Consider the following 57,671-nt stretch of genomic DNA (forward strand, 5'->3'; position numbering starts at 1 on the left):
GCTTCCCGACTATATGGATTTATCAAATGTTCGCTGGTTGGTGACTTTAAAAAAGCTTTATCAAATGCCAGTTGCTAATCCTGCGTCTTTATCTCCAGCTCAAGGAGAATTGTTAAAAGCAATATTAGCAAATATTTCTGCGAAAACAGTTGTTGAGATTGGTTGTTTTATTGGCATATCAACGTTGTGGTTGGCAGCAGGTATGGCATGTTCTAATTTAAGAGGCCGGTTGTTCGCTATTGATACCTATGTACCAAAGTTTCCTTGGCCACCATTTCATTACTCATGCATTGTTGATCCTAAGTCCGTTATTGCTGACTCTGTTGAGCGTGCGGGATTTTCAGATATTATTCATTTGATAGAATCTGACTCTAAACGTGCAGCAAGTAATTTTGACTCATGGCTTGGTCATGATGAAATAGATCTGTTATTTATAGATGGTGACCACAGTATTGATGGATGTAGAGCTGATTTTGAATTGTACGCACCACGTGTAGCAGTTGGCGGTTATATTATTTTCCATGATATTTTTCCAAAGCATTGCGCTCATGAGGGGCCTAGATTTGTTCTTGATAATTTCATTATTAATACCCCTGAAGAATATCAATTTATTGAAGTAATAACAGCCCCTGCTAATTTTGGTATTGCTATAGTCAAAAAAATAAAGGTGTAACTGTGTATTCTTCGCAGCTAACAGCTTTAATGACAACCTACAACAGTTCTCAGTATGTCGTGGATACCATTAATAGCGTGTTAAACCAATCCCTTAGTAACTTTGATTTTGTTATTGTGGACGATGGTTCAACAGACAATACCGTTGATATTATCAAAAAATATAATGATTCAAGGATAAGGTTGTTTTGCCGTTCGGAAAATAAAGGAGTAGGTTATTCGCTTAAGGAGGCAATTGAGTATGTGCATACTCCCTATGTTATAAAAGTTGATTCTGATGATTTAAGCCACCCTGAAAGGTTCACAAGACAGCTTAGTTTTTTAATGAGCAACCCGGCAATTAGTCTGGTCAAGTCATACTTTGAGTATTTCGCCGATTCACCCGAAGTGGCTGCGAGCGAACGCTTTATTTCCCGTCAGCGAGATGCCTGTGAAATCAATAAAATCAATACCGAGGCACTGATCCGTGAGAATTTACCACGCTGGCTTTGCGTGGAGCATACAACTTATTGTGCCAGAACTGATGCGATAAAAGCCGTTGGTTATCCTGATCAGCGTTTGTGTGAAGACTATGCTCTGTTTTACCAGCTCCATCGGCACGGTTATCGGATGGATTGTCTTCCTGAGTATTTGGTAAAGATGCGATTGAGCAATAGCTCAGTTACAGCGGGCTTAACAACAGAACGCTTATACAGCTGGTTCAGTTACCTGTTTGAGCTTAAAAAAGAACGTATTCTTCAGTTGTTGGGCGGGAGGGCATCGCTTGCTATTTATGGTAGTGGTGGATTAGCCCGTTGTATGCACCAGGTTCTGACTGCACAAGGAATTCAGGTTACGAATTTTATCGAGCAGACAACCAAGCCCGATGTTTTGGTGAACGGACAGTTGCTTCCAGTTAAAGCCCTCAGGGATTGCCTTCAGCAAAGAATATTAATTGCTGCACAGCCCGTCAGATTACAGTTAGTGCAGCAACTGACAGATTTTGGATTAGTCGAATGGCATGATTTTATGGTAATAGCTTAAGTGGATGTTATAGCTAATTAGTGACCTGATTATGAAAAATAAAGCAGCAGTTATTGTAGATGAATTTACTCTAGAGAATTTAAAAGATCATTGGCTGCTCTATCAGGTTGATTTTCATGATTCTTTAGAGTTGATTGAACAGTTCAAGCCAAACTTACTTTTTGTAGAATCGGTTTGGAATGGGGTGAATGGCTCCTGGCGAGGTTTGTTCGGTGCAAAAAGCAGAAAACTGCAACAACTAGTTGAATTCTGTAAGCAGCATGCTATCCCGACCGTATTCTGGAACAAAGAAGACCCTGTACATTTTGATGATTTTACTGAGCGCTGCGATATAGCAGGCTGGTTCGACTTTATTTTTAGTACTGAGTTAGATTGTGTCGGCGATTATGCTACAAGGTATCCGAGAAGTCGCTGTTTTGTGCTGCCTTTTTTTTACAACGAGAATAAGTACACAGCAAAGACTGTTAAAAATAAATCAGGCTATTTTTTTGCTGGCACTTACTATAAAAAGTTTCCAGACCGAAATATCGCTTTTGATCAAATAGTAGCCTACCTTGAAGGGCAGAATACATCAATTAGTATTTATGACCGAAATTATGGTACCGGTCAAAAAGATCTGGAATTCCCAGATCAATACAGCCAATTTATCAAAGGCAAAGTTGAGCCTGGTGAAATGGTTTCTGTCTATCAAGACTACCAATATTGTATCAATTTAAACACTGTGCAGAATGGGCAAACTATGTTCGCTCGCAGAGTGATTGAAAGTTTAGCTTGCTCCACCCCTGTGCTTAGTAACTATTCTCGAGCTTTAGATGTACTATTCAACAGTCAGAGGCGCTTTATTGCCAACAATATTGTTGAATATCAACCCAAGCATTGTTCTGCTGCTCTCGAAGGGCTTACTAGTCAAAATGCCATTTCTTTCATTGAATCCATTGTACTCAGCTCTGTTCTTCCAACAGAAGGCATTATTGCAGCATTAAATCTACAAGCTGGATATGAACGAATTACCCTAGAGTCGTTCGAACATACCGTTGCATTTATAGAGCCGAAGGTAAATCGGGTCGAACTTACTTGCCGCCTTGAGGCTGATACCTTGTACATTCAATCCTATCTCATGGCTGAGCAGCACGGATACATTAATTTCGCCAATGAGTTTGATGTTCAGCACAAAAGTCATGTCCATTTTTTGTTTGAGTCAAGCTCCTCCTTAGCGTTATTAGATATTTGGCTTTTAGATGCGCAAGGAGAGATTGTTTTTCGAAATATATATAGCCGTACACAGGACATATCTATTGGTGTTCCCTCTGATGCTTTTACCTTGAAAATTGCGATACGTGTTGCTGGTGCTCATCTAGATTTAGTTTGTAAATTGGCTTTAGGTAAAAAAATTAAAATTCCAAAGTGTATTATTCCATTAAACGAAAATTACTGCGTTGTTCGAGGAGATCTTACTGCGCTAAATGACAAGTTAAGTCATTTATGCCTAGCAAATACAGAAGTTTTATATTATACCGGTAATGACTTTGATTTTTCTTACCAAATAGTTCAAGGATATTCTGTAATTGTGGGTGGTGATCTAGTTAAATCAGCGGTTGAAGCTGGCCGTATTGCCTGTTGTTATTCACTTCAATGAGGGGATAATATTAAAATGATTTTACATGTTATGATTTTGGAAAAATTTCTTCCTCCCTTTATTGAATTTGTTGATAAAAATTTTGGACGGGGGGAGCATAAGTATGTATTTGTCACCAGCGAAAAGTACCTTTTTGGTTTAACGCCTGAACATGAAGTTGAATTTTTACATACAGATCATGATATTTTCGTAACTCTATCTGGATATATGCGACAGGCTAGGAAGATAATTTTGCATGGCCTGTGGCGAGACAAGGTTGACCTATTACTTTTGAGCGAGCCTGAATTTTGTCAGAAAAGCTATTGGATTATGTGGGGGGGCGATTTCTACTTTCCCTCTACACATAGTCGAAACCGGCATGAAGTAATTCAACGTATTGCTAATCTCATTACCTCTGCAACCAAAGACGTTGAGCTGGTTTATCGAGAGTACAAAGCAATAGGAAAGCATATTCCTTGTGTTTGCTATACTTCAAACATTTTTAATGGCAAATTGCAGTCCTTCGGCGAAGCTGACGCTCGAATCTTAGTTCTTGTCGGAAACTCTGCTACTGCTACAAACAATCATCTTGAAATATTTAACCGAATTCAACGCTCTACTCATAACGACAATATTCATATTTATTGCCCCCTCTCGTATGGGGATAAAGAATATACTAAAAAGATAACAGAGGAAGGAGAGAGAGTTTTTGGATACTCATTCACCCCAATTACAAGTTTTATGCATTACGAAGAATATTTAAGATTTCTTAATAAAGTCGATATCGCTATTTTTGATCACGAGAGGCAACAAGCATTTGGTGTTATTATACAGCTTCTTGGCTTTGGTAAAAAAGTTTTTATGAATGTAAATTCAAGTCTTTATCATGTTTTGAGTAACATGGGTATTACATTATATGATTCTTCGGCTATAGAGCTTTCATTAATAGATAAAGATGTTGGATCGCGTAATGCCGATTTGATTTCAAAAAATTACTCTGAGTCCGCCCTAGTTCGAAGTTTATCATCATGGATCTTTTGAAATGAAAAAAGTTGCAATAATACAGTCTAATTATGTTCCATGGCGAGGCTATTTTGGCATTATTGCATCGGTAGATGAGTTTATTTTGTACGATGAAATGCAATATACTCGTCGTGATTGGCGCAACAGAAATAGAATAAAAACCAACCAAGGCTCATGTTGGTTGACAATTCCGGTTGATGTAAAAGGTAAATTTCATCAGAGAATTTGCGAAACTAAGGTCGCGGGGCAAAACTGGAGAAAACAACACTGGCAAACGATAGTGCAGAGCTATGGGAAGTCAAAATACTTTTCTGACGTGTCAGGCTGGCTGGAGCCATTATATTTATCTAGTGATGCATTTATGCTTTCTGAAATTAACAAGCAGTTTATTAATGCCATTTGTTGTTATCTGAATATCACCACGTATATTTCACAATCGTCAGACTATGATTTAGTTGATGGAAAATCTGAGCGATTAGCCGACTTATGTCGTCAAGCTGGAGCTCAAGTTTATATGTCTGGTCCTGCAGCTAGAGGTTATATTGATGAGGCAGTATTTCAAAAGGAAAACATTCATTTGCAATGGGCCGATTATAGCTACATGAAGCCTTACGAGCAGCTTTGGGGGGATTTCGATCCTCATGTGAGTATTTTAGATTTACTGTTTAACTGTGGCCGTGCAGCGATAGATTACTTAAAGCTTGAGTCTGAGTAGCGTTTGCTCTGGAAGGAAAAGATGAAGAATACTATTGTCAGCCAAATATCTGAGTATTACAGCGAAAAACTCAATCGGCACGGTGAAACGCCGCAAGGTGTGGACTGGAATGGAAGCGAAGGCCAGTATCTGCGTTTTGAAAAGCTGATGCAGCTAGTCAATCATCCTCAGTACTTTAGTATAAATGATATCGGTTGCGGCTACGGAGCTCTTTATGAGTATCTTCAAGCGACATATAAAACGCTGGAATATCGTGGTGTTGACGTTTCTGCAGATATGATTGAAGCGGCGAAGCGGCGATTCGCGAATTGCCAAAATGCTAGTTTTTTTCATTTAAGCATCCCTGATGAGATGGCTGATTATAGTGTAGCTAGTGGCATATTTAATGTGAAATTTGCTAATAAAGAATCTGATTGGCATTCATATATCCTAAGTACATTGCGCCAGATGAATAGTTACAGTGCTAAAGGTTTCGCTTTTAATTGTTTAACTTCATTTTCTGATAAAGAGAAAATGAGAGATGACCTTTACTATGCAGACCCTTGCTATATGTTTCAGTTTTGTAAAGAGAACTTCAGCCGTAATGTAGCTTTACTCCATGATTATAACCTGTTTGAATTTACTATCCTTGTGAGGAAATCATGAAAAAAAAACTGGTGATATTTGGCTCCGGAGATATAGCGCAACTTGCACATTATTATTTTACTGAAGATAGTGACTATGAAGTCGTCGCCTTTACCGTTGATAGGGAGTATAAAACTGAAGACACCTTCTGCGGTTTACCTGTTATTGCTTTCGAAATGCTGCAATCTGTATACAGTGCTAATGATGTTAGTATCTTTGTGGCGCTTAGTTATTCCAAACTTAACTCAATTAGAAAAGAAAAATATTTAATGGTTAAAAGCTTTGGTTATATGCTTGCAAGTTACATTAGTAGTAAAGCGACAGTATTAAATAACTGGAAGATCGGCGAAAACTGTTTCATTCTTGAAGATAACACCATTCAACCGTTTGTTGAGATTGGTAACAACATTACGCTTTGGAGCGGTAATCATATTGGTCATCATTCTGTTATCCGCGATCACACATTTTTAGCATCGCATATTGTGGTATCGGGAGGTGTTATTATTGGTGAGCAGTGCTTTATCGGTGTTAATGCCACATTACGTGATCACATAAGCATTGGTGAACGCTGTGTTGTAGGTGCTGGCGCTTTGCTACTGGGAGATGCTGAAGCTGATGGTGTTTATAAAGGCTTGGCAACAGAACGCGCTGCAAGACCAAGCTCTGGGCTGCGAAAAATATGAAGCGTCAACCGGTATGGAAGAAACTTGGTTTGCTATATAGCCCATTGGATAAAATGCGGCATAAAAAACTTGTCAGCCATGCTGCTAATCCGCTAGCTGTTCACCTGCAGGATGATGTATTCCGGATCTATTATAGTGGTAGAGATGATCAAAACCGCTCATCTGTGGGGGCTGTTGATATTGATATTGTTCGTCAGGTTGTTATCACTGATCATGACGAGCCTTTCTTTTTGCATGGCCCACCAGGAAGTTTTTATGCCGACGGTGTTAGCATAGGCAATTGCTACAAGGTGGGTTCTAGGTGTTACATCCTTTTTATGGGGTGGCAGAATCCTGCTAACGACCACTGGCGCGGTGATATTGGCAAGCTGAGCATTATGTCTGATTATAGCCTAAAGCTGGCTCAGGAGGAGCCTATGCTTGATGCAGATTCTGTCGACCCCATCAGTTTATCTTATCCTTGGATAACGCAGACAGGACCGGAGCATTACGATATGTGGTATGGCTCAACATTAAGCTGGGATGGTGGCAATGGTGAGATGGTACATGTGATTAAACATGCAGTGTCGACTGATGGCACAAATTGGCGCAAGATGGGGTTGGCAGTACCTTATAAGCTAAATTTTGCACAGGCCTTCTCGCGACCGACAGTTATACAACACAGCTCTGGCGGTTTTGATATGTGGTTTTCGTATAGAAGTGGGCAGGGCCAAAGTTACCGTATTGGTTACGCCTATAATGATGGTGATGGTTGGCAACTGGCACTACAACAAAGTGGTATTACGGTGTCCGATCTCGGCTGGGATGCTGAAATGATTGAGTATCCTTTTGTTTTCATGCATAAAAATAATACTTATATGCTGTACAACGGTAATGGGTATGGCCGTACTGGTTTTGGTCTAGCTGTACTTACTTACACGTAATTGCAGGCGCCGGCAAATATCATCGACGGACTATTCGTTTTATTCTTTTTTTAACGCTAAATTAACATCGCAAGTTGCCTTCATAAGAAAAACTGAAAAAACAATAGCGACGAAGACTGGTGTATAGTTTGGATATGTTTTGCATCTTTCATGCTCATGTTTTAATGCAGCCTCTGATATTAATATGTAAGGATATATGATATGCAGATCTTGTTTAACAAACCCTACATCACTGGAAAAGAGCTTTACTATATAAGTAGAGCTCACGAAATGGGACGCTTGGCTGGAGATGGTGACTTTACGGCGAATTGCCATCATTGGATGGAGCAAAATTCTGGCTGTAGCAGGGCGCTACTCACACACTCATGTACTGCGGCCCTAGAAATGGCGGCTTTACTACTGAACATCCAGCCTGGTGATGAAGTCATTATGCCGTCTTACACTTTTGTTTCTACAGCCAATGCCTTTGTATTGCGCGGTGCAATTCCTATTTTTGTTGATATCAGGCCTGACACGCTCAATATTAATGAAAAACGTATCGAAGCTGCAATCACTTTTCGTACCAAAGCGATAGTTCCCGTACATTACGCTGGGGTTGCTTGTGAGATGGATGAGATTATGGCGATCGCAAGGAAGCACGACCTTTTCGTTGTTGAGGATGCAGCTCAAGGCGTGATGTCAAAATACAAGGGCAGAGCTTTAGGCGGTATCGGTGATCTTGGTGCTTATAGCTTCCATGAAACTAAAAATGTGATTTCCGGCGAGGGAGGGGCTTTACTAGTAAACAGACCAGATTTTGTGCGACAAGCTGAAATTATCCGTGAAAAAGGCACTGACCGTAGTCGCTTTTTCCGTGGCGAAGTCGATAAATACACCTGGCAGAGTGCTGGGTCTTCATTTTTACCGGGTGAATTAATCGCGGCGTTTTTATGGGCTCAGTTACAAGAGGCTGAAAGCATCACGCAAACTCGACTATCTGCCTGGAATTACTATCATGAATTGTTGGCCCCACTGGAAGCGTTAGGATTGTTGCGCCGACCAATAATACCAACTGAGTGTCAGCATAACGCTCATATGTATTATATTCTGCTGCCTGAGCAGAAAGATAGACAGTCTGTTATGGACGGATTAAAAGCACAGCAAATCAATACTGTATTTCACTATGTCCCGTTACACTCTTCCCCTGCCGGACAGCAGCTGGGGCGTGTGCATGGAAATATGACCAATACTGACGCCTTGTCAGCGCAGCTTATCCGTTTACCTCTGTGGATTGGAATAAGCCAAACACAACAAGAGCGGGTATGTTCTATCTTGGATAATTTACTAATGAATCCTTGAGTTTTGATTATGGTCGAGCTTGCGCTCTGCACTTTGTGTTTAAGTTATGGCATGCCTGAGTTGATGGACTTATTAATCACTAAGTTTATTTGTCTTTCTTGTCTGAATAAAAATCTCGTTTGTTGCAATGCATAAATTAATTTTGCCAGTAGCGCGGGTACCGCATAATCACTTTGGATTTTCTTGATTTTTCGTTGAGTGTATAGCTTCGTCAGATCGATAAAACTTACATCCTGATGCTGGCTGATATGTTGCAGTAGGTTTGGAGTAGTGGTCCACTTCAGAGTGGCTAGGCCAGAGGTGGGACGGCGTAAAAGCGTTAAATAGATTCTGGCAAGCCTTAGATTCATCTTCGGCATAAATGGCAGCAGGTAATGAGGTTCGTACCAGCTTCTATAGTCAGGTGCCTGCAGTTTAAGCTTCCCGCCAGGCTTTAATACCCTGAGCATTTCATCTATACATTTCCCTACGTCCTGGACATGTTCCAGTGTCTGATAAGATGTCACATAATCGAAATAGTTATCTGGAAATGGCAGGGCTTCACCTACACCCTGCACTATCCTTTCGTTGTACCAATAAGGATAATTATTGGCTTTGACCTTTCTTTTGATATAGTCCAGTTTCCATGTTTCTGGTTCGACCCCGTACACATCATAACCTTTGTGAAGACCATACAGTACAAATGTACCGACGCCTGCCGCCATATCTAGTATTTTCCCGTTGTGATCCTGATGCGACTCGACTTCTTTCCAGCGCCCGTTATCTGCATGATCATCATGCCAATTACTCGCCACATACAGAAGATAGCTCTGATCTTTAAGGCCAAAATGTTTTGTACCATCTTCGGTTATTTTTTCTAAAAGAAACTGCTTTAAATCATTCATTGTAAGTGCTTACCTCTGCCTAATGTGTCCGCGGTAGCGGAGGGATTTATTTAGATATTATTGCTTACCAGGGCATTTTCCAGATGCTTTTTTTGAAAAAGATCTTGCAGAGAAGGTGCTGCATTTTGTTGACGATACTGTCCTTCAAGGTGAGTATACTAGCTCTGCTAGAGCTATTTTTGCGGGCAGATTTTCTACCGCAGTTCTGTTCCTATACCTGTATCAGATAAGTCCCAGTATATTTCATTAATGTAAGTACTGACGATAACAATATGTTTGTGATCCATGCCTTTCAGTTCTGTTAATGTGATGAATTCTTAGCCCTAAAAGATAGTGGCTTTTTTTTGTAATATCGCTATCGAGGAAACCAAGAACTTGGTATTTGAGCAGTAAAGCCGGTAAGAATTTCAGAGCCTTACTACCTGTGCCATATATGTATCTGTTGCATTATAAGTATGTCCTGCTTCGTAGTATTATTGCCCGAATCCGACAAATTAAAGAGCGATGTCAGGTTATCGACCCATTTATTTGCTACTTTAACGTTATTTGCCTGACTCAGTAACTAACATTTAGCCATGCTCTAAGTAGACTAATGTCAAATTGCGGCCCTTTACAAAATCCGCAGAGAATGACAATAGAACAGTGTTTTTCTCATCACAGTGAGGAAATTCTGTGACGATGTCATCAATACGTGAAAATGCCTGCAGATAAAAACGTTGATCAAGTTAAATTATTGATAGCTTATCAAAAACAAAAAGATACTCGACAACATATCAGCAAATTTTCTGCTTTCATTAAGCCGTACTACCAGCATCCACAGTAATCACTGTACCAGTGATAGCAGCAGCCTGCTCGCTAAGCAAATACAATACTGCGCCAGCAGCATCATCCGTAGTCGCCAGCCTGCCCAGTGGGCTGCGGCGTTTGACGCTTTCCAGCTTATCGCCTTGCAGGCTATTGGTCATGTCAGTTTGCATATAGCCGGGCGCAACGCAATTCACGGTAATACCAGCTTTGCCAACTTCTCGCGCCAGCGATTTGCTGAAACCTTCCAGTGCGGCTTTACTCGCGGCGTACACACTTAATCCATTAAAACCAGTTCGGGCGATAATAGATGAAATATTAATGATACGTCCGCTCTGATTTAGCAGCATTGGCCTTGACAGATATTTGCTGAGCAGAATAGGGGCCTGCACGTTAATATTTAGCAGACTGGAGATTTCACTGTTGTGCATGGTTGCCAGCACACCGTCATACCCGACTGCTGCATTGTTAATCAGCGCATAAGGACGACCGTATTGTTTTACCAGCGCGCCGCAAAGGGTTGGCAGCTGTTCCAGGTCGGCCAGATCTACAGCAGTAAAATGCAGTCTTTTATCGTTATGCAGCTGCAGTTGTTGCAATTCGTTCGAAAAGGTACGGGCAACTGCAAGTACTTCATAACCTGCAGCAAGTAGTTGGCGGCAAATAGCTAACCCCAGACCTCGGCTGGCGCCGGTAACAATCACTAACTTAGCCATGAGGCTCCTTTCTGCTCAATTTGCCAGTGGCATTCGTGCTTAAGCTGCCAACAAAGTTAAATCGGGTGGGGATCTGGTAGCGTTCCAGTTGCTGCTGACAATGTTCAAATAGTAAGGGTTGCAGTTTCGACCGATCAGCGTTAGCGACCACAACAATATCCGCCACCACCAACTGGCCAAGCACACTGCTGGCTCTGGCGTAGACTTTGGCCTGTAATACATCCGCTATTTGCAATAAAACCTGCTCTACCTGTTCAGGGTGTACTTTATTGCCACCAACATTAATGACGCCACTGTCACGGCCCAGAAATTGTACGCGATCACCTTGAATATGAACCAGATCTCCGGTATCCAGATAACCTTCGCTATCAAGACGTTTGGCGAGGTTGCTATCTGGCGTGTGAGGAGGTTTTAGCCAAAGGTGTTGTTGTCCGTCAATTTTAAATGCCAGGCCACTATGATTGGTACCTAACCAGCTTAGCGGAAAACCAGCCTGTTGATCAGAAACAGCAAAGCCCACGCCTACTTCTGTCGAAGCATAAATATGTAATATACGGGCGTAAGGAAACAAAGCAGATAGCTTGTTCAGCAAAGCCTGATCGGCAATTTCGCCACCTAGTGTCAATTGGATAAGGGGGAGTTGATGCAAGCGACCTGTCATCAGCAATTGACGCCATAACGAAGGTGTTGCTGACAATGCTGTAACACCTGAACTTAACATCATCTCTATACGCTGTTCTGCATCACCACTGCTGCAATCGCTGATACAGGCTCCAGACATCATACTTTGCAGCAATACCTGCAAACCGGCAAAGCGGGTGGGTTGATAACATAGTCCCCAATGCAGCGTGCTTTGATCAACCGATATCTTTACCGCGCGGCTTAAGCTGGCAAAAGTATGTGCAATCCATTTAGGTGTTCCGGTAGTGCCCGAAGTTGCCAGATACCAGCGGGTTTCCTGGCTACCGACAGTTGAGTGCATTGCAGAGCGCTGTTTAACTGAGGTTTCACTGGGCCAGTGTTGAACCAGCTCCGGTAAATCCAGATCAGTTTCAGGTAACAGATACAAGGCGCTGCTCCAGCCATCAAATGCCAACAGTGCCATAAGAAACTGTGGCAGAGTCGTGTAGTGTAAAGCTATTGCCTGTTGCTGTAACTGTGGATACTGCTGACGTATTGCTAAGGCGCCTGCAATGAGTCGCTGGTAGCTGACCGGTTCGCCACTGGTCAGTGCTGTATCACTGTAATTTGCTTGCTGTAATTGTTGCAGCAGATCCATTATCTATTCGTTCCCGTCCTGCTGTGCCTGACGATAAATAGTAACGAATTCGGCAAAGGTGCGCGGATAAACAGCAATCTGCATTTGGCTGAAGGGGTCAATGCCCAGATCTTCTTCCAATTGGGCGACCAGCATGGCAAAGCCAAGAGAATCAAGACCACTTTGAAGCAGTACTGTGTCATCGGTGATATCAGCTATCAGCTTGCAGTTGGCGATAGTGGCTACCTGAGCCAGAGTATTACGGATAGTTTGTTCCAGTTTCACGGTATCAATCAGCCCATTAAGTAAATTGAATAAGATCGGCGGCAGCACAGATTTGTTTGGGCAATCTCGCCAATACCCTAGTGCGATTTTTCCGCCATTCATCAAGTTCATAGCTGAAAACATTAACCACATAAGGTTCATCGTTACGCATTTGACCCGGTCGGTCTGGCAGGGGCTGATAGCCAAAAAATACATGCATCCTTACGACACTTTGGTTAAAGGATAACACTTCGGCATAAAGACTGCTTAGCTCGATTTGAGTGGCGGCATAGTCCAGCGCTGCAATTTCAAGCAATAAACCTGAACCTGGCCAGACATCGGTTTCGCCGAGATAACAGCCCCATTCGATCACTCCCTGACTGCGTTGGCTGAAGTTTAATACGCCTATAGGTCGAGCGTTCTGTTTAAAGATAAATACTTGCCGGCTTTCATCAGATTGCAGCTTATCAAACCAACTTAAATGTTCTTCCCAACTGATAGGGGCATCATTGTGCATATTGCGCCGAATTTCACTCTGGTTACGCCAGCCCCATACTCTTTCTAAATCTGCAGCGGTTAAAGCGCTAAAATGGCTTATCGGATAAGTTTTGATGCCAGTCATAAACTTACAAATACTCCCAGCTCATTGCAGTACCTTTTTTCGCTGATTTTTTAATGGGTTTACCCAGTAGCATTGGCAGATATTTCGGCTCCAGTCCAAGTCCAGGGCGGATGGAACGCAGGTTTTGCGGTGTGAACATATCGCCAGCCTGCATATCTTCGGCGATGTACAGCGAACGGCGGAACTTGCGTGACGCTTGTTCTTTTTCTGTGCCACCATAAGTCACTTTCCCCAGAGCAACTGCAGTGCGTTTGCATTCCTTGACCAGGGCACTAAATTCTTCCGGCTCAAGCGAGAACTCTGCATCGACTCCACCTTCAGCTCGATCCAGAACAAAGTGTTTTTCAATCACGGTTGCACCCAAAACTACACTTGCGACTGCAACACCAATGCCAGCTGTATGGTCAGATAATCCTACCTGGCAATCAAATAAAGTAGCCATATGGGGGATGGTAGCCAGATTGGCGTCAACTGGGTCTGCCGGGTAATGGCTGGTGCATTTTAATAAAATCAACTGTTGGCAGCCGTTGGCACGTAATACAGCGACTGATTCTGACAATTCAGTTTGTGTAGCCATACCTGTTGACATAATTACTGGTTTGCCAGTTTTGGCAACAGCTGCCAATAACGCGTGGTCGCTGTTTTCAAAAGAGGCAATTTTATAACAAGGCACATCCAGAGATTCTAAAAAATCCACTGCGGTTAAGTCAAAAGGGGTGCTAAAAGCCAGCATGCCATGGCTTTTGGCCCGCTCAAAAATAGCTTGATGCCAGTCCCATGGTGTGTAGGCAATCTGATACAGCTTATACAAGGTAGTGCCGTGCCAGAGGCTGTTTTTATCTTCGATATAAAACTCGCCTGTGTCTATATCCAGCGTCATGGTGTCGGCTGTGTAGGTTTGTAACTTAATGGCCTGAGCGCCGGCTGCAGCTGCTGCATCTACCATCGCCAGCGCTTTATCCAGCGACTGATCATGATTGCCGGACAGCTCCGCAATAATCAAAGGTGGATGAGAAGGACCTACAGTATGCTGGCCTAACTGAATATCCTGAAAAGCTGCTTTGCTCATCTGTGTTTTCCTGTACTACTGCGGCCTTAATTCAGGGCCTGAAATTCTGTGTTAAGTCGCTCTACAATCGCAGCGCAACCGCCGCCTTGTGGCACCAGTTGTCTGGCATTGTCTGACATTTGTTGCAACTGCTGTGGATTCTCCAGTAGCCGTTGCACAGCTCTGGTTAATTGAACTGCTGTTAAATCTTGCCCTTGTCCAAGATAACCACAGACACCGGCTTCGACCAGAGATAAAGTGCTGGCGAGCTGATTTTCTTCCAAAGTCACTACTAAAGCTGGTAATGCCAAAGCACAGCGCTCCCAATGAGTGGAACCTCCGGCTCCTATCATTAAGCTGGCCTTACTCATTAATTCCGCCATATGGGGTGTTTGAATATGCAGGCTAAAACGAGCATCTTCAGCGCAACGTTCTTCAACCTCAACCCTATGTGGATTGGCAAGTCCTATCACTATATCGGCAGCAAAGTCAGTTTTCTGAAGTTGTTGTAAGGCCTTTATCGTCAGACTGGTTAAATTCAGCTCGTCTGTGCCGCCATAAAAGACTAAAAACTGCAACGTATTTGTGTCCACTACACGCAGAAACTGAGCAAATTCCGGTCGCAGCAATACATAAGACGGGCCTAACCATTGTTGAGCCTCTTTATTGACTAGCTTGTCGTAGCGACTGTGCAGCTGTGGATAGAGGTTTTGATCCAGCAAATAATCGCACTGATGCGCTCTGTTGGCCAAATCATCAATCACCAAAAGCTTTCGATAAAAGCCCGTCATGGCCAGTTCAAATGTTTTGGACAAGCCGTAGTGATCAATTACCAGCAGATCAACAGCCGCTGGTAGTTGCTCATTAAGCTCCTCCGCATCCTGCTCTTCTGTTACGCCTAACCATGCAGCATAACCTGTTGCTTGGGTCTCTGGAGGCTGTTTTAGTGTAATAACGTCAAAACTCTGGTCCTGTAGCCACTTAATTAAATGACCCGAATGTGCCCGACAGGCAAACTGTACTTGCCAGTTCGATTGCTGCAAGGCTTTAGCTAAGGTCAGGCAACGCATCAGATGGCCTGAACCTATCTCTGCGGATGCATCGACCCGAAATAGCGCTGTTCTGCGGACTGTCATGGCTGCCTTAATAGCTGTTGCTGTAGTAATTGATGCAACAACTCTGCACGAAGCCAGTCGTCTGCTGTGTCTATATCTTGCACTAAATGCTGTGGCAGTTCATACAAATAAGAGCTTTCTGAAAACACTGGTTTTGCGTCCAACCAACTTTGAGTGCGGCCACAATAAAACTGGCCGGCATCGTGAAAGGTTTCAGGCAAATCCTGTGAGCGTTTTGGAATAGAAGCAGGGTCTACAGGCTGAACTCGGCCTTGTTCGGTGCGGTACAAAGCGCGCTGAATAGGAAAACTAAAACGACAGCCTGAGAAGACATAGTCCAAAGCGGGATCTTGTTGTAATTGGAGCATGGCCTCTTTTAGCATCTGTGGCTGAAGCAAGGGGGCTGTGGCATAAATACAGGCAACTAATTCAAGGGGAAGTTGTTGTTGAAGTGCCCAGCTGATTGCATGATGCACTACGGCTGAGGTGCCTGTGTGATCATCAGATAATTCAGCAGGGCGGATAAAAGGAACTTTGGCACCAAAACTTTGCGCCACAGCTGCAATTTCTGCATCATCGGTCGATACCCACACTTCATCAAAAACGCCGGATAACAAAGCGGCTTCAATAGACCAGCCAATCATAGCTTTGCCGTTAAAGTCTTTAATGTTTTTACGCGGAATACGTTTACTGCCGCCGCGTGCCGGAATAATGGCCAGTCGCATCCGTTACTCCTTACAGGCGTCCTGCAACGCCACAGCTACTTGTTGCTGCTGCTCAGCTGTTAAGTCAGCGTATAAAGGCAGGCTAATAATCCTGCTGTAAAAAGATTCAGCATGCGGAAAATCTCCCCACTGGAACCCCAAATTTTGATAATAAGGCTGGGTATGAATAGGAATGTAATGCACATTGACGCCAATACCAGCGCTGCGCAGTGCTTCAAATACAGCTAAACGGCGGTTTTCATCATGTAATTGAATAATATACAGATGCCAGGCGGATTGTCCTGCCGGGCATTCCTCTGGCAAATCCAGCGGTAAGTTTTGCAATAAGTTGCGGTAACGGGCAACGGCTTCAAGGCGCTTTGCCACAAAAGCATCCAGCTGTTTCAGCTGACTTAAACCCAAGGCGGCCTGAAGGTCGGTCATGCGGTAATTCAGGCCTAATTCGACTTGCTGATAGTACCAGGGTCCATGGCTGACTTCGGTCATATCGTCCGTATTGCGGGTAATACCATGGCTGCGCAATAGCTGCATGCGGGCAGCCAAAGTTAAGTCTTTAGTCAACGCCATACCGCCTTCGGCTGTAGTAATGATTTTTACCGGATGAAAGCTAAAGACAGTGATATCACTGAATTGGCAACTGCCAATCTTTTGCTGTAAATAGCGCCCGCCAATGGCATGAGAGGCATCTTCAATAATACGAATACCATAGGGTTTACATAGCGTCGAAATCTGTTGCATAGCACAGCTATGTCCCGCCAGATGCACAGAAATAAGTACTTTAGGTAAGGTATTGTTGGCCGCTGCTTGTTGTAATTTTGCGGCTAAAGCTCTGACCGAAATCAGCCCGGTGTCAGGTTCCACATCGACAAAATCAACTTTGGCCCCACAATACAAAGCACAGTTGGCGGAAGCAACAAAACTGATAGGGCTGGTCCAGACTCTGTCACCCGCTTTGACATCTAATGCCAGACAAGCGATATGTAAAGCCGAGGTGGCGCTATTGACTGCTACTGCATAAGGCACTTTACAATAACTGGCAAGCGCGTGTTCAAAGGCTGGCACAGCAGGACCTTGGGTCAGAAAGTCAGATTTGAGCGTATCGACGACGGCTTGAATATCCTCTTCACTTATCGACTGTCTGCCATAAGGGATCATAACATCGCGTCTCTGTTGAAACTTTCCAGCTCTTCGAGGGTTAAAAAGTGCGGGTTTTTATCCGATACATACTCAAATCCTGGCTGAACCAGTTTGCCCTTTTCTTTTAGGGCATTGACGGTGAAGTTATTGCTTCTGTTGGAGAATTGGATAGAGGGAGCTATCACATAATGGTCATCGTATTCATAAGTGTTATACGACATATCACCTGGGCACATCATCTCATGTAGCTTTTCACCAGGACGAATGCCTACTTCTTTGATAGGTAAATGCGGCGCTATAGATTTGGCTAAATCAACAATACGGATTGATGGTATTTTGGGTACGAAAATTTCTCCACCCAGCATACGTTCGAAATTCTTTAACACAAAATCGACGCCCTGCTGCAGACTGATCCAAAAGCGAGTCATCTCCAGATGAGTTAAGGGGATATGGTCTGCGCCTTTTTGTTTTAGCTGCTCAAAAAACGGTACTACGGATCCACGAGAGCCAACCACATTGCCATAACGCACTACGGAAAAGCGTGGTTTGCTGCCACCAGAAATATTATTAGCTGCAACAAAGAGCTTGTCTGATGCAAGTTTGGTGGCGCCGTATAGGTTGATAGGATTTGCTGCCTTATCTGTCGAAAGTGCTATGACTTTTTCAACGTTATTTTCAATGGCTGCATTAATTACATGCTCGGCGCCATTGATATTGGTTTTAATGCATTCCATTGGGTTGTATTCGGCAGCTGGGACTTGCTTCAGCGCTGCGGCATGAATGACATAATCGACACCACGCATGGCACGAATTAAGCGTTCCTGATCCCGCACATCGCCTATCAAATAACGCATACAGGGCGCATTAAACTGTTGCTGCATTTCGTATTGTTTTAATTCATCTCTGGAATAGATGATAATTTTGTTGGGTTTGTACCGCTCCAGCAGTGTTTGGGTGTATTTATGGCCAAAAGAGCCAGTGCCACCTGTAATAAAGATATTTTTGCCGTCAAACATAAGCGCCCCTGATATGTCATAAAACTGACAGTCATATTGGATCTGTACCCACTGTAACAAACCTTAGCATAATTTATTCCACTATTAAAAAATCCTTTTTATATAGAAGCTTAGCTACAGATCATTCAGCTATCTTTTTGCTGGCTAAAAAAAGCTCAGTTTAAGGCTTGGGCACTCAGGTGATTTTGAGGTAGACTAATTTTTATAGCAAATCCGTTTCGGAACAGCCTGAGGTAGTAGTATGAAAATCGGTAACTCGCTAGCCAATGAAAATCAGCTGAAATTCAACTCCAATGAATCTGAAAATCTGCTGAAAAAATTAGCCTCAGCGCGTCGTATTAATAGTGCTGCTGATGATGCTGCCGGATTACAAATTGCCAACCGTTTAACTCAAAGCGCTAATGCCTCTGCTCAAGGGACACAAAATGTCTATGATGGTATTTCTCTTGCTACTGTGGCTGACCAAGGCTTACAAGGGGTGACAGATAACCTGAATGAAATGGGGCGTTTGGCTGTGCAGGCCGGTAATGGCTTGTTAACCGCATCCGATCGTCAGGCGCTGCAGAAGCAAGTCGACGCTTATGCAGCAAATATTCAAGACCAGATTAAAAATACTGAGTTTGCTGGTATTAAGTTGTTTGACCAGGATGGCTCTATCCCTGTTGGTACAGGGAATGGCAGCATTGGTATCAAAACTCAGGATTTATCGACTCGTTTAACGGACTCAGGTGCTTTTAGCATCGACTTATCTTCTGCTGAAAGTGCAGAAGCTTCGCTGAAGTCCATTCAGAGTTCTTCGCAACTGGTGGATAACAACAGAACTGGTTTAGGCGCGACGATCAACGCTTTACAGTCGACTGCCCGCAATCTGCAAACTCAGAATGTGAATGAGCAGGAAGCTATCAGCCGTATTCAAGACCTGGATTACGCGAAAGCGGTGACAGAACAAGTGGCAGCTGGTATTCGTGAACAAGCTTCATTATCTGTGGTCAGTCAGAGCCGGGTGTCTGAACAACAAGCCCTAAAGTTACTCGCTTAATTCTTTATTCTTTTCATCCCATAAAACGCTATTTTTTTGACACCAGTGTACAAAATACGTTTTACCTTGCAACCTCAGACAAGCTTTGTAGAATGACTAAAAAGCAATAAAAGTCTGAGTCTTATGACCACCAAGCTCTATATTCTGGATCAGCAGGAACAACGAACCTCTCGCTTAGGTGCTGTACTGAGTTTTATCTCTGAGCCCCATCAATTGTTGCAGTATCACGAACTTGACCAGTATTTACATGCTGAGTCTCAGGCTGTGGTTCTGTTAGGGGCTTTGTCCAGTCAGGATCACGAACAACTGATCCGCCGGTATCCTGCTTGTGCTTTTTTATTGCTGGGCGAAACGCTGAAGCATCATTTAGGTCTGGCGAATGTGGTTGGCTTGCTGACCGAGCCTTTCTCTTACGCTTCTTTTACTCAATTGCTGCGTGATTGTCAGGAATACCAACGTTTATTGCCAGGTCAGAAAGGTCAGTGCGAACAGTCCCGTTTTATTGGCATGGTTGGTCAAACTCAGGCCATGCAGCAAGTCCGTTTCTTAATTCAACAAGTCGCTAAAACGGACGCTAATGTATTAATTCTTGGTGATTCGGGAACGGGGAAGGAAGTAGTTGCCCGCAATATTCATGTGTTATCCAATCGTCATCAGGGGCCTTTTGTGCCATTAAACTGCGGTGCTATTCCGGCAGAGCTGTTGGAAAGCGAGCTGTTTGGTCATGAAAAAGGTGCCTTTACCGGTGCAATTTCTACCCGCAAAGGCCGTTTTGAACTGGCGCAGGGCGGTACGCTGTTTTTAGATGAAATTGGTGATATGCCACTGCCTATGCAGGTGAAGTTATTAAGAGTGCTGCAGGAAAGAGTGTATGAGCGGGTGGGGGGCAGTCAGCCTATTCGCGCTGATGTGCGTATTATTGCAGCCACTCACAGGGCGCTGGAGCAAATGATCGAGGAGGGGCGCTTTCGTGAAGATTTATTTTATCGCCTGAACGTCTTTCCTATCGAAACTCCGGCTTTACGTGACAGAGCCGATGACTTACCGCTGCTGGTGCAGGAACTGATCATCCGCACTGAACAGCAAGGGCATGCCAAGGTGAAGTTTACCGAGCGTGCGCTTGAGAGCTTAAAACTGCATCCCTGGCCTGGCAACGTGCGCGAACTGGCCAATCTGGTGGAACGAATGGCTATTATGTATCCGAATCAGGTCGTGGACGTCGCAGAATTACCGCAAAAATACCGTCATCTGGACGTCGAAACTTATGTGCCCGTATATCCGGATGCATTGTTAGAGCGGGATGCCATCAATGAGTTGTTTCAAAGTGCTGACGATGAAGACGAGCAGACAGACGTGCTGAGCTTCGCAACATCAGGCAGCCTTGAAGTTTTACCGGAGCAGGGGGTGGATCTAAAAGAGTTTTTAGCCGAACTGGAAATTTCTTTGATTACTCAGGCGCTGGAGCGCCATGAATATGTAGTAGCAAGAGCCGCTGATATTCTTTGTCTGCGTCGTACCACATTGGTAGAGAAGATGCGTAAATACAATTTGATGCGGGATGAAAATCAGGCTTAACCCTCTTTCTGTCAAAAAAATGGCTGCTTAAGTGCCTGATTTATATCTGGTTTAATTGTGGCATGTCTTGTGCATTTGAAAGGCTAGTGTCAATTCATTTGCGAAGACGTTATGAGTACAGCCAAAGCTTTTGCTTATGTTGCAGCAGAAATGCAGCCAGATGCGGCCGCACCTGTTGCAACCGCCATTCATACGGCCCGCCAGGCCCGCCGTCTGCAGCATTTAGTCAACAATCTTCCAACTGCCGTCATAGTGCTGGACGAGCGGGGGTATGTGGCTGAAGCCAATCCTGTGGCTATTTCCATGCTGGGCGAACCTTTGGTCGGGCAGCGCTGGCTGGATGTGATAGCGCGTTCATTCCGTCCCCGTAGTGATGATGGTATGGAAGTGTCTTTGCTGGACGGACGCAGAGTCAAACTGGCGATCAGCTCCCTTGAACCTGAAGCCGGTCAGTTGATTGTATTAACCGATCTGACGGAAACTCGCCAGTTACAAAGCCGCTTGGCTCATCTGCAGCGTTTATCTACCCTTGGCAAAATGATGGCATCTCTGGCGCATCAAATCCGAACCCCTTTATCTTCCGCCTTGTTGTACGCCCAGAACTTAACCAGTCCTAAATTGAATCCAAACTCACGTGAGCAGTTTCAGCAGAAACTGGTGGCCCGTCTGGTGGATTTAGAGCAGCAGGTGAATGACATGCTGTTGTTTGCGCGCGCAGGGCGTGAGCAGCAGGTCGAGCCTTTATCTTTGCAGCGACTGTTAAGTGATGTCTTTGTCGGAGTTGAAGCTTTGGTCGAACAGCAACAAAGTCAGATCCACATTCAATTACCTGAACCTGATGTACAAATTTTAGGTAATCCACGCAGTCTGGCTGGCGCTATTCAGAATTTACTGCAAAACAGTATGCAAATTATTGGTCAGGGTGCAGTCATGAAGCTTGAAGCCCGTCTGGATAAAGTAAATCCTCAGCTGGTGATGATCGCGGTTGAAGATAATGGTCCTGGTGTACCAGAGCATTTACAACAACAAATTTTTGAACCCTTTTTTACCACTCGCAGTCAGGGCACAGGGCTTGGTTTAGCTGTGGTGCAGGCTGTTGCTCACTCGCACAATGGCTCTATCCGTTATTGTGCTTCAGAGTTGGGTGGTGCTCGTTTTGAATTATTGTTTCCCGTCTATGTGCCTGTCACTGCAGGTCAGGAGTTAAGTTATGCAAACAACTAGTATTTTGGTCGTTGAAGATGATGCCGGCTTACGCGAAGCATTGTGTGACACGCTGAGTCTGGCGAATTATCAGGTGGTGCCAGCCCAAAGTGCTGAGCAGGGCTTGCAGCTGTTAAAAGAGCACAAAGTGTCTTTGCTGATCAGTGACGTACAAATGGGCACCATGTCAGGTTTAGATTTACTCAAAACCGTGAAGCTCAATTACCCCTCTTTACCTGTGTTGATGATGACCGCCTACGCCAATGTGAACGACGCTGTGGTTGCTATTCGTCACGGCGCTGTGGACTATCTGGCGAAACCTTTTTCACCTGAAGTGCTGATTAATATGGTCAGTCGTTATGCTTTGGGTGCAGAAGTCGCGACTATTGAGCCTGTTGTACATTCCGAGCAGGGCAAACAGCTGGTGAAGCTGGCGGCAAAAGTGGCTCGTTCTGATGCCAATGTGCTGGTGCTGGGCCCAAGTGGCTCTGGTAAGGAAGTACTGGCGCGTTATATCCACCAACAAAGTGGTCGTCAGGATGGGCCTTTTATAGCCATTAACTGTGCTGCTATTCCGGAAAATATGCTGGAAGCCACTTTGTTTGGTTACGAAAAAGGGGCCTTTACCGGTGCTGTTCAGGCTTGTCCCGGTAAGTTTGAACAAGCTCAACAAGGTACTATTTTACTGGATGAAATCAGTGAAATGGATTTAAACCTGCAGGCGAAGTTACTGCGTGTGCTACAAGAGCGCGAAGTCGAGCGTTTAGGTGCACGCAAAACCATAAAGCTGGATGTACGGGTGATTGCTACCAGCAACAGAGATTTAAAACAAGCAGTGGCTGAAGGAAAATTCCGCGAAGATTTGTACTATCGCCTGAACGTATTTCCGCTGACCTGGACAGCTTTGGCTGAGCGTCCCGCTGACATAGTGCCACTGGCGATGCATTTGTTAGAACGGCATTGTCGTAGCACCGGAATGCCACAGCCCAGCTTAAGTTACGCAGCTCAACATAAATTGATGCAGCATTACTGGCCAGGTAATGTGCGAGAGCTGGATAACATAGTGCAGCGTGCTCTGATCATTTGTGATGGTGAGCAAATTAGTGCGGCTGATATTCTGCTCGAGTCTGCACCGAATATGATAGACAGCATGTCTGATACAGAGTTGGGTTATGCAAGCGAGTCTGATGTCAGTGCATTTAAATCTGAGATCTATGAGCAGGAACACCGCATTATTCTGGAAACTATGCGTGCCTGTGCCAATAGCCGCAAAGAAGTGGCTGAACGTTTAGGCATCAGTGCCAGAACCTTAAGATACAAACTGGCCCGGATGCGTGAGTCTGGTATTCAGTTACCCGCCTGAACCCCAGGGTCAGAGCCTTGGCTCTGACCCTCTGTTTACTGCCTTCAAGCAATAGTTCGCTCGCCTATATAGCTTTCCTTCTTGATTTTAAATCACTGTTTTATATGTAAGTTATGAATTTAAAACCTTGATTCGACAATGACAGGAGCAGAGCCAAGGCTCTGATCCTACATACTGGCACGATACCTGCTTTACCTCTATTAATCGTAGTAATAGCAATATTTTGACAGGTCACAGCAGATGAACATTCAAGGTCAAGGTCACAGTCTTTATCAGGAACTTCAATCCCTCGCTTCACAAGCCCGGAGTGTGCCTGCTGAATTGGCGATTCCGGCTATCCCTGAACAAAATTCCAGTCAGTCTGATTTTTCCGCCATGCTCAAAGGTGCTTTAGACAAAGTGAATGGTCTGCAGGGCGAAAGTCGTCAACTTAGTACTGCTGTTGAAATGGGCGATCCTAAAGTATCGCTGGCTCAAGCTATGTTGGCTGGACAGAAGGCTTCTATAGCTTTTGAAGCCACAGTGCAGGTGCGAACCAAGCTGGTGGAAGCCTACAAAGAAATTATGTCGATGCCGGTCTAAGGCGGGGGAATAAAAAGTGGCAGAGAGTACCTCAACTGAACTGACCCTATCGTCAGATGAATTTGGCAGTAATACCCCTGTGCAACAGGAGCAGAAGTCCGGCTTTCTGGGTTCTATGGGCGGTGGTATGGATATGGTGCGGCAGATCAGTCTGATTGTCGCGTTAACCATTTGTATTGCATTAGCTGTCCTTATTATTTTATGGGCGCGTGAACCTGACATGCGTCCTCTGGGGACTTTTGAAACTAAAGAGCTGATTGAGACTCTGGATTATCTGGATAGTCAGAAAATTGACTACAAGCTCGAAGGCCAGGTGGTGATGGTATCAGGTAAAGAGTACCAGACTATCAAATTGCAGCTGGCCCGCGCAGGTTTGCAGCAAGAACAAACCACAGGCGATGAAATTCTGATGCAGGACAGCGGTTTTGGTGTCAGTCAGCGTCTGGAGATGGAACGATTAAAACACAGTCGCGAGCAGCAACTTGCCCGCACTATTGAGCAATTTCAGAGCATTGCGTCTGCCCGTGTGTTGTTGGCTATCCCCAAGGAAAATATTTTCGCCCGTCGTGAAAAGCAACCTTCTGCTACCGTGATGGTGACGGTAAAAGGTGGAAAAAGTTTAAAAGAAGGTGAAGTCGATTCTATCGTTGATTTAGTGGCTTCCGCGGTGCAAGGGCTTGAACCTAGCCGTGTTACAGTGACAGATCAGAATGGTCGGTTACTCAATAGTGGTTCACAGGATGCATCTTCAGCGCGTAGTCGTAAAGAATACGAAATGGAGCGCGCCCGTGAGGAAGAGTATCGCCAGAAAATTGACTCTATTTTAATTCCTGTGCTGGGGGTTGATAACTACACAGCTCAGGTTGATTTACTGATGGATTTCACTGCTGTCGAGCAAACTCAAAAACGCTTTAATCCAGATTTGCCTGCAGTGCGCAGTGAAATGAGTATTGAAGAAAACAGCGTGGGCGGTGGTTTAGGCGGTATTCCTGGTGCTTTAACTAACCAGCCACCACTCAATAGTGCTATACCGGAACAAGCTGTAGGTGCGGATGCCAGTAAAGCTGTAGTGCCGGGTCGCAATAGCAAAGAAATGACCCGTAACTATGAGTTGGATACTACTATTAGTCATTCGACACAGCAGTCTGGTTTAATTCGTCGTATCAGTGTTTCTGTGGCTGTGGACTATTTGCCAGGTTCCACTGCGGCTGATGGTACCGTGACTGAACCGCAGATCCGTACTCAGGCGGAAATCGCTAATATCCGGCGTTTATTGCAAGGCGGCATTGGTTTTGATGTGCAACGGGGCGATACTATAGAAGTTGTCTCGGTACCTTTTGCCCGCAATATATTGCCTGAGGCCGTCGAACCACCTATTTACGAGCAAGAATGGTTTGCCCGTATGCTGAAGCTGGTCATGGGTACCTTGATCATCATAGTGTTGATTGTGGCTGTTGTTCGTCCAATGCTGAAGAAACTGATTTACCCTGAAGATACGCAGGAAGCTTATGATGAGTCTTCATTAAATAGCGGATTAGATTTGGGTGATGATACGCTTGATATGTTAACTCGTGAGTTTGATTCGAAGTCTGTTGGTTTTGCTGCTGATGGTACTTTGATGTTACCAGACTTGCATGGTGATGAAGATCTGTTAAAAGCGGTTCGGGCCCTGGTGGCAAACGAGCCAGAATTGTCCTCACTGGTCGTTAAAAATTGGTTAGCCGAAGATGAGTAATGTTGAAAACATCAAGCCGAGCTTTGACGTAGGCAAATTAGATGGCGTCGAGAAAGCCGCTATCTTGTTGCTGAGTTTGTCAGAAGAGGACGCTGCACAGATCTTAAAACACCTTGAGCCAAAACAAGTGCAGAAGGTGGGGATGGCGATGGCACAGATTGACGATCTGAATCAGGCCAAAATCTCAGCGGTGCACAAGCTCTTTATCGAGCAAATTCAGAACTTCAGCACCATAGGTTTCCAGAGCGAAGACTTTATTCGCCGCGCGTTAACCGCTGCTTTAGGCGAAGAAAAAGCTTCGAACCTCATCGACCAGATTATTTTGGGCGGTGGTGCCAAAGGTCTGGATTCACTGAAATGGATGGACTCGAAGCAGGTAGCGAATATTATCCGCAATGAACACCCGCAGATCCAGACCATTGTCTTATTTAGAACCGGAGCAGTCAGCCGAAATTCTGTCGCAGTTCCCGGAAAAAGTGCGTTTAGATTTAACTATGCGTATTGCCAATCTGGAAGAAGTACAACCGGCAGCACTGCAGGAATTAAACGAAATTATGGAGAAACAGTTTGCGGGTCAAGCTGGGGCTCAGGCGGCGAAAATGGGCGGCTTAAAAGCAGCTGCCGATATCATGAACTACCTCGATACCAATGTTGAGGGGCAGTTGATGGACGCTATTCGTGAACATGACGAAGAAATGGCACAGCAAATTCAGGATCTGATGTTTGTATTCGAAAACCTGATCGATGTTGACGACAGAGCTATTCAGACCATTTTGCGTGAAGTACAGCAGGATGCACTGATGAAAGCCTTAAAAGGGGCTGATGCCGACTTAAAAGAGAAGATCCTGAAAAATATGTCCAAACGTGCTGCTGAACTGTTGAACGACGATTTGGAAGCCATGGGACCTGTGCGTGTCAGTGAAGTGGAAGCTGCGCAAAAAGATATCTTATCGGTAGCCCGTCGTCTGGCCGATGCAGGAGAGATTATGCTTGGTGGTGGCGGTGGTGAAGACTTCCTGTAACAGGATACCGGAGTAAAGTAGTATGACCATGGATCCTTTTCGAACCAAACAACCTTTTGCACCAACGGATGAGTTACTGGAGTTACTCAAACGTTGGCCAACCCCACAGCTTGAGTCTGATAAAAAAGCTCCTGTTGGAAAAACTAATGCGCTGAACAAAACGCTGCCGTCACAACAGGCTGCAGCAGTTGAAATCGAAGAAGAGGCACAACTGGAAATTAAGCCTCTGACAGCGGATGACATTGAACAAATTCGTCAGGCTGCTTTTGATGAAGGTTTTGCGCAGGGCAAAGAAGAAGGTTTTTCCAAAGGTTATGAAGAAGGTCGTGAACAAGGCACAGCGGATGGTTTAGCCCATGGTCAGGCCGAAGGTAAAAAATTAGGTTTAGAGCAAGCCACTGAGGAGATTGAACAGAAAAAGCTGGAGCTTGCTGTTCTGCTGGATCAGCTGCAACAACCGCTCTTACAAGTTGATCAACAAGTCGAGCAACAACTGCTGCAACTGTGCCTGGCGATGGCTGAAGCTGTAATAGCAGTTGAGTGTAAAACTAATCCACAAGTGATCTTAAAAACCCTGTCCGATGCGACAGCAGTATTGCCACTACAAACCGAACATATACTGATCAAACTTCACCCTGAAGATATAGCCATAGTTGAGCAGCATTTCAGCGCGGAGCAATTAGCCGAACGCCACTGGCAACTTCGCTCTGAACCGGCTATCGATCGCGGCGGTTGTCTGCTGGAAACTCCAGTCTCTTCGATGGACAGAAGTATTAAACATAGATTGCAAAGCAGTCTGGAGCATTTCTTGCATTCTCCTGATTAATATTAAGTTCTGCGTTATTGCGGGCTTTGTTTAAGGAGTTGTATGTCGTCGTCACAATTAGCTGCCAATTTAAAGCTACAGCTGCAGCACATTCAGAAAAGCAGGCCTAATCTGGCGGGGCGTTTAGTCCGGGTCGTAGGCCTGACTCTGGAAGCGACAGGCTGCACAGCGGCTATAGGTCAGACTTGTCATGTGGAAACTGCATCGGGTCAGCTATTTGCTGAAGTGGTGGGCTTTGCCAACGATCGTATTTTTCTGATGCCTAAAGATGATGTGTCCGGTGTAGTACCTGGCGCTAAGGTCACGCCTTTGAATGATTTTAAAGGCGTACCTTTGACTATGGCATTGCTGGGGCGGGTTATTGACGGTGCAGGTAAACCACTGGATGGCAAAGGCCCTATTTTAAGTCAGGAATTTGGCGGCGCGAAAAAACCTCCTATTAATCCGTTACAACGTCAGCCTATTCATGCACCGCTGGATGTAGGGGTTCGTGCTATCAACAGTATTATTACCGTCGGCAAAGGCCAGCGAATGGGCTTGTTTGCAGGCTCTGGTGTAGGTAAGTCTGTATTACTCGGTATGATGACCCGAGGTACTGCGGCAGATGTGATAGTCGTAGGGCTGGTGGGGGAACGGGGTCGCGAGGTAAAAGAATTTATCGACGAAATTCTGGGAGAGGAAGGCCGCAAACGTTCAGTGGTCGTTGCGGCTCCTGCCGATGTGTCACCTTTAATGCGTTTAAAAGGCTGTGAAACCGCAGTACAGGTGGCTGAGTATTTCCGCGAGCAAGGCTTAGATGTTTTACTGCTGCTTGATTCTATTACCCGTTATGCTCAGGCACAGCGGGAAATAGCGTTGGCTGTCGGTGAACCTCCGGCAACAAAGGGCTATCCACCTTCAGTCTTTGCCAAATTGCCGGCATTGGTCGAAAGAGCAGGTAATGGCGCTGCAGGTCAGGGGTCTATTACGGCGTTTTATACTGTGTTATCTGAAGGCGACGATTTGCAGGATCCTATTGCTGATGCATCCCGTGCTATTTTGGATGGTCACATAGTTCTGTCGCGTCAGCTCGCAGACAGCGGTCATTTCCCGGCCATTGATATCGAAAAATCCATTAGCCGGGTGATGCCGGCTGTGACCAGCATGGAGCATCAAAAGCTGGCCCGCGCTGTAAAACAGTTGTATGCCTCTTATCAGCAAAGCAAAGATTTAATTTCCATTGGTGCTTATGTTAAAGGCGCTGACCCGCAACTGGATGCCGCAGTGACACTGATGCCAAAGATCCGTGGTTTTTTACAGCAGGAAATGAAAGAGGTGGTGCCTTATGACGAAAGTCTGACGCAGCTGGATAAACTTTTACCTGCACATTTAGGACGATAAGTTATGGCTTTGGCGCAACTTCAGCTGTTGGTAAAAGTCCAGCAGGAAAAAGAAGACAAACTTCAGGCGCAGTACAGAGCTGCACAGCAGAACTATCAGTCGATGCAGCAGAAGTATCAGGGGCTGGCAGATTACCGTATTGAATACGTCCAGCAAACTCAAAGTCGCGGTCAGGAGGGGATGGCAAGCCGTCAGTTTAATCAATACCTGAATTTTATCGGCAAGCTGGATGCGGCCTTAACTGCACAACAACAGTATGTACAGCAGGCAAAAGCCAGTGCCGAGCAGCGTTTACAGCAACTCTTGGCTATGCAGAAAAAACGCAAAGCTATGGAAATACTGATTGACCGTGAGTTGGCAGAAATACAACGCAAAGCCGATAAGCAGGAGCAAAAAATGCTGGACGAAATTGCAACTCAGCAATTTTTCCGCAGAGTAAGTTAAGTATGGCGCGTATTTTGTATGTCTTTTTGTTATGACGTGTGTAAACAGCTTTTGTCTGCTCAATGCAGGCAAAAACAACAACAGCAGCAAGTGAGTCACTTGCATCTGGACCCGGGGTGAGCGATGACTGAATTTTTATCCATGACCATGCTAAGCGCTGAGCCGGTATCTGCAGCAAAGCCACAGGCGACGCAGCCGAATGATACCGCAGCTGAGCTGGATCAAAGTTTTGCGGCAACCCTGGCCGCGGAGGTCAATGGCAAAGCTCCGGAAAAGCCTGTAAAAAGCACGACTAAAACACGGCAGAATACTGCCTCTGAAATGCAAGAAGGCAAAGAGACTTCATCAGAGCTGAATACGACTGCTGCTGAGCTGAAACAGGACAAGCCGGTGAGCAGCAAAGAGTCAGCGTCAGACGAGACTGAAGAACTTCAGTCTGAAGCCTCTGATACAGCAAAGATGAAGAGTGATGCCAGCGAGGCTGATCACTCCCATTGGTTAAACTTATTGGATAAAGCAAAAAGTTTGCAGGAGCGCCTGGACAAAGCACAAAGCAGTGAAACTAAAGCCTCCGCTTTGATGGACCACGACGACTTAGAGGCTGTGAAATTAAGCCAGAAAACCGAGAAGTTAGTACCTGCCGGGCTGTCAGAGACTGAGACGTCCTCTTTGCCCAAAGTGAAAAGCGCAGAACCAAAAGATGGGCCTGTAGTGCTTGATAAGACGCTGTTGTCAGAGCAAAGCTCAGAGCAGCAGCTGACATCAGAAGAGCTGAAGGCGTTACAGCTGACGACTCCATCTGACAAAACGACAAAACAGTTAGCCGATCCTGCCTTCACACAGTCTGGAACAGCACAAAATAAAGAAACTGAAACAACAGAAAAAGCGGATACTAAACCGAATATTGGTGTGCAAAAAGACACAGGACCTGATCAAAATAAAATTCAGGCTCATCTGGAAAAACCACTGAAAGCCTTAGCGAAAACGACTCAGACAATGCAGCTTGCTGAGACCGAGAAGCAAAGTGCAATAAACGCTGAAGTACTAGTAGCGAGCAGCCTGGTGAACAAATCTGTGGCTCAGCCAGAGCAAGCTCCAGCCTCACTAAAAGCTAGCACAGCTGTAACTCTCAGCAGTAATGAGACAGTGGACAGTAGTGATGAAAAGGGCAGTGAAATCTTGACTACGCTTGCTGTTGCTACAGATCCTAAAGCTACAGTACAGGCTCAAAGTGTGGCGGCATTGCTGGCACCTCAAGTGCAGCAGAGCAAAGCCCCTACCGCAGAAGCTAAAGTAACCACCGAAGAGCTGTTAAAACAACTTCAGACCGCAGGAGTTACAGCACAGGCAGAACAGGGGAGTTCGTCGTCTTCTGGTGAGTCGTCGCAGCATGGATCCACAGAAGCGCTATTGAGCGCGATTGAACCACAAAAAACTTCTGCGGCTGTTGTGGCAGAGACAAATTCCTTTAGCAGCCAGCTAAAATCTACTCTGGACAAAATCAGCTCAGGTATCTCAGTGTCTGGTCGTGAATTAGTGTCTGAGGCGAGCCAGAAACAAGCTGACCAGTTGGGACAAAAACTCAATCTGATCCAGCCTGAAGCTTCGAATCAATTAAAAGAAAAAATGCTGATGATGGTAAAAGATAAGGTTCATACCGCTGAAATTCGTCTGGATCCGTCTGAATTAGGTTCGATGCAGATCAAGATTAGTTTGCAGCAGGATCAGATGTCAGTGCAGTTTATGGTTCAGCAAGGCAATGCCAAAGAACTGATGGAACAACAAATGCCAAAACTCAAAGAACTACTGCAACAGCAAGGTATTGAATTGAGTCAGGGCTCAGTGCAACAACAAAACCAATCTTCTTCAGGCCAGGACGGGGGGCGCCGTACGGCCGGAGGCACTGGTTCGGGCAATGGACAAGCCTTGTCGGAAGAGCTGACAGAACCTGTTGTTTTACCAACAAAGACTAGTGATCGGGTTGTAGATTATTACGCCTAAATCAGATTCGGGTCAGAACTGTACAGCTGAGTATTTGCAGTTACAGTGCTTTGCAGAACAGAAAAGCGGCAGATGCACAGTTAGTGATTGCCTTTGATGAAAGCCAAGGTCAATAATACGACTTCATCACAGCGGATAAGGAATAAAAATGGCAGCGGGTAAAGACTTAGAAATTGGTGACGGCCAGGCAAAAAAGAAAAAGCTGATCATCATTATCGGCGCAGTAGTGTTGCTGGCTATAGTCGCTGTAGTTGCGGTATTGATGATGTCCGGTGATCCGGCAGAACCTGTTGCCGCAGAAGCTGGAGCAGCCGAAACTGCAGTAGCAGCGGATCCAAATGCCTCAGCAGACAAAGGTTCGGCTTTATATGTCAGTATGCCACGGCCTTTTATTTTTAATGTACCAGGTGCCAGTAAAGATCGTCTGGTGCAAATTAAAGTACAGCTGTTGGTGCGTGGCAGTAACAATGAAGAAACAGCCAAAGTGCATATTCCGCTGATTGAAAGTACCTTATTACGTGCTTTCAGCACCAGTAATGCCGAAGAGTTGATTACGGTAGAAGGCAAAGAGAATTTAAAGAAAAAGGCACTGAAAGAAGTGCAGGAAGCCCTAGTTGGCGTGGCCGGCAGTGAAGTAGTGGAAGAAGTACTATTCACTGGCTTTGTGATGCAATAAGAGAGCAACAGCTTGACTGATTTATTGTCCCAGGACGAAATTGACGCGCTACTGCATGGTGTTGATGACGTCGAAGAAGAAGAGGTCGAGGAAAGCGGCGACGGTCGTGGGCGATCTGCGACCGAATACGACTTCTCCTCTCAGGATCGTATCGTGCGTGGTCGTATGCCCACGCTCGAAATGGTCAACGAACGTTTTGCCCGTCATATGCGGATCAGCTTATTTAATATGATGCGCCGTACCGCCGAAGTGTCTATCAACGGCGTACAGATGATTAAATTTGGTGAATACGTACACACCCTCTTTGTTCCAACCAGTTTAAACATGGTGAGGTTCCGCCCATTAAAAGGCACAGGCCTGATTACGATGGAAGCCCGTTTAGTGTTTATTCTGGTGGATAACTTCTTTGGTGGTGATGGTCGTTATCATGCCAAAATTGAAGGTCGTGAGTTTACCCCAACGGAACGCCGTATTATCCAGATGCTGCTGAAGCTTATCTTTGAAGACTATAAAGAAGCCTGGGCTCCGGTGATGGACGTGTCCTTTGAATACCTGGATTCTGAAGTAAACCCGGCTATGGCCAACATCGTCAGCCCTACAGAAGTGGTGGTCATCAGCTCCTTTCACATTGAACTGGACGGCGGTGGCGGTGACTTCCACGTGGCTTTGCCTTATTCGATGTTAGAACCTATCCGCGAGCTGCTGGATGCAGGTGTGCAAAGTGATAAAGAAGACACCGACTTACGCTGGAGTAAAGCTCTGCGTGACGAAATCATGGATGTAAAAGTGGACTTGACCACCAAGATGCTGGATGTCGATATCACGCTGGAGCAGTTGATGAACCTGAAAGCCGGTGACATCATTCCGGTCGAAATGCCGGACCATATCACAGTGTTGATTGAAGACTTACCGACCTATAGAGCCAAAATGGGACGCTCCCGCGATAATCTCGCGTTGAAAATCATCGAAAAAATTAAACGACCTGAATCCGTGAAATCAGAGATGCATGTGTTCACCAAAGGCGGTCGTCGCCTGGACAGCGATGCAGATATCAGTGAACTGGAAGCGGATCTAAACTTATCTGAACGTGGAGAGAGATAATCATGGCGAATGAACAAGATACCATGGACGAATGGGCTGCGGCCTTAGCGGAAGCGGAAGGAGATAGCGGGGCTTCTGCTGTTGAACTGGATGAGTTAAAAGAAGAACCAGCTCAACTGACCGTTGATGAGAAACGCAAACTTGACACCATTTTAGATATTCCTGTCACCATTTCTATGGAAGTTGGGCGCGCTAAGATCAGTATCCGAAACTTACTGCAACTGAATCAGGGGTCTGTTGTTGAGCTCGAGCGTTTAGCCGGCGAACCACTGGACGTACTGGTTAATGGTACCTTAATTGCTCATGGCGAAGTCGTGGTGGTGAACGACAAATTTGGTATTCGTCTGACCGATGTGATCAGTCAGATTGAACGTATTAAGAAGCTGCGCTAATGCGGGTGTTCTTTACTGTTGTGGCACTTTGTCCTGCCTTTGCTATAGCTGAAACCGTTGCTGTGGCAACGGCTGCTGCCCCAACCGCACAAGGTAATGGTATGAATGCCATGACCATTATGAATGTATTTGGCTCCTTGATTATTGTGCTGGGGTTATTGTTTGGTTTGGCCTGGTTGTATAAAAAGCTGGCGATTAAATTACCTGGCTCCAGTCATATCAAAATTGTCAGCTCTGTGATGCTGGGGCCGCGTGAACGTATTTTAGTGATCGAAGTGCAAGGCAAACAAAGAGTGCTGGGAGTAACATCCAATCAAATTAATATGTTATTTGAATTAGACCAACCTCTGGTTGATGATGTGGCTATGCCAGACTGGCGTGCTCAGTTTCAAACACTTCTTCAAAAACAAAAGTCGAAACCTTAATATGTGGCCATTACTTGCGCTTGTTTTATTGGTGTTATCCCCAGAGTTGTTAGCCCAGCAGGGCGGTGCGTTGTCTGCTTTATCTGTCACTACTAATCCGGATGGTTCGCAGGATTACAGTGTGACGCTGCAAGTATTGGCAGTAATGACGGCGCTGAGTTTTATCCCTGCTATGGTCATTATGATGACCTGTTTCACTCGTATTATCGTGGTGCTGGCTATCTTACGACAGGCTATAGGCTTGCAATCTTCACCATCGAACCAGGTGCTGATTGGTATCACCATTTTTATGACTTTTTTTATTATGGCGCCAGTGTTTGACGAGGTAAATCAAAAAGCTCTGCAGCCTTATCTGGCGGAACAAATGACCTCCATTCAGGCTTTTGATGAAGCGATAAAGCCGATGAAAGCCTTTATGTTGCATCAAACCCGAATGAAAGATTTAGAAACCTTTGCTGAAATTGCGGGTACACCAAAAGTCGACAACGTTGCCGATTTACCTATCACAGTGGTGATCCCGGCTTTTGTCACCAGTGAACTGAAAACAGCCTTTCAAATTGGTTTTATGATATTTATTCCCTTCTTGATCATTGACTTGGTGGTTGCCAGTATTTTGATGGCCATGGGTATGATGATGTTGTCTCCTATGATTATTGCTTTGCCTTTTAAGTTGATGATGTTTGTATTGGTGGACGGCTGGTTACTGGTCATGGGGACTTTAGCCACTAGCTACGGAGTGGGGACATGAGTCCAGAGGTTTTTGTTGATATATTGAATGATGCGCTTTGGTTGGTGATCCTCATTGTCTCCGTGGCTATCATTCCTTCGCTGATTGTGGGCCTTATTGTGTCTATTTTTCAGGCTGCGACCTCTATCAACGAACAAACCTTAAGCTTCTTACCTCGTTTAATAGTGACATTACTTGCTTTGATGTACGGTGGTCATTGGTTAACTCAAACTCTGATGGATTACACCGAGAAGCTTTATCAGAGTATTCCCACGGTAGTGAGCTGATGGAATACCCACTTCAGCAGTTACTTCAGGTTATTGCTGACTTTATGCTACCTTTTGCCCGAGTTTCCGCCATGATGTTTATTATGGTGGCTTTTGGTGCCAAAAATATTCCTACCCGGGTTAAAGCTGCTTTTTGTGCGGCCTTTATCGTGATGATTATGCCAGTGGTGCCGCCAGTCAAAGATGTCAATCTGATGTCGCTGAATCTGGTTGTGCAGATGATCCAACAAATTATCATTGGACTGGCGATAGGCTTCATCTCACAAATTTTTGTCCAGGCTTTTGTCACCGCAGGTCAAATTCTGGCCACTCAAACCGGCTTAGGTTTTGCCGCTATGGCAGATCCCGCTAACGGTGTATCCGTGCCGGCTATAGGTCAGTTTTACCTTATTTTAGCCACCTTGTTATTTTTGGTGTATGACGGCCATCTGATTATGTTTCAGATGGTGGTGTTCAGTTTTGAGTCTTTGCCTATCAATGGCCAGTGGATGGATGTGAATAAATACTGGCAGGTGGCTGAATTTGGCAGCTGGATTATCGCCACAGCCCTTGCTATTACGCTCGCGCCTGTAACAGCCATGTTGGTGGTGAATATTGCTTTTGGTGTACTCACCCGTACAGCACCGCAGTTGAATATTTTCTCCATAGGTATGCCCATTAGTATGTTGGCCGGACTACTTATTATGTGGCTGACGATGGACACCTTCTTGTTTCATTTTAATTTGAACTGGCAGCATGGTATCGAGTACACCTGCAAGTTAATTGGCTGTTAGGAGTAGCAGATGGCAACCTCTGGCCAGGAAAAAACCGAAGAACCCACCAGTAAAAAGCTCGAAGACACCCGAAAGAAAGGTCAGGTCGCTCGTTCCCGCGATCTGGCTACTTTTACCGTGTTAGTGGGCAGCAGCGCAGGTATTCTAATCTTTGGCAAAGAGATAGCAGGTGCTGTGCTGGAGGTCTGTCGTCGTTTGTTATCGCTGGATGAAAAAGATATTTTTAATCCCTATTCAATGTTTTCGGTCTGGGAAGATGCCTTAATAGAATTATTTCCTGGTTTACTGAAGTTTTTCTTGTTGATATTGCTGGCAGCCTATGTTGGTAGCGTACTGATCGGTGGTTATAACTTTACCTGGCAAGCTGTGGGTTTTAAGTGGAGTAAATTAAGCCCCTTAGCCGGTATCAAACGTATGTTTGGTTTGCAGGCTATGGTGGAACTGATTAAAAGTATCGCTAAGGTGCTGGTGATTGGTGGTTTAACTTTTGCGCTATTGTCCACCTTCTTTGACGATATTATGGCTTTGTCCCTGATGACCAATCCTGAGGATATTTTTGCTTCAGCCGAAATTCTGGCCTGGACCTTTTTTGGTATTTGTTTCAGCGTGATTGTTATTGCCGCTATCGATGCGCCATACCAGATGTGGAAGCATCACAAAGAATTAAAAATGACGCTGCAGGAAGTCAAAGATGAATACAAAAATTCTGAGGGCGACCCGCGGGTGAAAGGGCGTATTCGTAGCTTGCAGTATCAGGCTGCGAGGCGTCGAATGATTGCTGCAGTGCCTACCGCCGACGTGGTGGTGACTAACCCGACGCACTTTGCGGTGGCACTGAAATACGACCAGGCCAAATTCAGAGCGCCAGTGGTTGTAGCCAAAGGCGCGGACGAAGTCGCGCTTTATATCCGGCGTTTAGCAGAAGAAAACAAAGTACCAGTGCTGGAATCTCCGGCTTTAGCCCGCTCTATTTTTTATACTACTGAGTTGGATCATCCCATTCCGGAGCAGTTATTCGCAGCTGTCGCTCAGGTTCTGGCTTATGTGTATCAGTTGAATATGTACAAAAAAGGCAAAGGAAAACGCCCGAAAAATTTGGCGAAAGACTTGCCTATCCCTGAAGATTTTCGTCACTAAAATTGGCAGCAGATCACATGGTTAAGTATTAATGTGATCTGCTCCCATTTTTATGGAACGCTTTTTGTATAACAGCCTATAGCGTCAGTAATTTGTCAGGCTTGTTATGTCGATGACCCAAATGTTTTCCCGCGTTAATCCAGAAGTTTGGTCTTATGCCAAAGGTGTTGGCACTCCGTTACTGATCCTGGCAGCTCTTGCCATGGTGGTATTACCTTTACCACCTTTGATGCTGGATATTTTGTTTACCTTCAATATCACATTAGGCCTCGTGGTATTGCTGATCACCATTTACACCAGAAAACCTTTAGATTTTGCCATTTTCCCCAGCGTCATTCTGGTGGCTACTATTTTGCGTTTAACGCTGAATATCGCCAGTACCAGGGTTATTTTACTGGAAGGTCATAATGGCCCTGATGCCGCGGGTAAGGTGGTTGAAGCTTTTGGTGAAGTGGTGATAGGCGGTAACTACGCTGTAGGTTTTGTGGTGTTTATCATCCTCGTTATTATCAATATGATGGTAGTTACCTCAGGTGCTGCACGTATTTCCGAAGTGACAGCACGTTTTACTCTTGACGCTATGCCGGGCAAACAAATGGCGATCGACGCTGATTTAAATGCTGGCTTTATTGATGCTGAAGAGGCGCGTCGTCGCCGTGAGCAAATTGGCGAAGAGGCTGATTTCTACGGTTCAATGGATGGTGCCAACAAATTTGTGAAAGGCGATGCGATGGCCGGTATCGTCATTATGGTCATTAATATCATTGGCGGTTTAGTCATTGGTGTGTTGCAGCACGACTTGGCTTTTATGGATGCCGTACAAATTTATACGCTACTGACTATAGGTGATGGTCTGGTAGCGCAAATCCCAGGTTTGTTGTTATCTGTAGGTACTGCCATTATCGTCACCCGTCAAAATAAAGAGGGCGATTTTGGTACCTTGATGGCAGGCCAGTTCAGCAACTTTAAAGTGTTGGTCATTGCCACAGCAATTTTAGTTATCATGGGCATAGTGCCAGGCATGCCGCATGTCGCCTTCTTGAGTCTGGCGGCTATAGTGGGTGGTGCAGCCTATTATTTATACCGTGTAGAAAACCCAACGGCAGAAAAAGCTGCAGCTATTAAAAAGGCTGAGCTGACGACTCCAGTTGAAATGGCACCTGTTAAAGAAATTGGTTGGGATGATGTACAGCCAGTCGACACTATAGGTCTGGAAGTTGGCTATCGCTTAATACCACTGGTCGATAAAGCGCAGGGCGGCGAATTGCTGACGCGGATTAAAGGCGTGCGGAAAAAATTATCTCAGGAGCTGGGTTTCCTTATTCCTGCTGTGCATATTCGTGACAATCTGGATTTAGAGCCTAACACTTACCGCGTCACCATGATGGGGGTTACGACTGGCGAGTCCGAACTGCGGCATGACAATGAGCTGGCGATTAACCCAGGTCAGGTGTTTGGCACAGTCAAAGGTATAGCTACAAAAGATCCAGCTTTTGGTTTAGAGGCGGTCTGGATCGCTAAAAATCAGCGTGAACATGCACAAACTCTGGGCTACACAGTAGTGGATGCTGCTACTGTGGTGGCCACTCATTTAAGCCAGATATTAACCAACAATGCAGCTCAGTTACTGGGTCATGAAGAAGTGCAGAATCTGCTGGATATGCTGGCGAAATCTTCACCTAAGCTGGTCGATGCCTTAGTGCCTGATACGCTGCCGCTTACTGTAGTGGTGAAGGTGCTACAGAATCTGCTGCATGAAGGCGTGCCTATTCGCGATATGCGGACCATAGTGCAAACCTTAGTCGACTATGGTTCCAAGAGTCAGGATGTTGATGTGCTGACCGCGTCCTGTCGTGTCGCATTAAAGCGGCTGATTATCCAGGAAGTGGTGGGCAGTGCGCCAGAAGTGCCTGTGATCACTTTTGCGCCTGATTTAGAGCAGATGTTACATCAGTCGATGCAATCGGCTGGTAACGACGGCGCAGGCATTGAACCAGGCCTTGCCGAACGCATTCAGCAATCTTTGGCGACAGCCTCTCAGAATCAGGAACTGGCTGGCGAACCTGCTGTTTTATTGACTTCCGGTATTCTGCGATCAGTTATGGCACGATTCGTGAAGTACAGTATTCCAGGATTACGGGTTTTGTCCTATCAAGAGATCCCTGACAACAAACAAATCCGAATTGTCAGTGTGGTAGGCCAGTCGAATTAGGAGTTAAGCTATGAAAATCAAACGCTTTGTTGCCAAAGATATGCGTACCGCTCTGACAGAAGTCAAAGAGTTTTTAGGCCCTGACGCCATTATTCTGTCGAATAAAAAAGTGGCTGGAGGCGTTGAAATTGTAGCGGCTATAGACCCGGAGGCCACGCCAGCTAAGGTTTCACCCGAACCAGAAGCTCCTGCTCAGCCTGCAGTCGGCAGTCGTTTGAACATCAAAGTCGATGATGAACCAGAACAAACTCCTGCTGATTCTTTACAGGCTTTGCTCGCCCGCCAAATCAGTAAACAACCTGCAGCTGCTCAGGCTATCTCTGCCAATAAAATGGCGGCTGCAAAAACCGCCGCAGCGACCAGTGCTTTGTTTTCGGTTGCAAATTCAACACCTTCTGACAACGAGCGTCAATCTTCCGCCACTGCCGCTGTAAATCTGAGCGAGCTAACTCGTTATCAGGAACAGCAAGCCAAGCTGATGCAAAAACAGTTTGATGCGATGCGTAGTGAAATGTCTTCAATGAAACAACTGTTGCAGCATCAGGTTTCAGGGTTAATGTGGCAAGATTTAGCTCGTCGTGAACCTGTGCGGGCTCTGGTGATTGAAAAATTGCTGGAATTAGGTTTATCTGAACCTGTGGCTGACCAAATCGCTTGTTTTATGCCGGAAGATATCAATGATGCAGAAGCCTGGGACAGTGCATTAGAGCTATTAACGGGCCAGTTGATCACAACAAACGACGACATTATGCGTCGCGGTGGGGTCGTTGCACTGGTTGGTCCTACAGGCGTGGGTAAAACGACTACTGTTGCCAAACTTGCAGCTCAGTTTGCTAAGCGTCACGGTGCGGATCAGGTGGCTTTAATTACTACGGATTCATTCCGGATTGGCGCTTATGAACAGTTAGCCACTTTTGGTCGTATCATCGGTTGCCCGGTAAAGCAGGTCAAAGACAGCGAAGAGTTGGCGACGCTGTTAAATCAGTTGCAACAACGTAAATTAATTTTGATTGATACTGCAGGAATGAGTCAGCGTGACGTTCGTCTTGCTGAAAAACTTGCGTCTTTAGTGCATAATTCGCGTGTTAAAATAAAAAGTTATCTGGTATTGTCTGCAACATCCCAAGCCCGAGTTATGCAGGAAACCGTTGAACATTTCAAACGTATTCCATTAGCAGGTTGTATTTTCACCAAACTTGATGAATGCTTAAGTTTGGGAGAAATTATTAACGTGGCAATCCAAAATGCGTTGCCGGTCAGTTATTTGACTCAGGGCCAAAGAGTTCCTGAGGATATCGAAATGGCTGATGCGAAAACAATGGTTGCCAAGGCAGAGCAGTTACGGATCTCTAACAGTAGTACGGGCTATCAATGGTATTCAGATACAACGGCCCGGGTGGAAGGAACCTATGCATAATCTTCCGATGAATGATGATCAAGCCAGTGGCCTGAGACGAATGAAGCAACAACAGCAACAACAGATAGTAAAAGTCATAGCCGTGACAGGCGGCAAAGGTGGCGTGGGTAAAACCAACGTTACGCTGAACCTTGCCATGTCAATGGCTCAGCTTGGAAAAAAAGTATTAGTGCTGGACGCTGACCTTGGGTTAGCGAACTGTGACGTTATGCTTGGGCTTCGGGTGCAAAAAAACTTATTTCATGTGTTGTCCGGCGAGGCTGAGCTGGATGACATTCTGATAGAAGGACCTTTTGGTATCAAAATTGTTCCTGCAACATCAGGCACTCAGTCGATGACCGAATTAAAGCCTGTGGAACATGCTGGTCTTATCCGCGCTTTTAGCGAAATGCGTACCCGTTTTGATATTTTACTGGTGGACACAGCTGCCGGTATTTCCGATATGGTATTGAGTTTTTCCCGCGCTTCACAAGACGTGTTAGTGGTGGTTTGTGATGAACCTTCTTCTATCACTGATGCTTACGCCTTAATGAAAATATTAAGCCGTGAACACGGTGTACAGCGCTTTAAAATTGTCGCCAACATGGTCCGCAGTTTAAAAGAAGGGCAAGAGCTTTTCGCCAAGCTAAGCCGGGTGACAGACAGGTTTTTAGATGTCAATCTGGAGCTGGTAGCTACCATTCCATTTGATGAAAACGTCAGAAAAGCGGCTCGTAAACAAAAAGCTTTTGTCGATGCTTTTCCAAAAACTCCGGCCTCTTTAGCTATCCGAACTTTAGCCACCCGTGCCATCCAGTGGCCAGTGCCGCCTGTGGCATCCGGGCACCTGGAATTTTTCCTGGAACAATTGGTACAGCAACCTGAAGCGAGAGGTCTGGTTTGAATAGCAAACTTGCGGCCTACGGCGCCGCTGATCATTTGACACAAATGGTGGAACGGCATGCGCCTCTGGTAAAACGTATTGCCTATCATCTGTTAGCTCGATTGCCCGCAAGTGTCTTAGTCGACGATTTAATTCAGTCTGGCATGATAGGTCTGATTGAAGCAGCTAAGAATTTTGATGGCAGCAAGGGCGCAAGTTTTGAAACCTTTGCCGGTATCCGTATCCGTGGCTCTATGCTGGATGAAATTCGCCGTGGCGACTGGACTCCACGCTCTGTCCACCGCAACTCCCGCATGATAGCTGAAGCTATTGCAGAGCTTGAATCTGAACTGGGTCGTGATGTAAAAGATAGTGAAGTTGCTGAAAAACTTGATATATCTTTAGATGAGTATCATCATATGCTTAGTGACGCCAGCAGTGGTCGCATTATTGGCATCGAAGATCTGGGCATCTCTGATGATGTGTTGGTCACAGCAAATGATAAAGATGATGATCATTTGTACGAACAACAGGCAACTGATGCATTTCAACAGGCGTTGATAAAAAATATCAGTAGCTTACCGGAGCGAGAAGCTATAGTGTTGTCGCTGTATTATAATGACGAACTAAATTTGAAAGAGATTGGCGCTGTGCTGGATGTTAGTGAGTCCAGGGTCAGTCAGATTCATAGTCAGGCGCTGGTGCGCTTGCGCTCCAGGATGCAGGATTGGTTGTAATAGTTTGAGTTAGTCCAGCTTGGGCTCTCACCGGAGGGGATTTTGGATAAGAATATGAAAATTCTTGTGGTTGATGATTTCTCAACCATGAGACGCATTATAAAAAACCTGTTAAGAGATCTTGGTTTTACCAATGTCTCCGAGGCTGATGATGGCAGCACTGCATTACCTATGCTGCAAAACGGTGATTTTGATTTTGTAGTCACTGACTGGAACATGCCTGGTATGCAAGGTATCGATTTGTTACGTGCAATTCGAGCTGACGCTAAACTGAAGCATATTCCTGTGTTGATGGTTACTGCGGAAGCTAAAAAGGAACAAATCATTGCTGCTGCACAGGCAGGCGTGAATGGATATATCGTTAAACCTTTTACTGCTGCAACCTTACAGGAAAAACTGGCTAAAGTATTCGAACGCCTGGGTTAAACCGTAACTGACAAAGGAGTACACCATGTCTGTAGCTACGGCACCCTTGATTTCTTTAGAGCAGGCCCGTGAATTAGTTCAGTTGCTGGAGTTTGGCGAAACCCAAGCCGCAAATGAACTGGTGCAACAGCTGGCTGTACCGGGCTCCTCTGAGTTGTTTGCCGAGGTTGGAAAACTAACCCGGCAACTGCACGACTCTTTGAAAAGCTTCCAAATAGACCCATCCCTAAGTTCTTTGCTGGAAGATGACATTCCGGATGCGAAGAAACGCTTGAATCATGTCATCGATATGACTGAACAAGCCGCCAATAAAACTATGGATGCAGTCGAAAACTGTCTCCCTATCGCTGATGAACTCAATACGCACCTACACTCTATCTTGCCTAAATGGCAGAAACTGATGAGTCGCGACTTAAAAGTCGGAGAGTTCAAAGCTTTATGTCACAATCTCGATGGCTTTTTGCATCAGGCGACCGGAAACTCTGCTACCTTACATGCATTGCTGACCGAAGTACTGATGGCGCAGGATTATCAGGATTTAACAGGGCAGATTTTGCGGCGGGTCATTGAATTGGTCCGGGAAGTGGAAGACAGCTTAATTGGTTTATTAACGGCTTTTGGCCAGACTAATTTAAGTATGGAAGAGCGTCCGGCTGCCGTATCGAAAAAACCAAAAGCAGGTCACGAAGCTGAAGGCCCTATTATTGACGCAGCAGAGCGTGATGACGTGGTGTCCGGTCAGGATGATGTGGACGATTTATTATCAAGTTTAGGTTTCTAAAAGGGGAGCTGTAGCATGGGCTTTGATTTAGATGAGGATATTTTACAGGATTTCCTAGTCGAAGCCGGCGAGATCCTTGAACTACTGCAAGAGCAGTTGGTTGAGTTGGAAAATAATCCGGATGACGCAAATTTATTAAATGCCATTTTCCGAGGTTTCCATACCGTCAAAGGTGGCGCTGGATTTTTATCGCTGACTGAGTTAGTGGACGCCTGCCATGGCGCCGAGAACGTGTTTGATATTCTGCGCACAGGCAAACGCCGTGTCACGCCAGAATTGATGGATGTTATTTTACAAGCCCTGGATGCGGTGAATGCGATGTTTGCCGACGTGCAAAACCGTGAACCTCTGACTCCGGCCGACCCTGCCATCATTGACGCCTTGCATCGCCTGAGCATGCCTGAATCAGAAGATGAACAGCACGCACATCATGCTGCGCCTGCAGAACCTGAACCCGAACCTGAAATTAGTATGGAAGAATTTGATGCCGTGGTCGAGTTTGCCACTGCACCTGCTGTCGAAAGCTCTTCTTCTATTGATAAAATCAGTGACGACGAATTTGAGTCTTTGCTGGATGAATTGCATGGAAGTGGTGCGCCTGGTCGTGATACGTCTGCCAATCTGCCACCTCCAGCGACCAAAGAAACCGCCAGCGAAGATATTACTGACGATGAATTTGAGGCTATTTTAGACCAGCTGCATGGCCAGGGTTCTTTTATCCCTGGTGAAGTTGCTGTCTCTGCTCCTGCCGAAAAAACACCGGCTAAAACAGAAGATAAAACAAAAGAAAAAGCAAAGGCCTCTTCAGACGACATCTCTGATGATGAGTTTGAATCTCTGCTGGATGAATTACATGGTAAAGGCAAAGCACCTGTTGCTGTTGTGCCTGCTACCACTGCGGTGGCAAAAGCTGCTGAACCAGTGAAAGCAGCTGCGCCTGCGCCTGCAGCTGCTGTAGCTAAAGCGGCTCCTGTTGCCGCTGCGCCAAAAGATCCGGATGCTGATCCTAAAGCGGCAGCTAACCAACCAGAAACTACAGTTCGGGTTGACACCAAGCGCCTGGACCAGATCATGAACATGGTCGGTGAATTAGTACTGGTACGTAATCGTCTGGTTAGCCTGTCTGGTTCTGCGCAAAATGAAGAAATGAGCAAAGCCATTGCTAACCTGGACGTAGTCACCGCCGATTTACAGGGCGCTGTGATGAAAACCCGGATGCAACCAATCAAGAAAGTGTTTGGCCGTTTCCCTCGCGTTGTTCGCGACTTAGCCCGTTCACTGCAAAAGGATATTAACCTTGAGCTGGAAGGGGAAGAGACAGATTTAGATAAAAACCTGGTGGAGGCTCTGGCCGATCCATTGGTCCACTTAGTGCGTAACTCGGTAGACCACGGTATTGAAATGCCGGATGTGCGGGTCAAAGCTGGTAAACCTCGTACGGGTTTGGTCAGATTAGCTGCTTCTCAAGCCGGTGACCATATTTTGCTAACCATTCAGGATGATGGTGCAGGTATGGACCCGGAGAAACTGAAATCTATCGCTATTAAGCGGGGAGTGCTGGATCCGGATGCCGCAGCGCGAATGTCAGATACTGAAGCCTTTAACCTGATTTTTGCCCCAGGATTCTCCACTAAAGAGCAGATTTCTGATATCTCAGGCCGTGGTGTGGGTATGGACGTGGTGAAAACCAAAATTACTCAACTCAACGGTACAGTGCATATCAACTCAAAACTGGGTCAGGGCACCTTATTAGAAATCAAGGTTCCGCTGACTTTGGCGATATTGCCAACCTTAATGGTGATTGTGGGCGAGCAGACCTTTGCTCTGCCACTGGCGACGGTCAACGAAATTTTCCATTTAGATTTAGCCAAAACCAACAATGTGGATGGTCAGTTGACTATCGTTGTACGCAACAAAGCTATTCCGCTGTTTTATCTTGAGCACTGGCTGGTAAAAGGTTCGAACAAGAAGATAAAACGCGAACAAGGCCATGTGGTCATAGTGCAACTGGGAACTCAACAAATCGGTTTTGTGGTGGATTCTTTGATTGGTCAGGAAGAGGTGGTGATCAAGCCGCTGGATGCTTTATTACAGGGCACACCAGGTATGGCAGGAGCTACCATTACATCAGACGGCGGTATAGCACTGATCCTGGATGTGCCTAACCTGCTGAAGCATTATGCCAAACGTTCCAAAATTAAATTTGATCGCTTTGACAAATTCTCAGCTTAAGAGAGTGCACTATGACCATCAGGGTATTAGTTGTTGATGACTCCAGTTTTTTCCGTCGCCGTCTGACGGAAATTCTGAGTCAGGATGCCGAGTTAGAGGTCATTGCCACCGCCAATAATGGTAAAGAGGCGGTGGAAAAAGCTTTAGCCTTACGTCCTGACGTTATTACGATGGACATCGAAATGCCGGTTATGGATGGCATTTCGGCTGTGCGCGAAATCCTTAAGGTGCAGCGCACACCTATTCTGATGTTTTCATCTTTAACTCATGAAGGTGCAAAAGCGACCTTAGATGCGCTGGAAGCAGGCGCCATCGATTTCCTGCCGAAAAAATTTGAAGATATTGCCCGTGATAAAGCCGAAGCCGCTGATGTGCTGCGTCAGCGTGTTAAGACAGTAGCCAGACGCCGGGTGATTAGCAGACCTTCCAGTACCATAAGCTCAGCTAGTTCAACTTTAGCTTCCCGAACTGCGCCACTATCGGGCTCAAATGCTACGACAGCAACGCCCAGAGCACCTTTGGCGCAAAGTCTGGCTGCCAGAGCTTTGGCTGAGCGTGCTGAATTGCAAAGCCGTGCGGCAGAACGTTCTGAGCCGCACCGCAGTGGCAGCTTTGACTCCAGTGGTAAAACGTACAAACTCGTTGCCATTGGTACTTCGACCGGCGGACCAGTGGCTTTGCAGCAGATTATCACTGCGTTACCAGCTAATTTTCCATTGCCCATAGTGCTTATTCAGCATATGCCGGCGGCTTTTACCGGTGCTTTTGCCAGCAGGTTAAATGGCTTAGCGAAAATTGAAGTGAAAGAAGCGGCAGATAATGATGTGTTGCGCCCTGGCGTGGCTTATCTAGCTCCCGGCGGTAAACAAATGCTGCTGGATGGCAATGAAAACCAAGCCAGATTGCGCGTTCGTGAAGATGATTCGCCCCGTATTACGTTCAAACCCAGTGTAGATATCACCTTTGGCACTGCAGCAAAGATCTTTAATGACAAAGTGCTGGCTATAGTGCTGACGGGCATGGGATCGGATGGCAGAGAAGGTTGCCGTTTACTAAAACAATCTGGCTCCCGTATCTGGTCTCAGGACGAAGCCAGTTGTGTAGTTTATGGCATGCCTCAGGCGGTAACAGCTGCGGGATTGACCGATGTTGAAGTGGCGTTATCCGATGTAGCAGCCCGCATAGTGGCGGAAGTAGGGCATGGATAAGCTTACCTTCGCTGGCATTATAATTGCGCTGGCGGCTATAGTTGGCGGGTTTAGCCAGGAAGGTGGTGACGTTTTTACTTTGTTGCACTGGCCTGCTTTTTGTATCGTTTTTGGCGGTACTTTAGGTGCTGTGCTTATTCAGAGTCCTGTCAGGCAATTCCGATTAAGCATGAGTTTGCTTCCCTGGGTGATCGCACCTCCTAAGCTGGACTTTGACTCTACGATTGAGCGCATGACTCAATGGGGCCACTCAGCGCGTTTGCAAGGCTTTTTGTCCTTAGAGACCGATGCGCTGAATGAAGAAGAACCTTTATTAAAAAGGGGATTGAATTTATTAGTGGATGGTACCGAAGTCAAAGTGCTGCAGGATATTCTGGATACTGAACTACATCTTGAAAAAGAGCGGCTGTTGCGTGCCGCCAGGGTGTTTGAAGCTATGGGAGGCTATAGTCCGACTATAGGTATAGTAGGCGCAGTATTGGGGTTAATTCTGGCGTTATCTAATATTTCTAATCCGGATGAGTTAGGACAAGGTATAGCCACAGCTTTTGTTGCTACTATTTACGGCGTGGGTTTAGCTAATTTTTTGTTTATCCCTGTGTTTAACAAGATCAAACTACTCGTAGAAGAACGGGCTCTGTTTCATTCGATGGTGATCGAAGGTTTATGCTCTATAGCGCTTGGAGAAAACCCTCGTAGTGTGGAAATGAAACTTCAGGCTTACAGAGCAACGTAAATGTATAGACCACGCCGTTCTGTCGCTGTAGAAGCGGACAAATCAGATACAGAGCGTTGGTTGGTGTCCTACGCCGATTATATGACCTTGTTGTTTGCACTTTTTTTGTTGTTGTATTCAATGGCTACTATGGAAAAAGAGCAGTTCAAAAAATTGCAGGACACTATTTCCAAGGTTTTTATTGAAGCAACAGATAAACAGGAGACGGGTATTCAGGGTCAATCTGTGCAGCCTGATATTCATCCTCAAAGTGATTTTGAACTGTATGGTTCAGGTTTGGAAGACGCGACAGGTCCGACGCTGCTAGCTGACAATGCTAAACTGGAACATATCGACAGAACAAGACGTGGCAGTCCTTTAGCTGCCATGCAAAAAGACATTAACAGAGCATTACGCAGCCTTGTTGAGTCAGACTTAGCCAAGGTGACGTTAGATGAAGACTGGCTGACCATTGAACTCAGTAGTGGTTTGTTGTTCAGCAGTGGTAGCGCTAATTCCACCAGTTCTGCTTCTGCCGTGATGACTGAACTGACTGCTATCTTAAAGCAAACCAATAACTACATGCGTGTGCGGGGTTATACGGACTCAGTGCCTATCCGCACTGAACAATTCCCGTCCAACTGGGAGTTATCCGTGGCAAGAGCGGCGTCTATAGTCCGGTTACTGGAAGAGCTGGGTATAGCCCCAGAGCGCATGGCCATTGAAGGCTATGGGCAATATGCTCCTTTTGCTGAGAACACGACAGCTCAGGGACGTAGCCAAAACCGCAAAGTGGTGATTGCTTTATCAAAATATGCCTATGAGCCTGTTGTGGCGCAAATACCACAACCAGCAGAAGCACAAAGTGCGCAAGAACAAGCCGCTGAAGAAGCAGCAGAACAAGAACAGAACAAAATACGGGTGATCCGCTTACCTCATGGCGGTATAAGGATCACAACCAGACCGCCTGAACCAGGCGAAGAAGAACCAGCTAGTCAATAGGAACAGTAAATTGGTTGTTTGGACTATCGCAAATCAAAAAGGTGGAGTTGGAAAAACTACCACTACAGTCACCTTAGGCGCTCTGCTTGCACAGCGCGGGCATCGTGTTTTACTGATCGATACTGACCCTCATGGCTCCTTAACCTATTACTTTGGTATTGATGCCGAAGAGCTGGAAGTCAGCGTCTACGATATTTTTATTCGTGGCAAAGATATTACCAGAGAAGAAATCCTGCAGTCGATGTGTCCAAGTGGTATGCCGAATCTGGATATTCTGCCGACTTCTATGGCCTTGGCTACTCTAGACCGTTCTCATGGTCAGCAAGGTGGTATGGGTCTTATTCTGAAAAAGGCGTTGCAAAAAATAGAAAATGATTACGACTATGTGCTGATTGACTGTCCTCCTGTGATCGGTGTGCTGATGGTCAACGCTATGGCTGCTTGTGATCGTATTTTAATACCGGTGCAAACTGAATTTTTGGCTTTAAAAGGCCTGGACCGGATGATCGCAACTATGCAACTGATGCACAGTTCATCACCACAGGATTATGCTTTTACTATAATCCCAACCATGTATGACAAGAGAACTAAAGCTTCGCTGGATGCTTACAAGGCGTTAAAAGCTCAGTATCAGGACAGGGTCTGGTCTGCTGTTATCCCTATCGACACTAAATTTCGTGATGCTAGCTTAGCGCAGACCCCTCCTCCTGTATTTGTGCCAAAATCACGGGGTGTATTTGCTTACAATACGTTGCTAACCTATTTATTGCAGTTAGCTCCGGAGAATTAAGATGAGCGATTTACAAGCCAGCCAAAAAGTGATGAAGCACTATCTAAGTGCTTTATTGACGGATGACGTGGTAGATACGCCTATTCAGGAAGCGAAAAAACAGCAACTGAATGAGTTATTGGCTCCTGTTTCTGCTCCGGTGAAAGCACCTGCAGTGACAAAACCAGCAGTTGTTGCGCCTGTTACTGCGCCAGTTGTAAAAGCACCTGTTGCTGCTCCGGTCACTCCTGTGGTTGAACAAACGAAAGTGGCCGCAGTTGCGCCGGCAGTACAAGTGGCTGCACCAGTGGTAAAAGATTACAGAAAAGGCCGTTTTCAGGCGCTGTTTTTTACCGTTGCGGGTTTAAAAGTTGCTCTGCCTTTGAAGGCATTAGGCGGTATTCATAAAATGATGCCTGTGAAGTCTTTGCCAGGACAGCCAGAGTGGCTCCAGGGGGTCATGTTATATCGCGAGCAAAAAATTAATGTGGTTGATACGGCGCGTTGGGTGATGCCAGAAAAATATGATCAGGGACTGGCAGAAAAGCTAAACTATCAATATGTTATTATGCTTGGTAATAGTCATTGGGGTTTAGCCTGTGATACGTTGGTTAACACTATCGCGTTGGAGCAAGACGACGTAAAGTGGCGTGAGACAGAAGGTAAAAGGCCATGGCTTGCCGGTTTAATTAAAGAACATATGTGTGCTTTGCTGGACGTTGATGCTCTGATTGCATTACTGGCGAAGGGAATGAATAGTCAAAATTGATTGATAATACAAGAATTTAACTTCTGGGTAGGAGCTCGGCATGAGTAATTTAACAGCGCAATCCGCTAAAACTAAAGAAGTCACAGATTTAGTGCTGCAATGGGTGACCTTTAAACTGCAAGAAGAAACCTACGGCATTAATGTGATGCAGGTGCAGGAAGTACTACGTTATACCGACATAGCTCCAGTCCCTGGTGCACCGGATTACGTGATGGGTATTATCAATTTACGTGGCAACGTAGTCACTGTGATTGACACTCGTGCTCGTTTTGGTTTACCTCCTTCAGAAGTGACGGACAACAGCCGTATTGTGATTATCGAGTCAGAGCGTCAGGTCATTGGTATTATGGTCGACAGCGTGGCTGAAGTGGTTTATCTGAAACAATCTGAAATTGATACAGCACCAAACGTAGGAACAGACGAAAGTGCTAAGTTTATTCAGGGCGTGTCGAATCGTGATGGCGAGTTACTGATCCTGGTGGATCTGAATAAGTTACTGTCCGATGACGAGTGGGAAGAGATCCGTAGTATTTAATGGCTAATTTTCTGACTGACTTTTCATGGCTATGGCTGCTGGGTATTGCAGCCATTTTGTTGCTGTCTGTTGTGATGGCTATTGTTGCGTCACGCCAAACAAAAAAGCTGTTGGTCATTATCAATGAAAATGCTGCAGCCAGTTGGCAGCAACAACAAAACCTTGAGCAATTACAACAACAACTCGAACAACAAAGGCAACAGTTGAAACGTTCCTATCAGGATATCGAGGAGCTACGCTCCACAGTGATTGGAGTAGGGCAACGGGTATTGAGCTTAGAAAGTCATTTAGGGCAGGGTATGCAACAGGTGGCTGAGCTTGCCGAGCAACAAAAATCATTGCATTTGTTCGATCCGGAATCAAAAATTTACAGCAGAGCTATGAAAATGGTTCAGATGGGGGCAACTCTGGATGAAATCATGCTCGAATGTGAACTCCCTCAGGCGGAAGCCGAACTACTTTTCAATCTGCATAAACAATCTCAATAAGTGAATTGTTATAGCCATTGGCGACTTGTGAATAGCCTTATTTATTTTTGATTACATTTGATTACACTTTTGTTGCGCAGTGCTGTGGTAAGAGCAAATGCGCTGACTTTTCTGGCGAAATAGCCATTGTTGTCTAGACTCTCGTGGGAATTACCCGCAAGGAGTCACCATGAAAAACAAGATCTTATATAACTTATCGCTCAGCATTATTGCCTGTGCGGTTTTAGCAGGATGTGGATCAGACGATAAAGACGAAGTACCAACAGTATCGGTTGCTTCTGCCGTTTCATTAAAAGAAAGCCGAACTACCACCATAGCTGCGACAGCAGACGATGATGACGATACCATTACATACAGTTGGACCCAGGTGTCTGGTCCAACCCTGACTCTCACCAATACAACGACTGCGACTGTAGGTGTCACTGCTCCGGCTGTCAGTACTGACGCTGCTGCCGTATTGCGTATTACAGTGACGGATAAAGGCAACCAAACTGCAAGCGCAGACGTTACTGTTAATATAGCCAATAATCAGTTCCCCACAGTTACCGCTGCCTTTGGTTCTGCAGCCGAAAAATCAAGCGTTAGCCTAGCCGCGACGGCCGCAGATGCGGATGGCTTAGTTACAACTTACAATTGGGTACAAACCTCAGGTGATCCTGTTACTTTAGCCGGTGCAGAGACAGCGACTCTGAGTTTTACTGCACCGAGCGTCACTGAAGATACGCCATTGGGTTTTAGTCTTACCGTCACTGATGATGACGAGGAAGCTACCTTGGTTGAAGGTGTGGTCACTATTACACCTGTAAAGACAAGCTTTACTGTAACTGGAACTGTATCTGAAGCCGCTTTTGCAAATGCGACAATAAGAGGTACCTTAGCCGGTCAGACATTTACTGCGACCGCTGATGCTACAGGTACTTTTAGTTTGCCTATGCAAGCGGATGATGACGAAACCAATCTTTTTGCCGATATCAGAGCAAGCTCTGTCACCACGACAGGACTGCAGTATTATAAGTTTGTGCCAAGCCTGACTGCTGACGCCACCCAGCTGTCGCTGGTTCTCTAACAACAAGACTCTCTTCTGCAGTCGCCGCGCTGTTTGATGTGAGACCCATGGCCGAAGGAGATAGTCCCAATACAGTCTCCATTAACGCCGTGTCCACTGCTTTGTATTCGTTAATTGTTGCAGCCAATGGCGGAACGGCTCCGACCAATCTGGATAGTTTCACCTTAGTGGAGAAGTCTGTCAGTCCGGATGAGCTGATTGAAGCGGCTGCTGTGGTCAAACTGATCACTCAAGGTGGTGTTTTTGCATTGCCTGAAGGCGTCACTAATGTTCTTGAATTACTGACAAATACTCAGGCCTATAACGACTATGTTGCAGCTGCCGAGGCACAAAATCCAAATATCATTACGGATACCATTGATGAGATCATCGCTGACCCCGAACTGACACCACCTGTAGATGCGACTAGCCTGGCCAGTGCGTACTTTGAGATTTATCCTGCGGCTACAGGTTTCTTATCTCGTGGTGGCAATAAGTTTAACTTTAACAGTGATGGTACAGGCTCAGAAGTATTCAATTCAGGTATTCATCAGTTCGAATGGACTCTGACCGAAGGTAAAGTTGATATCACCTATTCTGGCGAAACCAGCACTACCTATTTCCCGAGTGTTGCAGTGGGATTATTTGGTTTAACTCAGGAGCAGGTTAATCAACTTTACGACGCGCGTTATTTCCAGGTAGAAGCAAAACAAACACCATTAAGTGCCAGTTTAACCCGAATTATTCAGGGCGAAAAAACTGATACCTATCGCGTGGTCGAAACAGGAACTAGAGCTATGGTTCCTGTTACTCTGCCCGGTGGTGTGGTGATAGCCCCAGACCCCGTCAGCTATGAATCTACCGAGGATCAATTGCTGCGTAATGCCGACAAACTGGGTGATGTGAAATTTGTTGCTGAAGATTTGGATGGCGAATGGTTATTTGAACATTATTACTACGCAGGTGAAGAAGGCTTTGGCTACTCCGATATGTTCGCTGATATTTTTGATATTAATCCTGATGGAACAGGTGTCGCGCTTGAAAATGACAAGCCCTTCACCTGGGAGTTAGATGACAAAGGTTTATTTGTAGTGACCTTCGAAGACGGCTCTTATTCAGAAATTATGAAGTTAGATCAATTGGGAACTGATGTTCAGGTCTTTAGTGCGTCCTACGATGCCGAAGGAACCTTAATAGCCGCTGACGCTGATTATGCTCTGAAATTGGATGGCAGCGATTTCAGTACCTACGATCAAAGTAACCCCGAAGATATGTATTGGCAAACCACTATTAATCAGTGGATTAAAAGTGCATGGGATGAGGATACTTTGCTTTGGGATGACGGCTTTGCGTACTTTGGCTGGCAGTTCCTGGAAGACGGTTCGGGCTATCAAATGGGATCTTCTATGACATCGCCACCAGATTTTGAACCTGTGTTTAATACATCTTTAAGCTGGGACGAAGAGGTTATTTCTGAGGATGAATCTATCATGTCCATCAATCGCAGAATGTGTCCTGATGACCAAACGCAAGTTTGTACTCAGCGTCAATGGCGTTTACTTAAATCAACTGATGGTATCTTAGGCTCTCGCATTTATGTGTTTGAAGTGCAGGATCAAAGATTCGACAGTACGTCGCCCTGGTATATCACCACTGGTATTGGTCCTCGTCTGAACATCTATGAAGAGATTACCTTTGATTATTGGAACGATACTGCCATTGCTGAAGAGGTTGCAGTAAGCGGCCTTGCTAAAGGTATTAGTTTTACTTCCAGCAAAAAGTCGATTGCACGTACTGTGCTTGAACCTAATCAAAAGCCCCAATTGGGTTTATAAATAACCTGGTAGTATCTAAAATGGGGGGCGTATCACATTATAAAGTGTTAACAATGTGATATGCCTCCATTTTTGTTATGGACAAGCAGATAAGGATAATTTTGTGCAGTATCCAAGGCTAATCCACCATGGCGCCGTAGACGGAGTAACAGGCTCTTGCCATCAGTATTTTGTCAATGAGCAGCAAAGTGTTCTGATTGACTGCGGTTTGTTTCAGGGGGTAGAGCAGGGTAGGGGCAAAGCCGGTGCTGATTCAGCCCATATCGATTTCGCGCTGGATGGTATTCAGGCGCTTTTATTAACTCATGTCCATATCGATCACGCCGGCCGTATTCCTTATTTAATAGCTGCAGGTTTTAAAGGGCCAATCTATTGCAGCAAGGCGTCTGCCTTGTTATTGCCTCTGGTGTTAGAAGATGCTTTGAAAATGGGGATCACGCGCGATGAAAAACTGATCGCTGGTTTTATTCAAGCGGTATCACGTCAACTACAGCCATGCGACTACGGACAGTGGTATCCACTAGAAGGATGTGCAGACACTAGCTATATTCGCTTTCAAAATGCAGGCCATATTCTGGGGTCTGCTTATATCGAAATTCGCCATCACTACCCGATGAACAAAGAGCTTTATTACAAAGCCGTATTTTCTGGTGATCTAGGTGCTCGTGACACTCCATTGTTACCCGATCCAACCCCATTAGAAGAGGCTAACTTGCTGGTACTTGAAAGTACCTATGGCGATAAAAACCATGAAGATCGAAAAAGCCGACAACAGCGTTTACAGCACGTACTGGAAAAAGCGCTGAAAGATAATGGGACTGTACTGATCCCGGCTTTTAGCATAGGCCGCACTCAGGAGCTGTTGTATGAATTGGAGGATATTGTTCATCGAATGCAGGGGCAGGCTATCCACAAAGGTTTGAGATGGGAGCAATTAGATATTATTGTCGACTCGCCGCTTGCAGCTAATTTCACAGCAGTTTATCAGGAGTTAAAACAGTACTGGGATGATGAGGCGAAACAGAAGTTAAAAAGTGGCCGCCATCCTCTGCAATTTGAGCAACTATTGACGGTTAAAAGTCATGCCGATCACCAAAAAGTAGTACAGCACCTGGCTGAGACCGGCAGGCCAGCGATAGTCATAGCCGCGAGTGGTATGTGTGCAGGAGGGCGGGTGGTGAACTATCTGAAAGCTTTGTTAAGTTCCGCCCGTCATCAAATCTTATTTATTGGCTATCAGGCCCGGGGCACTCCGGGCGCAGCTATACTGCAGCAGGGAAGCACAGGTGGCTATGTAGAGCTGGATGGGCAAGACTATTCGATTAACGCAGAAGTGATACAACTAAGTGGTTATTCTGCTCATGCCGATCAGCAGGACTTATTGCATTTTGTCGAACAGATGCGAAGCCCTCCAGAGCAAATCCGTTTGGTGCACGGAGATATGGACGCCAAACTGGAGCTGAAAAGAAAACTTGAATCTAAGGGCCATAAGGTCGTCATCGGATAAAAGTGGATTTTTAAGTTCCGGTTCAGCTAGCGCACTTTACTCTGCCGCCATTACGGAAATTCTGATACCATTTCATTAGTTTCATTTCAATGGAAGTCCCTATGATCAAAGTATTAAGTGTGTTTGGCACCAGACCTGAAGCCATTAAAATGGCTCCTCTTGTGAATTTGTTAAAAGAAACAACAGGCATTGAAAGCAAAGTCTGCGTGACAGGCCAACACAGAGAAATGCTGGATCAGGTGCTGAAGCTGTTTAACATAGTTCCGGACTATGACCTGGCCATTATGAAAGCGGGGCAGGATTTATATGATGTCACCACCAGCATACTACTGAATATCAAGCCAGTTTTGCGCGATTTTAAACCTGACATAGTGTTAGTGCATGGCGACACCAGTACCACTTTTGCTGCAGCTTTAGCTTGTTATTATGAAAAAACTGCAGTGGGTCATGTGGAAGCTGGGCTTCGTACCGGTAATATTTACAGCCCATGGCCGGAAGAAGCAAACCGTAAGCTCACAGGAGCTTTAACCAAGCTGCACTTTGCACCCACTGAGACTTCACAACAGAATTTACTCAAAGAAAATGTCGACCCTGCTGGCATTGTAGTGACAGGTAATACAGTGATTGATGCTTTGCATCAGGTAGTCGCAAAAATTGATGCGGATACCAATTTAACCAAAAACTTTGAGCAACAATTCCCTTATGGTCTAAACGGCCGTCGTCTAGTGTTGGTTACAGGCCATAGACGCGAAAGTTTTGGCGGTGGTTTTGAACAAATTTGTGCAGGCTTAAAGCAAATTGCCCAGCAGTTCCCGGATACAGACGTTGTGTACCCAGTGCACTTAAACCCGAACGTACGTGAGCCCGTATTTCGTTTATTAAGTGACACCTCCAACGTGCACCTGATAGAACCTCAGGATTATCTGCCTTTTGTTTACCTGATGAGCCGAAGCACTCTAGTGCTCACTGACTCAGGTGGTATTCAGGAAGAAGCGCCATCGTTAGGCAAACCCGTATTGGTGATGCGCGACACCACTGAGCGTCCGGAAGCTGTAGCCGCAGGTACGGTCAAACTAGTGGGAACGGATGCGCAAGTGATAGTGCGGGAAGTCAGCCGTCTATTAACAGACAAAGCGTATTATGAACAAATGAGTTATGCCCATAACCCTTATGGGGACGGCAAAGCGTGCGCCCGAATTATTGAGGCAATTAAGGCCAGTTTTTAAACCTTTGCTTTTGCGCTGACCGGCAGCGAAATGTGATTAAATGTTTCGCTGCTGTTACTGTAAAGACACAAATTTCTATTAGACAAAAACGGTGTAATTCGCTAAAGTCGCCGCCGGTTTGGTTTAGGTAAAGAACCGTAAAGGACCTTTAGCATCAGGATGTGCAGAAATCCTCTCTGAGTTACTTCTGACATACAGCTGGTTTAACACAAAAAATCGTTTAAAAAGAAGAACATCCGACTTCACTTTTTAGCTGGGCCATAAAAACAGCGAAAACTGATAATCAGCCTCTGCTGATTCTCCGTGTGGTCGGCTTTGTCTGAACCGACTTTCTGCTTGGAAAAACGAGTAAAGCAGGTAAACTACGTAGGTTCTTTTTTGTTGGATCTAACAAATACACTATCTGGAGTTGTAGCGTGCTAAAACTGTTTAAAACTTGTGTGCTGGTGGCTTTATTTGCTGCATTGCCCGTGTCAGCTGTGACACCTTCTCCTGCAATGTTGGCACAGTTTCAAAACTTATCCCCTGCAGAGCAGCAGCGTTTAGCTAAACAGTATGGTATCGATTTACCAGCGGGTAGCATGGGGGCATCAGCACAACAAGCTCAGCCTCAGGTGCTAGTACCTCAACAGCAAAGTCCAATTATCGAAACTATTGATCCTCAATTTGGACAATATCCAAAAGAGTTAACTGAAGAAGAAAAAGCCAATCAGCGCTTCGGCATGACTATGTTTAACTCGCAAATCAGCACTTTTGCGCCGGTAGACAATGCGCCAGTACCGGAAAATTACCGTTTAGGCCCTGACGATATTCTGCTCCTGCAATTATTTGGCAAGCAAAATAGCAGCGAAGAACTTATCGTTGGCCGTGACGGCTCTGTTAATCTGCCAGAAATAGGCCCCGTCAATGTTAGCGGCTTGTCAGTGTCTCAGGCATCAGATGTGATTGCCAATAAAGTGCGCGAAGCCATGATTGGGGTTGATGCTGCTATCACTATGGGTAAATTGCGCAC

Annotated in this window: 56 protein-coding genes and 1 pseudogene (2 of these 57 running past the window's edge); 47 read left to right on the top strand and 10 right to left on the bottom strand. The window is 45.5% G+C overall.

The window, feature by feature from the left end; genetic code table 11:
• From WH43_RS10225 to rffA, 9 genes are all read left to right on the top strand, one after another.
• Positions 1-673: the 3' portion of an O-methyltransferase gene (locus WH43_RS10225; protein WP_286049656.1), read on the top strand. Its footprint begins 191 nt before the window's first position; only the last 673 of its 864 coding nucleotides appear in the window; its start codon lies beyond the left edge, outside the window; its stop codon occupies positions 671-673.
• A gap of 2 nt (positions 674-675) precedes the next feature.
• The gene (locus WH43_RS10230; protein ID WP_053424506.1) at positions 676-1,695 is read left to right on the top strand and encodes a glycosyltransferase family 2 protein; all 1,020 of its coding nucleotides are present in this window, start codon (positions 676-678) and stop codon (positions 1,693-1,695) included.
• 31 nt (positions 1,696-1,726) lie between these two features.
• Positions 1,727-3,331 carry a glycosyltransferase family protein gene (locus WH43_RS10235; RefSeq protein ID WP_053424507.1) on the top strand — a complete coding sequence of 535 codons (1,605 nt, stop codon included), beginning with the start codon at positions 1,727-1,729 and terminating at the stop codon, positions 3,329-3,331.
• A 15-nt stretch (positions 3,332-3,346) separates the two neighbouring features.
• Positions 3,347-4,351 (top strand): TDP-N-acetylfucosamine:lipid II N-acetylfucosaminyltransferase family protein, encoded by a 1,005-nt coding sequence (locus WH43_RS10240; RefSeq protein WP_053424508.1) that lies wholly within the window; start codon positions 3,347-3,349, stop codon positions 4,349-4,351.
• A gap of 1 nt (position 4,352) precedes the next feature.
• Entirely contained in the window at positions 4,353-5,048 is a 696-nt protein-coding gene (locus WH43_RS10245) for a WbqC family protein (RefSeq protein WP_053424509.1), read from the top strand.
• A 21-nt stretch (positions 5,049-5,069) separates the two neighbouring features.
• Positions 5,070-5,693, top strand: coding sequence for a class I SAM-dependent methyltransferase (locus tag WH43_RS10250; RefSeq protein ID WP_053424510.1), 624 nt, complete (start codon positions 5,070-5,072; stop codon positions 5,691-5,693).
• Positions 5,690-6,355 carry an acetyltransferase gene (locus tag WH43_RS10255; protein ID WP_053424511.1) on the top strand — a complete coding sequence of 222 codons (666 nt, stop codon included), beginning with the start codon at positions 5,690-5,692 and terminating at the stop codon, positions 6,353-6,355. Before WH43_RS10250 ends, WH43_RS10255 begins: the two co-directional genes overlap by 4 nt.
• Positions 6,352-7,278 carry a glycoside hydrolase family protein gene (locus WH43_RS10260; RefSeq protein WP_053424512.1) on the top strand — a complete coding sequence of 309 codons (927 nt, stop codon included), beginning with the start codon at positions 6,352-6,354 and terminating at the stop codon, positions 7,276-7,278. The genes WH43_RS10255 and WH43_RS10260 overlap by 4 nt, the downstream gene beginning before the upstream one ends.
• Before the next feature lie 201 nt (positions 7,279-7,479).
• Positions 7,480-8,616, top strand: a complete 1,137-nt coding sequence (rffA, locus tag WH43_RS10265) for a dTDP-4-amino-4,6-dideoxygalactose transaminase (RefSeq protein ID WP_053424513.1) — start codon at positions 7,480-7,482, stop codon at positions 8,614-8,616.
• Positions 8,617-8,660: 44 nt separating this feature from the next.
• Here the strand turns inward: rffA and WH43_RS10270 are convergent, their stop codons facing one another.
• The 10 genes from WH43_RS10270 to pseB form a co-directional block, all read right to left on the bottom strand.
• Positions 8,661-9,500: a class I SAM-dependent methyltransferase gene (locus WH43_RS10270; RefSeq protein WP_053424514.1), complete on the bottom strand. Its 840-nt coding sequence runs from the start codon at positions 9,498-9,500 to the stop codon at positions 8,661-8,663.
• A gap of 794 nt (positions 9,501-10,294) precedes the next feature.
• Entirely contained in the window at positions 10,295-11,020 is a 726-nt protein-coding gene (locus WH43_RS10275; RefSeq protein ID WP_053424515.1) for an SDR family NAD(P)-dependent oxidoreductase, read from the bottom strand.
• Positions 11,013-12,299 carry an AMP-binding protein gene (locus WH43_RS10280; RefSeq protein ID WP_053424516.1) on the bottom strand — a complete coding sequence of 429 codons (1,287 nt, stop codon included), beginning with the start codon at positions 12,297-12,299 and terminating at the stop codon, positions 11,013-11,015. The genes WH43_RS10275 and WH43_RS10280 overlap by 8 nt, the downstream gene beginning before the upstream one ends.
• A gap of 3 nt (positions 12,300-12,302) precedes the next feature.
• Entirely contained in the window at positions 12,303-12,563 is a 261-nt protein-coding gene (locus WH43_RS10285) for an acyl carrier protein (protein WP_053424710.1), read from the bottom strand.
• 16 nt (positions 12,564-12,579) lie between these two features.
• Complete coding sequence (gene pseH / locus WH43_RS10290; RefSeq protein WP_053424517.1) at positions 12,580-13,164, bottom strand: UDP-4-amino-4,6-dideoxy-N-acetyl-beta-L-altrosamine N-acetyltransferase; 585 nt, start codon at positions 13,162-13,164, stop codon at positions 12,580-12,582.
• Between the two features lie 4 nt (positions 13,165-13,168).
• On the bottom strand, positions 13,169-14,233 hold the full coding sequence (pseI, locus tag WH43_RS10295; RefSeq protein ID WP_053424518.1) for a pseudaminic acid synthase: 1,065 nt from the start codon (positions 14,231-14,233) through the stop codon (positions 13,169-13,171).
• 26 nt (positions 14,234-14,259) lie between these two features.
• Positions 14,260-15,348: a UDP-2,4-diacetamido-2,4,6-trideoxy-beta-L-altropyranose hydrolase gene (gene pseG, locus WH43_RS10300; RefSeq protein ID WP_053424519.1), complete on the bottom strand. Its 1,089-nt coding sequence runs from the start codon at positions 15,346-15,348 to the stop codon at positions 14,260-14,262.
• Positions 15,345-16,052 (bottom strand): pseudaminic acid cytidylyltransferase, encoded by a 708-nt coding sequence (gene pseF / locus WH43_RS10305; protein WP_053424520.1) that lies wholly within the window; start codon positions 16,050-16,052, stop codon positions 15,345-15,347. The genes pseG and pseF overlap by 4 nt, the downstream gene beginning before the upstream one ends.
• A gap of 3 nt (positions 16,053-16,055) precedes the next feature.
• Positions 16,056-17,207 carry a UDP-4-amino-4,6-dideoxy-N-acetyl-beta-L-altrosamine transaminase gene (pseC, locus tag WH43_RS10310; RefSeq protein ID WP_053424521.1) on the bottom strand — a complete coding sequence of 384 codons (1,152 nt, stop codon included), beginning with the start codon at positions 17,205-17,207 and terminating at the stop codon, positions 16,056-16,058.
• Complete coding sequence (gene pseB, locus WH43_RS10315; RefSeq protein ID WP_053424522.1) at positions 17,204-18,205, bottom strand: UDP-N-acetylglucosamine 4,6-dehydratase (inverting); 1,002 nt, start codon at positions 18,203-18,205, stop codon at positions 17,204-17,206. Before pseB ends, pseC begins: the two co-directional genes overlap by 4 nt.
• 241 nt (positions 18,206-18,446) lie before the next feature.
• On the opposite strand from pseB, the gene WH43_RS10320 reads away from it, so the two are divergent.
• From WH43_RS10320 to WH43_RS10500, 38 genes and pseudogenes are all read left to right on the top strand, one after another.
• A complete protein-coding gene (locus WH43_RS10320) occupies positions 18,447-19,244 on the top strand; it encodes a flagellin (protein WP_053424523.1) in 798 nt (265 codons plus the stop codon).
• A 123-nt stretch (positions 19,245-19,367) separates the two neighbouring features.
• Positions 19,368-20,819, top strand: a complete 1,452-nt coding sequence (locus WH43_RS10325) for a sigma-54 dependent transcriptional regulator (RefSeq protein ID WP_053424524.1) — start codon at positions 19,368-19,370, stop codon at positions 20,817-20,819.
• 111 nt (positions 20,820-20,930) lie between these two features.
• Complete coding sequence (locus WH43_RS10330; protein ID WP_053424525.1) at positions 20,931-22,043, top strand: sensor histidine kinase; 1,113 nt, start codon at positions 20,931-20,933, stop codon at positions 22,041-22,043.
• On the top strand, positions 22,030-23,385 hold the full coding sequence (locus WH43_RS10335; RefSeq protein ID WP_053424526.1) for a sigma-54-dependent transcriptional regulator: 1,356 nt from the start codon (positions 22,030-22,032) through the stop codon (positions 23,383-23,385). Before WH43_RS10330 ends, WH43_RS10335 begins: the two co-directional genes overlap by 14 nt.
• 240 nt (positions 23,386-23,625) lie before the next feature.
• Entirely contained in the window at positions 23,626-23,967 is a 342-nt protein-coding gene (gene fliE / locus WH43_RS10340; RefSeq protein ID WP_185148597.1) for a flagellar hook-basal body complex protein FliE, read from the top strand.
• A gap of 16 nt (positions 23,968-23,983) precedes the next feature.
• Positions 23,984-25,702 (top strand): flagellar basal-body MS-ring/collar protein FliF, encoded by a 1,719-nt coding sequence (gene fliF / locus WH43_RS10345; protein WP_053424527.1) that lies wholly within the window; start codon positions 23,984-23,986, stop codon positions 25,700-25,702.
• Positions 25,695-26,724, top strand: a pseudogene (gene fliG, locus WH43_RS10350) (flagellar motor switch protein FliG). Before fliF ends, fliG begins: the two are co-directional and overlap by 8 nt.
• 22 nt (positions 26,725-26,746) lie before the next feature.
• Positions 26,747-27,550 (top strand): flagellar assembly protein FliH, encoded by an 804-nt coding sequence (fliH, locus tag WH43_RS10355; protein WP_053424528.1) that lies wholly within the window; start codon positions 26,747-26,749, stop codon positions 27,548-27,550.
• 42 nt (positions 27,551-27,592) lie between these two features.
• The gene (gene fliI, locus WH43_RS10360) at positions 27,593-28,930 is read left to right on the top strand and encodes a flagellar protein export ATPase FliI (RefSeq protein ID WP_053424529.1); all 1,338 of its coding nucleotides are present in this window, start codon (positions 27,593-27,595) and stop codon (positions 28,928-28,930) included.
• Between the two features lie 3 nt (positions 28,931-28,933).
• Positions 28,934-29,374: a flagellar export protein FliJ gene (gene fliJ, locus WH43_RS10365; protein WP_053424530.1), complete on the top strand. Its 441-nt coding sequence runs from the start codon at positions 28,934-28,936 to the stop codon at positions 29,372-29,374.
• A 123-nt stretch (positions 29,375-29,497) separates the two neighbouring features.
• Positions 29,498-31,375 carry a flagellar hook-length control protein FliK gene (locus tag WH43_RS10370; RefSeq protein ID WP_053424531.1) on the top strand — a complete coding sequence of 626 codons (1,878 nt, stop codon included), beginning with the start codon at positions 29,498-29,500 and terminating at the stop codon, positions 31,373-31,375.
• A 148-nt stretch (positions 31,376-31,523) separates the two neighbouring features.
• Complete coding sequence (gene fliL / locus WH43_RS10375; protein WP_053424532.1) at positions 31,524-32,051, top strand: flagellar basal body-associated protein FliL; 528 nt, start codon at positions 31,524-31,526, stop codon at positions 32,049-32,051.
• A 12-nt stretch (positions 32,052-32,063) separates the two neighbouring features.
• On the top strand, positions 32,064-33,152 hold the full coding sequence (gene fliM / locus WH43_RS10380) for a flagellar motor switch protein FliM (RefSeq protein ID WP_053424533.1): 1,089 nt from the start codon (positions 32,064-32,066) through the stop codon (positions 33,150-33,152).
• Positions 33,153-33,154: 2 nt separating this feature from the next.
• Positions 33,155-33,544: a flagellar motor switch protein FliN gene (gene fliN / locus WH43_RS10385; protein ID WP_053424534.1), complete on the top strand. Its 390-nt coding sequence runs from the start codon at positions 33,155-33,157 to the stop codon at positions 33,542-33,544.
• Positions 33,544-33,969: a flagellar biosynthetic protein FliO gene (fliO, locus tag WH43_RS10390; protein ID WP_053424535.1), complete on the top strand. Its 426-nt coding sequence runs from the start codon at positions 33,544-33,546 to the stop codon at positions 33,967-33,969. Before fliN ends, fliO begins: the two co-directional genes overlap by 1 nt.
• A 1-nt stretch (position 33,970) precedes the next feature.
• Entirely contained in the window at positions 33,971-34,717 is a 747-nt protein-coding gene (gene fliP / locus WH43_RS10395; protein WP_053424536.1) for a flagellar type III secretion system pore protein FliP, read from the top strand.
• Positions 34,714-34,983: a flagellar biosynthesis protein FliQ gene (fliQ, locus tag WH43_RS10400; RefSeq protein WP_053424537.1), complete on the top strand. Its 270-nt coding sequence runs from the start codon at positions 34,714-34,716 to the stop codon at positions 34,981-34,983. Before fliP ends, fliQ begins: the two co-directional genes overlap by 4 nt.
• Positions 34,983-35,756 carry a flagellar biosynthetic protein FliR gene (gene fliR, locus WH43_RS10405; RefSeq protein ID WP_053424538.1) on the top strand — a complete coding sequence of 258 codons (774 nt, stop codon included), beginning with the start codon at positions 34,983-34,985 and terminating at the stop codon, positions 35,754-35,756. The genes fliQ and fliR overlap by 1 nt, the downstream gene beginning before the upstream one ends.
• 9 nt (positions 35,757-35,765) lie before the next feature.
• Positions 35,766-36,893 (top strand): flagellar biosynthesis protein FlhB, encoded by a 1,128-nt coding sequence (gene flhB, locus WH43_RS10410; protein WP_053424539.1) that lies wholly within the window; start codon positions 35,766-35,768, stop codon positions 36,891-36,893.
• Positions 36,894-36,999: 106 nt separating this feature from the next.
• The gene (flhA, locus tag WH43_RS10415) at positions 37,000-39,105 is read left to right on the top strand and encodes a flagellar biosynthesis protein FlhA (protein ID WP_053424540.1); all 2,106 of its coding nucleotides are present in this window, start codon (positions 37,000-37,002) and stop codon (positions 39,103-39,105) included.
• A 10-nt stretch (positions 39,106-39,115) separates the two neighbouring features.
• Positions 39,116-40,522 carry a flagellar biosynthesis GTPase FlhF gene (flhF, locus tag WH43_RS10420; RefSeq protein ID WP_053424541.1) on the top strand — a complete coding sequence of 469 codons (1,407 nt, stop codon included), beginning with the start codon at positions 39,116-39,118 and terminating at the stop codon, positions 40,520-40,522.
• The gene (locus WH43_RS10425) at positions 40,515-41,405 is read left to right on the top strand and encodes a MinD/ParA family protein (protein ID WP_053424542.1); all 891 of its coding nucleotides are present in this window, start codon (positions 40,515-40,517) and stop codon (positions 41,403-41,405) included. The genes flhF and WH43_RS10425 overlap by 8 nt, the downstream gene beginning before the upstream one ends.
• Positions 41,402-42,121 (top strand): RNA polymerase sigma factor FliA, encoded by a 720-nt coding sequence (locus WH43_RS10430; protein ID WP_046520365.1) that lies wholly within the window; start codon positions 41,402-41,404, stop codon positions 42,119-42,121. The genes WH43_RS10425 and WH43_RS10430 overlap by 4 nt, the downstream gene beginning before the upstream one ends.
• Before the next feature lie 54 nt (positions 42,122-42,175).
• Entirely contained in the window at positions 42,176-42,547 is a 372-nt protein-coding gene (gene cheY, locus WH43_RS10435; protein WP_008898490.1) for a chemotaxis response regulator CheY, read from the top strand.
• 25 nt (positions 42,548-42,572) lie between these two features.
• Complete coding sequence (locus WH43_RS10440; RefSeq protein ID WP_053424543.1) at positions 42,573-43,328, top strand: protein phosphatase CheZ; 756 nt, start codon at positions 42,573-42,575, stop codon at positions 43,326-43,328.
• Between the two features lie 15 nt (positions 43,329-43,343).
• Positions 43,344-45,560 carry a chemotaxis protein CheA gene (locus WH43_RS10445; RefSeq protein ID WP_053424544.1) on the top strand — a complete coding sequence of 739 codons (2,217 nt, stop codon included), beginning with the start codon at positions 43,344-43,346 and terminating at the stop codon, positions 45,558-45,560.
• 11 nt (positions 45,561-45,571) lie between these two features.
• Entirely contained in the window at positions 45,572-46,768 is a 1,197-nt protein-coding gene (locus WH43_RS10450; RefSeq protein WP_053424545.1) for a protein-glutamate methylesterase/protein-glutamine glutaminase, read from the top strand.
• The gene (locus WH43_RS10455; RefSeq protein WP_053424546.1) at positions 46,761-47,504 is read left to right on the top strand and encodes a flagellar motor protein; all 744 of its coding nucleotides are present in this window, start codon (positions 46,761-46,763) and stop codon (positions 47,502-47,504) included. Before WH43_RS10450 ends, WH43_RS10455 begins: the two co-directional genes overlap by 8 nt.
• Entirely contained in the window at positions 47,505-48,485 is a 981-nt protein-coding gene (locus tag WH43_RS10460) for a flagellar motor protein MotB (RefSeq protein ID WP_053424547.1), read from the top strand. It abuts the gene before it with no gap.
• 10 nt (positions 48,486-48,495) lie between these two features.
• Entirely contained in the window at positions 48,496-49,275 is a 780-nt protein-coding gene (locus WH43_RS10465) for a ParA family protein (protein WP_053424548.1), read from the top strand.
• 1 nt (position 49,276) lies between these two features.
• Entirely contained in the window at positions 49,277-50,023 is a 747-nt protein-coding gene (locus tag WH43_RS10470; protein ID WP_053424549.1) for a chemotaxis protein CheW, read from the top strand.
• Between the two features lie 40 nt (positions 50,024-50,063).
• Positions 50,064-50,558 carry a chemotaxis protein CheW gene (locus WH43_RS10475; protein WP_053424550.1) on the top strand — a complete coding sequence of 165 codons (495 nt, stop codon included), beginning with the start codon at positions 50,064-50,066 and terminating at the stop codon, positions 50,556-50,558.
• Positions 50,558-51,046 carry a DUF2802 domain-containing protein gene (locus WH43_RS10480; protein ID WP_053424551.1) on the top strand — a complete coding sequence of 163 codons (489 nt, stop codon included), beginning with the start codon at positions 50,558-50,560 and terminating at the stop codon, positions 51,044-51,046. Before WH43_RS10475 ends, WH43_RS10480 begins: the two co-directional genes overlap by 1 nt.
• 169 nt (positions 51,047-51,215) lie before the next feature.
• Positions 51,216-52,112 carry a PKD domain-containing protein gene (locus tag WH43_RS20665; RefSeq protein WP_286049658.1) on the top strand — a complete coding sequence of 299 codons (897 nt, stop codon included), beginning with the start codon at positions 51,216-51,218 and terminating at the stop codon, positions 52,110-52,112.
• Between the two features lie 47 nt (positions 52,113-52,159).
• Positions 52,160-53,926, top strand: a complete 1,767-nt coding sequence (locus tag WH43_RS10485) for a hypothetical protein (protein ID WP_286049659.1) — start codon at positions 52,160-52,162, stop codon at positions 53,924-53,926.
• A 103-nt stretch (positions 53,927-54,029) separates the two neighbouring features.
• The gene (locus WH43_RS10490; protein WP_152342825.1) at positions 54,030-55,433 is read left to right on the top strand and encodes an MBL fold metallo-hydrolase RNA specificity domain-containing protein; all 1,404 of its coding nucleotides are present in this window, start codon (positions 54,030-54,032) and stop codon (positions 55,431-55,433) included.
• A 101-nt stretch (positions 55,434-55,534) separates the two neighbouring features.
• On the top strand, positions 55,535-56,659 hold the full coding sequence (gene wecB / locus WH43_RS10495; protein WP_053424552.1) for a non-hydrolyzing UDP-N-acetylglucosamine 2-epimerase: 1,125 nt from the start codon (positions 55,535-55,537) through the stop codon (positions 56,657-56,659).
• Between the two features lie 416 nt (positions 56,660-57,075).
• Positions 57,076-57,671: the 5' portion of an SLBB domain-containing protein gene (locus WH43_RS10500; RefSeq protein WP_053424553.1), read on the top strand. The gene runs 2,266 nt beyond the window's last position; only the first 596 of its 2,862 coding nucleotides appear in the window; the start codon lies at positions 57,076-57,078; the stop codon falls past the right edge of the window.

It is taken from the genome of Rheinheimera sp. KL1 (genome assembly GCF_001275035.1).
Lineage (GTDB): Bacteria > Pseudomonadota > Gammaproteobacteria > Enterobacterales > Alteromonadaceae > Pararheinheimera > Pararheinheimera tangshanensis.

Bases quoted from the DNA above. Each gene is read 5' to 3' on its own strand.
- flhB (WP_053424539.1), top strand. From the start codon at position 35,766: ATGGCAACCTCTGGCCAGGAAAAAACCGAAGAACCCACCAGTAAAAAG.
- WH43_RS20665 (WP_286049658.1), top strand. From the start codon at position 51,216: ATGAAAAACAAGATCTTATATAACTTATCGCTCAGCATTATTGCCTGT.
- WH43_RS10240 (WP_053424508.1), top strand. From the start codon at position 3,347: ATGATTTTACATGTTATGATTTTGGAAAAATTTCTTCCTCCCTTTATT.
- WH43_RS10325 (WP_053424524.1), top strand. From the start codon at position 19,368: ATGACCACCAAGCTCTATATTCTGGATCAGCAGGAACAACGAACCTCT.
- pseI (WP_053424518.1), bottom strand. From the start codon at position 14,233: ATGAGCAAAGCAGCTTTTCAGGATATTCAGTTAGGCCAGCATACTGTA.
- pseH (WP_053424517.1), bottom strand. From the start codon at position 13,164: ATGACTGGCATCAAAACTTATCCGATAAGCCATTTTAGCGCTTTAACC.
- WH43_RS10445 (WP_053424544.1), top strand. From the start codon at position 43,344: ATGGGCTTTGATTTAGATGAGGATATTTTACAGGATTTCCTAGTCGAA.
- flhF (WP_053424541.1), top strand. From the start codon at position 39,116: ATGAAAATCAAACGCTTTGTTGCCAAAGATATGCGTACCGCTCTGACA.
- fliJ (WP_053424530.1), top strand. From the start codon at position 28,934: ATGGCTTTGGCGCAACTTCAGCTGTTGGTAAAAGTCCAGCAGGAAAAA.
- fliQ (WP_053424537.1), top strand. From the start codon at position 34,714: ATGAGTCCAGAGGTTTTTGTTGATATATTGAATGATGCGCTTTGGTTG.
- WH43_RS10280 (WP_053424516.1), bottom strand. From the start codon at position 12,299: ATGGATCTGCTGCAACAATTACAGCAAGCAAATTACAGTGATACAGCA.
- WH43_RS10475 (WP_053424550.1), top strand. From the start codon at position 50,064: ATGAGTAATTTAACAGCGCAATCCGCTAAAACTAAAGAAGTCACAGAT.
- WH43_RS10275 (WP_053424515.1), bottom strand. From the start codon at position 11,020: ATGGCTAAGTTAGTGATTGTTACCGGCGCCAGCCGAGGTCTGGGGTTA.
- rffA (WP_053424513.1), top strand. From the start codon at position 7,480: ATGCAGATCTTGTTTAACAAACCCTACATCACTGGAAAAGAGCTTTAC.
- WH43_RS10255 (WP_053424511.1), top strand. From the start codon at position 5,690: ATGAAAAAAAAACTGGTGATATTTGGCTCCGGAGATATAGCGCAACTT.
- WH43_RS10425 (WP_053424542.1), top strand. From the start codon at position 40,515: ATGCATAATCTTCCGATGAATGATGATCAAGCCAGTGGCCTGAGACGA.
- fliN (WP_053424534.1), top strand. From the start codon at position 33,155: ATGGCGAATGAACAAGATACCATGGACGAATGGGCTGCGGCCTTAGCG.
- pseC (WP_053424521.1), bottom strand. From the start codon at position 17,207: ATGATCCCTTATGGCAGACAGTCGATAAGTGAAGAGGATATTCAAGCC.
- pseG (WP_053424519.1), bottom strand. From the start codon at position 15,348: ATGACAGTCCGCAGAACAGCGCTATTTCGGGTCGATGCATCCGCAGAG.
- WH43_RS10440 (WP_053424543.1), top strand. From the start codon at position 42,573: ATGTCTGTAGCTACGGCACCCTTGATTTCTTTAGAGCAGGCCCGTGAA.
- fliI (WP_053424529.1), top strand. From the start codon at position 27,593: ATGTCGTCGTCACAATTAGCTGCCAATTTAAAGCTACAGCTGCAGCAC.
- WH43_RS10260 (WP_053424512.1), top strand. From the start codon at position 6,352: ATGAAGCGTCAACCGGTATGGAAGAAACTTGGTTTGCTATATAGCCCA.
- WH43_RS10235 (WP_053424507.1), top strand. From the start codon at position 1,727: ATGAAAAATAAAGCAGCAGTTATTGTAGATGAATTTACTCTAGAGAAT.
- fliE (WP_185148597.1), top strand. From the start codon at position 23,626: ATGAACATTCAAGGTCAAGGTCACAGTCTTTATCAGGAACTTCAATCC.
- WH43_RS10450 (WP_053424545.1), top strand. From the start codon at position 45,572: ATGACCATCAGGGTATTAGTTGTTGATGACTCCAGTTTTTTCCGTCGC.
- WH43_RS10270 (WP_053424514.1), bottom strand. From the start codon at position 9,500: ATGAATGATTTAAAGCAGTTTCTTTTAGAAAAAATAACCGAAGATGGT.
- fliL (WP_053424532.1), top strand. From the start codon at position 31,524: ATGGCAGCGGGTAAAGACTTAGAAATTGGTGACGGCCAGGCAAAAAAG.
- WH43_RS10330 (WP_053424525.1), top strand. From the start codon at position 20,931: ATGAGTACAGCCAAAGCTTTTGCTTATGTTGCAGCAGAAATGCAGCCA.
- WH43_RS10320 (WP_053424523.1), top strand. From the start codon at position 18,447: ATGAAAATCGGTAACTCGCTAGCCAATGAAAATCAGCTGAAATTCAAC.
- WH43_RS10480 (WP_053424551.1), top strand. From the start codon at position 50,558: ATGGCTAATTTTCTGACTGACTTTTCATGGCTATGGCTGCTGGGTATT.
- fliH (WP_053424528.1), top strand. From the start codon at position 26,747: ATGACCATGGATCCTTTTCGAACCAAACAACCTTTTGCACCAACGGAT.
- WH43_RS10485 (WP_286049659.1), top strand. From the start codon at position 52,160: ATGGCCGAAGGAGATAGTCCCAATACAGTCTCCATTAACGCCGTGTCC.
- wecB (WP_053424552.1), top strand. From the start codon at position 55,535: ATGATCAAAGTATTAAGTGTGTTTGGCACCAGACCTGAAGCCATTAAA.
- fliR (WP_053424538.1), top strand. From the start codon at position 34,983: ATGGAATACCCACTTCAGCAGTTACTTCAGGTTATTGCTGACTTTATG.
- WH43_RS10335 (WP_053424526.1), top strand. From the start codon at position 22,030: ATGCAAACAACTAGTATTTTGGTCGTTGAAGATGATGCCGGCTTACGC.
- WH43_RS10250 (WP_053424510.1), top strand. From the start codon at position 5,070: ATGAAGAATACTATTGTCAGCCAAATATCTGAGTATTACAGCGAAAAA.
- fliO (WP_053424535.1), top strand. From the start codon at position 33,544: ATGCGGGTGTTCTTTACTGTTGTGGCACTTTGTCCTGCCTTTGCTATA.
- WH43_RS10455 (WP_053424546.1), top strand. From the start codon at position 46,761: ATGGATAAGCTTACCTTCGCTGGCATTATAATTGCGCTGGCGGCTATA.
- cheY (WP_008898490.1), top strand. From the start codon at position 42,176: ATGAAAATTCTTGTGGTTGATGATTTCTCAACCATGAGACGCATTATA.
- fliP (WP_053424536.1), top strand. From the start codon at position 33,971: ATGTGGCCATTACTTGCGCTTGTTTTATTGGTGTTATCCCCAGAGTTG.
- pseF (WP_053424520.1), bottom strand. From the start codon at position 16,052: ATGCGACTGGCCATTATTCCGGCACGCGGCGGCAGTAAACGTATTCCG.
- WH43_RS10470 (WP_053424549.1), top strand. From the start codon at position 49,277: ATGAGCGATTTACAAGCCAGCCAAAAAGTGATGAAGCACTATCTAAGT.
- WH43_RS10460 (WP_053424547.1), top strand. From the start codon at position 47,505: ATGTATAGACCACGCCGTTCTGTCGCTGTAGAAGCGGACAAATCAGAT.
- WH43_RS10370 (WP_053424531.1), top strand. From the start codon at position 29,498: ATGACTGAATTTTTATCCATGACCATGCTAAGCGCTGAGCCGGTATCT.
- WH43_RS10245 (WP_053424509.1), top strand. From the start codon at position 4,353: ATGAAAAAAGTTGCAATAATACAGTCTAATTATGTTCCATGGCGAGGC.
- pseB (WP_053424522.1), bottom strand. From the start codon at position 18,205: ATGTTTGACGGCAAAAATATCTTTATTACAGGTGGCACTGGCTCTTTT.
- flhA (WP_053424540.1), top strand. From the start codon at position 37,000: ATGTCGATGACCCAAATGTTTTCCCGCGTTAATCCAGAAGTTTGGTCT.